Origin of the sequence: Wolbachia endosymbiont (group A) of Sicus ferrugineus (assembly GCF_947251515.1) — a bacterium.
Lineage (GTDB): Bacteria > Pseudomonadota > Alphaproteobacteria > Rickettsiales > Anaplasmataceae > Wolbachia.
On the sequence record NZ_OX366370.1, the window covers coordinates 922,743 to 980,413 of the forward strand.

The 57,671-nt window shown below is 34.9% G+C and carries 52 protein-coding genes, 2 tRNA genes and 5 pseudogenes (2 of these 59 cut by a window edge); 26 read left to right on the forward strand and 33 right to left on the reverse strand.

Annotated features, from left to right (window positions below):
* From putA to uvrC, 11 genes are all read left to right on the forward strand, one after another.
* Positions 1 to 846: the 3' portion of a bifunctional proline dehydrogenase/L-glutamate gamma-semialdehyde dehydrogenase PutA gene (putA, locus tag OPR24_RS04655; RefSeq protein ID WP_265032852.1), read on the forward strand. It extends 2,295 nt beyond the left edge of the window; the window shows 846 of its 3,141 coding nt (coding positions 2,296–3,141); its start codon lies off the left edge, out of view; the stop codon is at positions 844 to 846.
* A gap of 188 nt (positions 847 to 1,034) precedes the next feature.
* The gene (locus OPR24_RS04660; protein ID WP_265032854.1) at positions 1,035 to 1,685 is read left to right on the forward strand and encodes a protocatechuate 3,4-dioxygenase; all 651 of its coding nucleotides are present in this window, start codon (positions 1,035 to 1,037) and stop codon (positions 1,683 to 1,685) included.
* 97 nt (positions 1,686 to 1,782) lie between these two features.
* Entirely contained in the window at positions 1,783 to 3,285 is a 1,503-nt protein-coding gene (locus tag OPR24_RS04665; protein WP_265032856.1) for a leucyl aminopeptidase, read from the forward strand.
* A 245-nt stretch (positions 3,286 to 3,530) separates the two neighbouring features.
* On the forward strand, positions 3,531 to 3,743 hold the full coding sequence (locus tag OPR24_RS04670; protein ID WP_006279675.1) for a hypothetical protein: 213 nt from the start codon (positions 3,531 to 3,533) through the stop codon (positions 3,741 to 3,743).
* 5 nt (positions 3,744 to 3,748) lie between these two features.
* Positions 3,749 to 5,797, forward strand: coding sequence for an NADH-quinone oxidoreductase subunit NuoG (gene nuoG, locus OPR24_RS04675; protein ID WP_458694319.1), 2,049 nt, complete (start codon positions 3,749 to 3,751; stop codon positions 5,795 to 5,797).
* Positions 5,781 to 6,806, forward strand: coding sequence for an NADH-quinone oxidoreductase subunit NuoH (nuoH, locus tag OPR24_RS04680; RefSeq protein ID WP_265032861.1), 1,026 nt, complete (start codon positions 5,781 to 5,783; stop codon positions 6,804 to 6,806). The genes nuoG and nuoH overlap by 17 nt, the downstream gene beginning before the upstream one ends.
* Positions 6,799 to 7,803 carry a porphobilinogen synthase gene (hemB, locus tag OPR24_RS04685; RefSeq protein WP_265032864.1) on the forward strand — a complete coding sequence of 335 codons (1,005 nt, stop codon included), beginning with the start codon at positions 6,799 to 6,801 and terminating at the stop codon, positions 7,801 to 7,803. The genes nuoH and hemB overlap by 8 nt, the downstream gene beginning before the upstream one ends.
* Positions 7,804 to 7,940: 137 nt before the next feature.
* Positions 7,941 to 8,699 (forward strand): phosphatidylglycerophosphatase, encoded by a 759-nt coding sequence (locus tag OPR24_RS04690; RefSeq protein ID WP_265032866.1) that lies wholly within the window; start codon positions 7,941 to 7,943, stop codon positions 8,697 to 8,699.
* 44 nt (positions 8,700 to 8,743) lie between these two features.
* Positions 8,744 to 9,583: a glycine--tRNA ligase subunit alpha gene (locus tag OPR24_RS04695; protein WP_264329343.1), complete on the forward strand. Its 840-nt coding sequence runs from the start codon at positions 8,744 to 8,746 to the stop codon at positions 9,581 to 9,583.
* 3 nt (positions 9,584 to 9,586) lie between these two features.
* The gene (gene glyS, locus OPR24_RS04700) at positions 9,587 to 11,680 is read left to right on the forward strand and encodes a glycine--tRNA ligase subunit beta (RefSeq protein WP_320157117.1); all 2,094 of its coding nucleotides are present in this window, start codon (positions 9,587 to 9,589) and stop codon (positions 11,678 to 11,680) included.
* 7 nt (positions 11,681 to 11,687) lie between these two features.
* Positions 11,688 to 13,508 (forward strand): excinuclease ABC subunit UvrC, encoded by a 1,821-nt coding sequence (gene uvrC, locus OPR24_RS04705; protein WP_265032868.1) that lies wholly within the window; start codon positions 11,688 to 11,690, stop codon positions 13,506 to 13,508.
* 50 nt (positions 13,509 to 13,558) lie between these two features.
* On the opposite strand, the gene OPR24_RS04710 is transcribed toward uvrC, so the two are convergent.
* The gene (locus OPR24_RS04710; protein ID WP_253307316.1) at positions 13,559 to 14,164 is read right to left on the reverse strand and encodes a CvpA family protein; all 606 of its coding nucleotides are present in this window, start codon (positions 14,162 to 14,164) and stop codon (positions 13,559 to 13,561) included.
* A 57-nt stretch (positions 14,165 to 14,221) separates the two neighbouring features.
* Positions 14,222 to 14,818, reverse strand: a complete 597-nt coding sequence (locus tag OPR24_RS04715; RefSeq protein WP_265032869.1) for a riboflavin synthase — start codon at positions 14,816 to 14,818, stop codon at positions 14,222 to 14,224.
* A 404-nt stretch (positions 14,819 to 15,222) separates the two neighbouring features.
* Here OPR24_RS04715 and OPR24_RS04720 point away from each other — a divergent pair.
* Positions 15,223 to 16,234: pseudogene (locus OPR24_RS04720) on the forward strand (IS630 family transposase).
* On the opposite strand, the gene OPR24_RS04725 reads toward OPR24_RS04720, so the two are convergent.
* On the reverse strand, positions 16,213 to 16,389 hold the full coding sequence (locus OPR24_RS04725; protein ID WP_265032870.1) for a hypothetical protein: 177 nt from the start codon (positions 16,387 to 16,389) through the stop codon (positions 16,213 to 16,215). The pseudogene OPR24_RS04720 and the gene OPR24_RS04725 sit on opposite strands and share 22 nt — an antisense overlap.
* Positions 16,390 to 16,464: 75 nt before the next feature.
* Entirely contained in the window at positions 16,465 to 17,205 is a 741-nt protein-coding gene (locus OPR24_RS04730) for a hypothetical protein (protein WP_265032871.1), read from the reverse strand.
* 145 nt (positions 17,206 to 17,350) lie between these two features.
* On the opposite strand from OPR24_RS04730, the gene pheS reads away from it, so the two are divergent.
* Positions 17,351 to 18,394, forward strand: a complete 1,044-nt coding sequence (gene pheS / locus OPR24_RS04735) for a phenylalanine--tRNA ligase subunit alpha (RefSeq protein ID WP_265032872.1) — start codon at positions 17,351 to 17,353, stop codon at positions 18,392 to 18,394.
* A complete protein-coding gene (glmU, locus tag OPR24_RS04740) occupies positions 18,395 to 19,687 on the forward strand; it encodes a bifunctional UDP-N-acetylglucosamine diphosphorylase/glucosamine-1-phosphate N-acetyltransferase GlmU (RefSeq protein WP_265032873.1) in 1,293 nt (430 codons plus the stop codon). It abuts the gene before it with no gap.
* 131 nt (positions 19,688 to 19,818) lie between these two features.
* Here glmU and OPR24_RS04745 read toward each other — a convergent pair.
* From OPR24_RS04745 to OPR24_RS04760, 4 genes and pseudogenes are all read right to left on the reverse strand, one after another.
* Positions 19,819 to 20,714 (reverse strand): annotated as a pseudogene (locus OPR24_RS04745) (IS630 family transposase).
* Between the two features lie 823 nt (positions 20,715 to 21,537).
* Positions 21,538 to 22,293, reverse strand: coding sequence for a cytochrome c1 (locus OPR24_RS04750; protein ID WP_406833283.1), 756 nt, complete (start codon positions 22,291 to 22,293; stop codon positions 21,538 to 21,540).
* Between the two features lie 5 nt (positions 22,294 to 22,298).
* Entirely contained in the window at positions 22,299 to 23,522 is a 1,224-nt protein-coding gene (locus OPR24_RS04755) for a cytochrome b (protein WP_265032874.1), read from the reverse strand.
* Between the two features lie 88 nt (positions 23,523 to 23,610).
* Complete coding sequence (locus OPR24_RS04760) at positions 23,611 to 23,862, reverse strand: DnaJ domain-containing protein (RefSeq protein WP_264329184.1); 252 nt, start codon at positions 23,860 to 23,862, stop codon at positions 23,611 to 23,613.
* A 169-nt stretch (positions 23,863 to 24,031) separates the two neighbouring features.
* Between OPR24_RS04760 and OPR24_RS04765 the strand changes: the two genes are divergently transcribed.
* Complete coding sequence (locus OPR24_RS04765; protein ID WP_265032875.1) at positions 24,032 to 24,604, forward strand: NifU family protein; 573 nt, start codon at positions 24,032 to 24,034, stop codon at positions 24,602 to 24,604.
* On the forward strand, positions 24,601 to 25,827 hold the full coding sequence (gene hisS, locus OPR24_RS04770) for a histidine--tRNA ligase (protein ID WP_265032876.1): 1,227 nt from the start codon (positions 24,601 to 24,603) through the stop codon (positions 25,825 to 25,827). Before OPR24_RS04765 ends, hisS begins: the two co-directional genes overlap by 4 nt.
* A gap of 20 nt (positions 25,828 to 25,847) precedes the next feature.
* Here the strand turns inward: hisS and surE are convergent, their stop codons facing one another.
* The gene (gene surE, locus OPR24_RS04775; protein ID WP_265032878.1) at positions 25,848 to 26,600 is read right to left on the reverse strand and encodes a 5'/3'-nucleotidase SurE; all 753 of its coding nucleotides are present in this window, start codon (positions 26,598 to 26,600) and stop codon (positions 25,848 to 25,850) included.
* Between the two features lie 323 nt (positions 26,601 to 26,923).
* Between surE and OPR24_RS04780 the strand changes: the two are divergent.
* Positions 26,924 to 27,935 (forward strand): annotated as a pseudogene (locus tag OPR24_RS04780) (IS630 family transposase).
* 311 nt (positions 27,936 to 28,246) lie between these two features.
* Here OPR24_RS04780 and OPR24_RS06540 read toward each other — a convergent pair.
* Complete coding sequence (locus tag OPR24_RS06540; protein ID WP_406833295.1) at positions 28,247 to 28,459, reverse strand: DUF2905 domain-containing protein; 213 nt, start codon at positions 28,457 to 28,459, stop codon at positions 28,247 to 28,249.
* A gap of 121 nt (positions 28,460 to 28,580) precedes the next feature.
* Between OPR24_RS06540 and OPR24_RS04785 the strand changes: the two genes are divergently transcribed.
* Positions 28,581 to 29,018 (forward strand): Hsp20/alpha crystallin family protein, encoded by a 438-nt coding sequence (locus OPR24_RS04785; protein ID WP_265032777.1) that lies wholly within the window; start codon positions 28,581 to 28,583, stop codon positions 29,016 to 29,018.
* 689 nt (positions 29,019 to 29,707) lie between these two features.
* Here OPR24_RS04785 and OPR24_RS04790 read toward each other — a convergent pair.
* The 7 genes and pseudogenes from OPR24_RS04790 to rseP form a co-directional block, all read right to left on the reverse strand.
* Positions 29,708 to 30,664, reverse strand: a complete 957-nt coding sequence (locus tag OPR24_RS04790) for a helix-turn-helix domain-containing protein (RefSeq protein ID WP_265032778.1) — start codon at positions 30,662 to 30,664, stop codon at positions 29,708 to 29,710.
* Positions 30,665 to 30,847: 183 nt separating this feature from the next.
* Positions 30,848 to 31,859: pseudogene (locus OPR24_RS04795) on the reverse strand (IS630 family transposase).
* An 83-nt stretch (positions 31,860 to 31,942) separates the two neighbouring features.
* Complete coding sequence (locus OPR24_RS04800; protein WP_265032880.1) at positions 31,943 to 34,912, reverse strand: WPE palindromic element domain-containing protein; 2,970 nt, start codon at positions 34,910 to 34,912, stop codon at positions 31,943 to 31,945.
* A 29-nt stretch (positions 34,913 to 34,941) separates the two neighbouring features.
* The gene (fabZ, locus tag OPR24_RS04805) at positions 34,942 to 35,382 is read right to left on the reverse strand and encodes a 3-hydroxyacyl-ACP dehydratase FabZ (protein WP_253309601.1); all 441 of its coding nucleotides are present in this window, start codon (positions 35,380 to 35,382) and stop codon (positions 34,942 to 34,944) included.
* A 4-nt stretch (positions 35,383 to 35,386) separates the two neighbouring features.
* Positions 35,387 to 35,938 (reverse strand): OmpH/Skp family outer membrane protein, encoded by a 552-nt coding sequence (locus OPR24_RS04810; protein ID WP_265032882.1) that lies wholly within the window; start codon positions 35,936 to 35,938, stop codon positions 35,387 to 35,389.
* Positions 35,939 to 38,269: an outer membrane protein assembly factor BamA gene (gene bamA / locus OPR24_RS04815; RefSeq protein ID WP_265032884.1), complete on the reverse strand. Its 2,331-nt coding sequence runs from the start codon at positions 38,267 to 38,269 to the stop codon at positions 35,939 to 35,941.
* A 7-nt stretch (positions 38,270 to 38,276) separates the two neighbouring features.
* Positions 38,277 to 39,395 (reverse strand): RIP metalloprotease RseP, encoded by a 1,119-nt coding sequence (gene rseP, locus OPR24_RS04820; RefSeq protein WP_320157118.1) that lies wholly within the window; start codon positions 39,393 to 39,395, stop codon positions 38,277 to 38,279.
* Positions 39,396 to 39,495: 100 nt separating this feature from the next.
* Here rseP and OPR24_RS04825 point away from each other — a divergent pair, with 100 nt between their 5' ends.
* Positions 39,496 to 39,774: an FAD assembly factor SdhE gene (locus tag OPR24_RS04825; protein ID WP_182158663.1), complete on the forward strand. Its 279-nt coding sequence runs from the start codon at positions 39,496 to 39,498 to the stop codon at positions 39,772 to 39,774.
* Here the strand turns inward: OPR24_RS04825 and OPR24_RS04830 are convergent.
* The 3 genes from OPR24_RS04830 to OPR24_RS04840 form a co-directional block, all read right to left on the reverse strand.
* On the reverse strand, positions 39,749 to 40,075 hold the full coding sequence (locus OPR24_RS04830) for a cell division protein ZapA (protein WP_265032887.1): 327 nt from the start codon (positions 40,073 to 40,075) through the stop codon (positions 39,749 to 39,751). The genes OPR24_RS04825 and OPR24_RS04830 overlap by 26 nt on opposite strands.
* A 72-nt stretch (positions 40,076 to 40,147) precedes the next feature.
* Positions 40,148 to 40,426 carry an HU family DNA-binding protein gene (locus OPR24_RS04835; protein ID WP_265032888.1) on the reverse strand — a complete coding sequence of 93 codons (279 nt, stop codon included), beginning with the start codon at positions 40,424 to 40,426 and terminating at the stop codon, positions 40,148 to 40,150.
* 29 nt (positions 40,427 to 40,455) lie between these two features.
* The gene (locus OPR24_RS04840; protein WP_265032890.1) at positions 40,456 to 42,108 is read right to left on the reverse strand and encodes a 30S ribosomal protein S1; all 1,653 of its coding nucleotides are present in this window, start codon (positions 42,106 to 42,108) and stop codon (positions 40,456 to 40,458) included.
* A 147-nt stretch (positions 42,109 to 42,255) separates the two neighbouring features.
* Between OPR24_RS04840 and trmB the strand changes: the two genes are divergently transcribed.
* Positions 42,256 to 42,921, forward strand: a complete 666-nt coding sequence (gene trmB, locus OPR24_RS04845) for a tRNA (guanosine(46)-N7)-methyltransferase TrmB (protein WP_265032892.1) — start codon at positions 42,256 to 42,258, stop codon at positions 42,919 to 42,921.
* Between the two features lie 80 nt (positions 42,922 to 43,001).
* Here trmB and OPR24_RS04850 read toward each other — a convergent pair whose 3' ends face one another.
* From OPR24_RS04850 to OPR24_RS04885, 8 genes are all read right to left on the reverse strand, one after another.
* Entirely contained in the window at positions 43,002 to 43,775 is a 774-nt protein-coding gene (locus OPR24_RS04850; protein ID WP_265032894.1) for a putative folate metabolism gamma-glutamate ligase, read from the reverse strand.
* A gap of 1 nt (position 43,776) precedes the next feature.
* The gene (locus OPR24_RS04855) at positions 43,777 to 44,256 is read right to left on the reverse strand and encodes a dihydrofolate reductase (protein ID WP_265032896.1); all 480 of its coding nucleotides are present in this window, start codon (positions 44,254 to 44,256) and stop codon (positions 43,777 to 43,779) included.
* Positions 44,253 to 45,551, reverse strand: coding sequence for a dihydropteroate synthase (gene folP / locus OPR24_RS04860; RefSeq protein WP_265032898.1), 1,299 nt, complete (start codon positions 45,549 to 45,551; stop codon positions 44,253 to 44,255). Before folP ends, OPR24_RS04855 begins: the two co-directional genes overlap by 4 nt.
* Positions 45,551 to 45,946: a dihydroneopterin aldolase gene (locus tag OPR24_RS04865; protein ID WP_253309583.1), complete on the reverse strand. Its 396-nt coding sequence runs from the start codon at positions 45,944 to 45,946 to the stop codon at positions 45,551 to 45,553. Before OPR24_RS04865 ends, folP begins: the two co-directional genes overlap by 1 nt.
* Positions 45,947 to 45,977: 31 nt before the next feature.
* Positions 45,978 to 46,637 carry a CADD family putative folate metabolism protein gene (locus OPR24_RS04870; RefSeq protein ID WP_253309584.1) on the reverse strand — a complete coding sequence of 220 codons (660 nt, stop codon included), beginning with the start codon at positions 46,635 to 46,637 and terminating at the stop codon, positions 45,978 to 45,980.
* A gap of 78 nt (positions 46,638 to 46,715) precedes the next feature.
* Positions 46,716 to 46,792, reverse strand: a tRNA-Ile gene (locus tag OPR24_RS04875).
* 42 nt (positions 46,793 to 46,834) lie between these two features.
* On the reverse strand, positions 46,835 to 47,158 hold the full coding sequence (gene trxA, locus OPR24_RS04880; RefSeq protein WP_265032900.1) for a thioredoxin: 324 nt from the start codon (positions 47,156 to 47,158) through the stop codon (positions 46,835 to 46,837).
* A gap of 125 nt (positions 47,159 to 47,283) precedes the next feature.
* The gene (locus tag OPR24_RS04885) at positions 47,284 to 47,904 is read right to left on the reverse strand and encodes a ribonuclease D (protein WP_265032901.1); all 621 of its coding nucleotides are present in this window, start codon (positions 47,902 to 47,904) and stop codon (positions 47,284 to 47,286) included.
* A 180-nt stretch (positions 47,905 to 48,084) separates the two neighbouring features.
* Between OPR24_RS04885 and OPR24_RS04890 the strand changes: the two genes are divergently transcribed.
* The 5 genes and pseudogenes from OPR24_RS04890 to OPR24_RS04910 all read left to right on the forward strand — a co-directional run bounded on the left by OPR24_RS04890 (position 48,085) and on the right by OPR24_RS04910 (position 53,336).
* Positions 48,085 to 48,157: transfer RNA gene (locus OPR24_RS04890), tRNA-Gly, on the forward strand.
* 468 nt (positions 48,158 to 48,625) lie between these two features.
* Positions 48,626 to 49,637, forward strand: a pseudogene (locus OPR24_RS04895) (IS630 family transposase).
* 273 nt (positions 49,638 to 49,910) lie between these two features.
* Positions 49,911 to 51,020, forward strand: a complete 1,110-nt coding sequence (locus tag OPR24_RS04900; protein WP_265032903.1) for an outer membrane protein assembly factor BamB family protein — start codon at positions 49,911 to 49,913, stop codon at positions 51,018 to 51,020.
* Entirely contained in the window at positions 51,013 to 52,401 is a 1,389-nt protein-coding gene (lpdA, locus tag OPR24_RS04905; protein WP_265032904.1) for a dihydrolipoyl dehydrogenase, read from the forward strand. Before OPR24_RS04900 ends, lpdA begins: the two co-directional genes overlap by 8 nt.
* A gap of 2 nt (positions 52,402 to 52,403) precedes the next feature.
* Positions 52,404 to 53,336 (forward strand): tyrosine recombinase XerC, encoded by a 933-nt coding sequence (locus OPR24_RS04910; RefSeq protein ID WP_265032906.1) that lies wholly within the window; start codon positions 52,404 to 52,406, stop codon positions 53,334 to 53,336.
* Between the two features lie 50 nt (positions 53,337 to 53,386).
* On the opposite strand, the gene OPR24_RS04915 is transcribed toward OPR24_RS04910, so the two are convergent.
* From OPR24_RS04915 to OPR24_RS04930, 4 genes are all read right to left on the reverse strand, one after another.
* Positions 53,387 to 53,653, reverse strand: coding sequence for a hypothetical protein (locus OPR24_RS04915; protein ID WP_265032908.1), 267 nt, complete (start codon positions 53,651 to 53,653; stop codon positions 53,387 to 53,389).
* Between the two features lie 8 nt (positions 53,654 to 53,661).
* On the reverse strand, positions 53,662 to 54,573 hold the full coding sequence (locus tag OPR24_RS04920; protein ID WP_320157133.1) for an ankyrin repeat domain-containing protein: 912 nt from the start codon (positions 54,571 to 54,573) through the stop codon (positions 53,662 to 53,664).
* A gap of 401 nt (positions 54,574 to 54,974) precedes the next feature.
* Positions 54,975 to 55,913 carry a thioredoxin-disulfide reductase gene (gene trxB / locus OPR24_RS04925; RefSeq protein ID WP_265032910.1) on the reverse strand — a complete coding sequence of 313 codons (939 nt, stop codon included), beginning with the start codon at positions 55,911 to 55,913 and terminating at the stop codon, positions 54,975 to 54,977.
* The gene (locus OPR24_RS04930) at positions 55,900 to 56,499 is read right to left on the reverse strand and encodes a peroxiredoxin (RefSeq protein ID WP_265032911.1); all 600 of its coding nucleotides are present in this window, start codon (positions 56,497 to 56,499) and stop codon (positions 55,900 to 55,902) included. The genes trxB and OPR24_RS04930 overlap by 14 nt, the downstream gene beginning before the upstream one ends.
* 164 nt (positions 56,500 to 56,663) lie before the next feature.
* Here OPR24_RS04930 and OPR24_RS04935 point away from each other — a divergent pair, with 164 nt between their 5' ends.
* The gene (locus OPR24_RS04935) at positions 56,664 to 56,792 is read left to right on the forward strand and encodes a hypothetical protein (RefSeq protein ID WP_265032912.1); all 129 of its coding nucleotides are present in this window, start codon (positions 56,664 to 56,666) and stop codon (positions 56,790 to 56,792) included.
* Between the two features lie 543 nt (positions 56,793 to 57,335).
* Here OPR24_RS04935 and purD read toward each other — a convergent pair.
* A protein-coding gene (purD, locus tag OPR24_RS04940; protein ID WP_265032915.1) for a phosphoribosylamine--glycine ligase crosses the window boundary here: on the reverse strand, positions 57,336 to 57,671 show its 3' portion. 936 nt of this gene lie beyond the right edge of the window; 336 of the gene's 1,272 nt are visible here — the last part of the coding sequence; its start codon lies beyond the right edge, outside the window — the gene reads right to left on this strand; its stop codon occupies positions 57,336 to 57,338.

Consider the following 57,671-nt stretch of genomic DNA (forward strand, 5'->3'; position numbering starts at 1 on the left):
AATAGAATTGCTGGAGTAGCTTTTACTGGCTCAACACAAACTGCTCAAATAATTAATAAAATGCTTGCGGATAGGGATGGTCCTATTGTACCGCTTATTGCTGAAACAGGAGGGCTCAATGCTATGATTGTTGATAGCTCCGCTCTCTTAGAGCAAGTGACTACAGATGTTGTACTTTCTGCGTTTCGCAGTGCCGGCCAACGCTGTTCTGCACTTAGAGTGCTGTTTATTCAAGAGGACATAGCAGAGAAGCAGATAAAAATGATATGTGGTGCAGCGCAAGAACTCAAGATTGGTGACCCAATACAACTTAGTACTGATATTGGTCCAATAATTGACAAAGCATCTATCGATATGCTAACTCAACATACGCAAAAAATGTCAGAGGATGAAGATTCAAATCTGTTATTTAAAGTACCCATGGATACAAATTCTCATAATGGTTATTTCTTTCCTCCATATATTTATGAGATACAAAAAATTTCGCAATTAAAGCAAGAAGTATTTGGTCCTATTTTGCATATCATACGTTTTAACAAGTCACAATTAAATGAAGTTATAAGTGATATAAACAATACAGGATATGGGCTTACATTTTCTTTGCAGAGCCGTATACAAAATCAGATCGATTTAATAAGCAAAAAAATATCAGTTGGAAATGTCTACATCAACCGCAACCAGATAGGTGCAGCAGTTGGTATACAACCATTTGGTGGTAGAGGACTATCTGGCACTGGGCCAAAAGCTGGTGGTCCTCATTATTTACAGCGTTTTTCTACAGAAAAAGTTGTAAGTGTTAACACTACAGCATTCGGTGGTAACACTACACTTATGTGTTTGGATTAATTTGCGGGCCCTAATTTTTCTCCTATCTTATCTTACCCATAAACTAGACGTTCGTGCAGTTATGTACACAGCGCTAAGATCCGAAAAGGACCAGCTCATGCACTGAAATAAAGTGGCTCCAAAGGAAGTCTTATCTTTAAACAAAAGAAAAAAGCTGCTATAACCTGAATAAAAGCATTATAAATGAAATGAATGTGAAAAATATCTTATTAGCGCTTTTAGTACAAACGGTATTCAGTTTGCCGCTATTTGCAGCTGATCCTGTTTTGCTCAACTGCATTGAAACTCCAGAAATATATGACCTTGATGCAAGGCCAAAAAATTTTAGCTCTTCAAACAATTTAAGAAGGAAACCTGGTTCTCCAAATAGTGCAACAGGAGAATTAATACACATAGTGGGTAGAATTACTGATATAAACTGTTTACCAATACAAAATGCTGTAGTTTCTATATGGCACGCGAATTCACGCGGCGTGAACCATTACGATAAGAATATAGAGGATAATCAACTCGATCCGAATTTTGCTGGATCAGGAAGGTTTGTAGTGAATAATCTTGGCTATTATAATTTTATTACGATAGCACCTGGTAAAATTGGTGATAGAGCTCCACATATTAACTTTCTAGTTCAACATCCAGATTTTCCAGAATTCACAACGCAAATGTTTTTTGCTGACCATAATTGCGATAATTGTGCTGATCCTGTTCTTGAAGATTTTGTTAGTAACGGGCTTGCAAGCCTTCTCATAACACCATTTACTTACAGTGATCAGGTCATAAAAACCTATACGTTTAACATTACCTTGGGCGGATATAATAAGTTCTCTAATAAAAGATAAAAAACCCTTGCATGTAAGGGAGTCCATAGTAAACTTGAGTGTTATTGTACTTAGGATGTATATGAAAAATATCTTACTGATGTTTTTGCTATGTTTTATGTACAGTTTACAATTATTTGCAACGGAGATGCCAGCAATGAAAATAACAATTTCTAAAATTTCGCCCGATTTTAAAACAATAGTAATGGGTTTATTTGAGGACAACGAAACCGTAAATGATGGCGGAGTTTTGCAAGGAAAACAGATCATAGATAATATAAAGCAATTTAGCGATTTTAATGGAAGCTTTGGTGAATTTTCTTCTACCATTTTACCAGAAGGAAAAAACGTTGTAGTTGTTGGACTTGGTAAGAAGGATGAATGGAATGAAAATAAAGAATTAAATATTGGTGGTAAAATATATTGTGAGCTAAGCAGATTAAAAATTAAGAAAGCAGCGATTTTAATCGAAGGTAGTGCAGCAAATGTTGCGTATGGTGCGTTTCTGCGTAGTTTTAAGTTTGATAAGTATAAAACTAAAAAGGATGAGAAAATTACAGAGGTAGAGGAAATTACCGTATTAGTAAAAGATGAGCAATTAAGTAATGCTGAAAGATCATTTGAGCACTCAAGGCAAGAAGGTGAGAGTATATTCCTTGCGCGCTCTTTTATAACAGAGCCTCCTAACATTCTATATCCAGAATCCTATGCTGATCATATAAAAAAAGAGCTTACTAAGCTTGGCCTTGAAATCGAAGTGCTTGATAAAAAGCAGATGGAAGAGAAAAAAATGGGAGCCTTGCTTGGAGTCGCACAAGGAAGTAGTAAAGAACCAAAATTAGTAGTGATAAAATGGAATGGGGCTTCTAAAGAACAAAAGCCAATAGCTTTTGTTGGTAAAGGTATAACGTTTGACACTGGTGGAGTATCACTCAAACCTTCACGTGGTATGGAGTCGATGAAATATGACATGGCAGGCTCTGCTGCTGTAGTTGGTGTGATGCATGCTTTAGCAGGACGAAAAGCAAAAGTAAATGCAATCGGCGTGGTTGCACTTGCAGAGAATGCAGTGGATGGTAATGCTCAAAGGCCGAGTGATGTAGTAACTTCAATGTCTAGACAGACGATAGAAGTGTTGAACACCGATGCAGAAGGAAGGCTCATACTTGCAGATGCTTTATGGTATACGCAAGACAGATTCTCACCAAAATTTATGATTGATCTTGCAACTTTAACTGGTGCTATAGTGGTTGCACTTGGAAATAACGAATATGCTGGTCTTTTTTCAAATAATGATGAATTAGCAAACCGTCTGATTGATGCAGGAAATGAAGTAAGTGAGAAGTTATGGCGTTTTCCTATGAATGAAACTTATGACAAAATTATTGATTCACCGATTGCTGATGTTCAAAACATCGCTCCTGCAGGCTCTTGTGGAGATAGCATAATGGCTGCACAGTTTTTACAGCGTTTTGTGAATGAAACTTGCTGGGCACATTTAGATATCGCAGGCACTGCTTGGCACGAAAAAGGTACTGACATTTGTCCAAAAGGAGCAGTAGGTTTTGGTGTAAGGTTACTTAATAAGTTGGTTGAAAAGTACTACGAAGCCAATGATTAAAGGTTTTTATACTGGATTTATGGCTTGACTAACAGCTACATGAACGTTTATTTTCGAGGCGCAGCAAATGAAAGTAGCTGATGCATATTTCTTTTTTTCTGGTCAAGCACTGGAATGATATCAAGGAGTAACTTTTTATTTAAACAATGATTATAATAAGAGATCTATTGAAATTTTAAAGTTATTAAATATTGACGCTATATACTTAAGTGTTAAAATAGAATGAAAAGTTTTTAGGAGTTTATATGGCAGCAGGTGGGAAAGCAAAGACAGCTAGTAAAAATAACCCTACTCAGCGTAAGAAGGCCGAGCAAAAAATGTATAAAGATAAACCGGTAAAACCTGTTAGATATATAGATCGTGACTCGCGCATGAATTATATGTCTGCTCAATATGACAACGGCAATCTGGTTGAAGATGAGGTAAGCGGCAATCCTATAAAGTGGGAAGCTGTATAATAGTTGTGGTTAAAGTTACTATTAATTCTAAGGAATGTGAAGTAGAGCATGGGCTCACTATAATTCAAGCTTGTGAAGTCGTGGGCGTTGAAATTCCACGTTTTTGTTATCATGAGCGTTTAGCAATTGCTGGTAACTGCAGAATGTGTTTGGTTGAAGTTGAGGGTGGGCCTCCAAAACCAGTAGCCTCTTGTGCAATGCCAGTTGCAGAAGGGATGGTTATTCACACTGATACCCCTAAGGTTAAAAAAGCACGTGAAGGTGTGCTTGAGTTTTTGCTAATTAACCACCCGCTTGATTGCCCAATTTGCGATCAAGGTGGTGAATGCGATTTGCAAGATATCACGATGGCTTATGGGAAAGGAACCAGCAGACTTGATGAGCATAAGAGGGCTGTGCCAAAAAAACACTTCGGACCACTGATTGAGACTGCGATGAATCGATGCATTCATTGCACTCGGTGTGTTAGATTTTTGTCTGATGTTGCAGGTACAAATGAACTTGGAGGAATCGGAAGGGGAGAAAATGTAGAGATTAGCACTTACATAAAAAGGCATATTAGTTCTGAATTATCTGGAAATATCATAGATCTCTGCCCGGTAGGGGCTTTAACTTCAAAGCCTTACTCCTTTACAGCGCGTCCATGGGAGCTATCACATTGTGAGACTATAGATGTGCTAGATGCTGTGGGAAGTAGCATTAGAGTTGATTATCGTGGCCTGGAAGTTATGCGAATATTACCAAGACTGAGCGAAGAGGTAAATGAAGAATGGATATCAGATAAAACCCGCTTTGCCTATGATGGACTAAAAGTTCAGCGTCTTGATCAACCTTATGTAAAAAAAGATGGTAAATTAGCCCCAGTTGATTGGAATGAAGCATTAACTATTGCTGCAAAGAAATTAAAGAATACAAAATCAAATAAAATAGCTGCAATTGCAGGTGATTTAGCAGATTGTGAGTCTATGCTTCTACTCAAAGAAGTGATGCAGAAGCTCGGCTCGGGGAATATAGACTGCAGGCAAGATGGTGCAAAGCTTATACCAAGTAATCGCGGATCTTATGTGTTCAATACCACTACCCAGGGTATAGAGAATGCAGATTTGTGTCTGCTTATAAATACAAATCCAAGGATAGAAGCACCGATCATTAATGTAAGATTGAGAAAGAGATATTTACAGGGCAACTTTCCTATTGCAAGTGTTGGTCCTAACATTGAATATTTGTATTATGTTGAGAAATTGGGCGATAATCCTGATGTTTTGAGTAAAATAGCAAATGGAAATCATAAGTTCTGTGAGCTGCTGGTAGCCGCCCAAAACCCTATGCTGATCATTGGTCAAGATGCATTAATAAGAGATGATTCTGAATCAATTCTAATTCTAGCTGGCAAAATTGCAGAAAAATTTAACATGGTCAGAGACGACTGGAATGGCTTTAATATGCTGCATAAAGCTGCAGCAAGAGTTGGCGGTCTGGACGTTGGGTTTGTTCCTGAAAAAGGTGGAAAAGACACTAATCAAATACTGGAGCATACAGAAGGTGGCGAGATAGAAGTCATTTATCTTCTTGGTGCAGATGAAATTGATACATCAAAATTAGAAAATACATTTGTAATTTATCAAGGTCATCACGGTGATAAGGGTGCACATGTGGCAGATGTTATCTTGCCTGGTGCTGCATATACAGAAAAATATGCAACTTATGTAAATACTGAAGGTCGAGTGCAAAGAACAAATTTAGCTGTATTTCCTCCAGGTGAAGCAAAGGAGGATTGGTTAATTATTAAAAATCTTTCACAATATTTAGACCTTTCTTTACCGTATGATAGTTTATTTGATGTGAGAAAAAAATTAGATACTATCGGTCCACAGTTTAGAAATGCCGATCAAGTGGTAAAAAACACATGGGTACCAATTAGCAATGATGGGATAAGCTTAAGTAATACACCTTTCACTTTAAAGGAGTGTAATTTTTATATGACGGATTCAATAAGTCGCGCTTCGAAAATAATGGCAGATTGTACTAAAGCTTTTTATGAACACGCTAGTTAATATTTTATTTATTTTAGTACCGCTACTACTTTCAGTTGCGTACTTGGTATACTTTGAGCGTAAGGTTATTGGTGCAATTCAACTGAGACACGGACCAAGTGTAGTTGGACCTTTTGGGCTATTGCAGCCATTTGCAGATGCTATTAAGCTACTGATTAAAGAGCCGATAATACCATTTAGAGCGAGCACCATACTGTTCATTATGGCTCCAATGCTTACTTTTATCTTGGCATTAATTGCCTGGGCAGTTATACCGTTTGGTGCTGAAGTAATTGTAGAAAATGGCCAGCAAGTAGTGATTCCTAAGGTTATAGCAAATATTAATGTTGGAGTGCTTTATGTGCTAGCTATATCGTCACTGGGAGTATACGGCGTAATTATTGCAGGCTGGTCAAGCAATTCTAATTATGCATTTCTTGGCGCTATACGGTCGGCTGCTCAGATGATTTCATATGAAGTTTCAATAGGCTTAATAGTTGCTACAGTTGTTGTTACAACTGGTACGTTGAACCTTGGAGAGATGGTGGTAGCGAAACACAATATGCCATTTTGGGTTGTTTTGTTACTAATGCCTATAGGAATAATATTTTTTATTTCTTTGCTTGCAGAAACTAATCGTCACCCATTTGATTTACCAGAAGCTGAAGCAGAGCTTGTCTCTGGATATAACGTTGAATATTCATCCATGCCTTTTGCCCTCTTTTTTCTTGGAGAATATGCAAATATGATTCTAGCAAGTGCTATGATGACGATATTCTTTCTAGGAGGATGGTATCCGCCGCTGGAGTTCAGTTTACTTTACAAAATTCCAGGTTTGATTTGGTTCGTTTTGAAGATAGTTATACTTTTGTTCATATTTATTTGGATTAGAGCAACAATACCTCGTTATCGATATGATCAGCTAATGCGCCTTGGTTGGAAAGTGTTTCTGCCAATATCGGTGCTTTGGGTGGTACTCATTTCAGGAGTGTTGCTCTTTACTAGGAATTTACCTGGGTCCAATGTTTAATTTTCCAAATACAAGATTAAGGCGCAGGCGCTCGAGCAAATGGGTTCGCAATTTAACAAGTGAAAATAGTTTATCAGTAAATGATCTGGTTCTTCTTCTGTTTGTTCACGACAGAGAAGAAACAACTGAACCAATTTCTGGCTTACCAGGCGTAAAGTGTTATTCAATAGATGGATTAGTGTCTATAGTTAAGGAAGCTAAAGATTTAGGAATTAATGCTGTTGCAATTTTTCCTGTAGTTGATAGTAAACTAAAATCTGAAAACGCTGAGGTAGCATATAATTCTGACAACTTAATCTGCAAAGCAATCCGTGCTGTAAAATTAAAGGTACCTGAAATTGGTATTATTGCAGACGTTGCACTGGATCCATACACTATTCATGGCCATGACGGGATTTTAAAAGATAATCAGATGGATGTAGAAAACGATGAAACTATATCAGTACTGTGTAAGCAAGCACTTGCTTTAGCGAAGGCAGGATGTGATATAGTTGCTCCTTCTGATATGATGGATGGTAGAATAGGAAGAATCAGAAAATCATTAGATGATAATAACTTTCAAGACGTATTAATATTATCTTATGCGGTGAAATATTGCTCTAGCTTCTATGCTCCATTCAGGCAAGTCGTTGGTTCATGTGGGCTATCACATTCTATAGACAAAAGTGGTTATCAAATGGATTATAAAAATGCACATGAAGCAATGTGCGAAATTGAAATGGATATAAATGAAGGTGCAGATTTTATTATGATTAAACCAGGTATGCCATATTTGGATATTATCAAAACAGCAAGTGATAAGTTTAATTTTCCGATTTTTGCTTACCAAGTAAGCGGTGAGTACGCAATGATAAAAGCTGCTGCAAATAATGGCTGGCTAGATTATGACAAGGTGATTTATGAATCTTTGATTGGTTTCAAACGTGCGGGTGCAAGTGCAATATTCACTTACGCTGCACTTGATATTGCAAAAAATTTAAGTGCACAAGCCCTATAAAATTACTAAATTTTTGGCGCATGTTCTTCTACTGTTGCTGCATATTACCTAAAATTTTCCAATACATGTTTTAAGTTATTGATAAGTCCGTTACAATACAGTATTATAAATAATATAAACCAAGTGTTACTTAGAGCATGGGGATTTTTTTTGAATTTTTGGGAAAGATGCTAGGTAAGGTTTTTCCTGCCAAAACAGTAAGCTCTTTTTTGGGAATAGGATATTTACCAGGTTGGCAGAACTATTGGTCTTCTTTTTTAATATTATTTATTGTCGATGTTATATTGATTTTTACATATGGAGGCGAATATTTACTATATAAAATGCCAAATTCAGGAATAGTTGTAGCTGCTGTTTTTACAAAATCGGCAATAGTTATGTTAGTAATACAATTAATTGGAATATTTATTTTTCATGCTCAGGACCCTTCAGCAAACAGTGGTGAAGACATAGTAATACAAATAGCGTCAGGGCAAGTATTGACTGTAGCACTTTCAATGCCAGCAATAATGTCAATTTATTATACTGTAAGTAAACTCTATGGGAGTATATGTAAGCAGATATTTCAATGCCCATTTTGGTTTAATGATTTTATGCACTTTTTCTTTTTTCTTATGATACCTTACGTATTTTTTAATGTCGTAGAAGTGATAAAACCATGGCCAATAAGTTCAATACAACTCAGCTATAATAATGCAATGTCAATTACATTTGAGGGGATTTTTCACACATTTTATGCGGTGATTTTACTGTATTTAACAGCATTTATATTCTGCGATTTAACTATGCATGATGCAATTGTCCTAAATAAAAGCATAATTCAGTATGTGAGGGAAAGTTCAGCAGTTTTAGGTGATTATTTACATAGTGCTGCAAAAAAAATAAATATTGAATAGTACTTATTTATTTATATATTTAGTATAAAAAGTGTGCAATTTGTGTGAATTTACAAAGTATAATAAAAGAGTTGCAAGATTTTTGGGCTGGTGAAGGGTGCGTTATACTTCACCCATACACATCTGAAGTTGGTGCTGGTACATTACATCCTGCAACAATTATGTCTGCAATTGATACAAAACCGACAAAAATTGCATATCTACAACCAGTAATTAGGCCAGCAGATGGACGCTATAGTGATAATCCTAATCGCTTGTATCAACATCACCAATATCAAGTTATAATAAAGCCATCTGGTAATAATTTACAAAACGTCTATTTAGATAGCTTAAAAGCTCTTGGCATATCTACAGAAAAATATGATATTAAGTTTGTTGAAGATGATTGGGAAAACCCAAGTGTTGGTGCATCAGGACTTGGATGGGAAGTTACATGCAATGGAATGGAAGTAACACAGCTTACTTATATACAGCAAGTTGGAGGGATTGACTGCAAGATGATTCCTGGTGAGGTGGCATATGGGTTGGAACGTTTAGCAATGTGCATACAAGGTGTAGATAATGTTTACGATATAACTTGGAACGATAACGGTGTAACTTACGGAGATATTTTTAAACAAAGAGAATATGAATTTTCTTATCTAGCGTTAGATTATTATGATACTAAAGTGGTACAGCAGCAATTTGAAGATACGGAAAAATTATGTAAGTTCCTTATTGAAAAGGAGCTACCAATGGCAGCTTATGACCAATGTATTAAAACTAGTCACCTACTTAATCTGCTTGATGCAAGAGGTGTGCTTGGTGTCAATGAACGTACAGCGCATATTGGTAGAGTTAGAGAGCTGACAAAAAAATGTTGCGAATTATACATGAGTAAATAGCGTATGTCGTTGCAGTTGTTATTTGAGTGCCTTTCAGAAGAAATACCACCGAGAATGCAGAATGTAGCTGCAACTCAAGTTAAGAGCTGTATTGCCAATGTTTTTAACAAAAATAATGTAAAATTTACATCAATGGAGGTTTTTGTAACGGCACGTCGCATTACCCTATTTGTTGACAACATAAATGCTTTGGAGCTAAAGAATTCCAATAACGAAGTTAAGGGACCAAACATTAACGCACCAAAAAGTGCTATCGAAGGTTTTTTAAGAAAATATCAGAAAAATGAAGAAGGTTTGCTCGTTCGAAAAGTAAATAATGAGGATTTTTACTTCATTAAAAGAGAAAGCTGCTCATTTAACATCAGAGAATTCCTCAAAAATCAACTGGAGGAAATGCTCAAAAACTTTTCTTGGTTGAAGAGTATGAGATGGGGCGAAGGAAAAGAAAGGTGGGTTAGGCCAATTAAAAACATTTTATGCATTTTAAATGACGAAATAATACCTGTGTCTTTTGCAGGGATCACAGCATCTAACACAACATATGGCCATCGATTTCTCTCAAGTGATGCGACGTTAACTATTAAAGCACCTAAAGACTATTTTGAATTGCTAGAAAAAAACAGCGTAATTCTCCAGCTGGACAAAAGAAAGCAATTTATACTAGATCAGATTAATAAATTCACAAAAGAGCAGAATTTACAACTTGAGAAAAATGATTATTTACTAAATGAATTGACAGGGCTTATAGAGTGGCCAATCGTACTGTTTGGTGAAGTGAATCAAGAAAAGTCATTTGGATTACCGAAGGAAGTAATTCTTAGTATAATTAATACGCAGCAAAAATACCTTGCTTTAAGTAATGGAAAGAGAATTTCACACTTTGTCACTGTTGTCAACGTCAACAATGGTGAAGTTGTTAAAGGACACGAAAGAATATTAGAAGCACGTCTTGCTGATGCCCAATTTTTAATATCTCAAGATAAAAAGGAAAATCTAGATTATTATGTCAAAAAATTAGGTTCGATATTATTTCATGCTTTTCTTGGCAGCGTGGGGGAAAAGGTGAAGCGTATTACGTCTCTGTCAAAGTATATAGCTATATTTATTCCACATGCTTCGCTGATAAAAGTTGAACGTGCTGCATATTTGGCAAAAGCTGATTTGGCAACATCGATAGTAAGAGAGTTTCCAGAACTGCAAGGAGCAATGGGTGGATATTACGCTTCTTATTTTCAAGAAGATAGAGAAATAGTGGAAGCTATAACTGAACACTATAAGCCAATCGGGCCAGAGCAGGAGTGTCCTAAATCCCCTTCAGCAATTGCTGTGTCAATTGCAGACAAAGTGGATAGCTTAGTTGGTTTAATTGCAGCAGGTGAGAAAATCTCTGGTTCGTATGATCAGTTTGGTTTGCGGAGAATGACAATTGGTATAATTAGAACAATACTTGAAAATAATTTGCATATTCCAATTAGGCTATTGATAGATAAGTCAGTATCTTTATATTCAAGGCTTCTATTTAATGAAAATACAACGTCAGTTGATAAGCCAAATAGAAAACAAATTTCAGAACTAGTATTTAGATTCTGCTTAGAAAGATTCAAGGTTATTTTAAAAAATAGAGATATAAGGCAAGATGTCGTAGATTCAATACTATATAAAATCGATATTAATGATCTGCTGACAGCAGAAAAGCAAGCTGTTATATTGGATTGTTATCTTAGTACGCCAAAAGGTGAACAGATTCTAAGCACTTACAAAAGAGTCAGCAACATGGTTAACAAAGTAAGGAAAAATGATGACACTGCTTATGGCACATTTTACAATACGTGGCTTCTGATTGAAAAGGAAGAAGTTGCACTATCAAGTTATGCTACATTTTTTTATAAGAGCATTGAACAAGCAATGAAAAGTGGGGATTTAAACGCAGCGCTTGATAAGCTTACTAGCCTTACTCCATTTATCAATAAATTTATGGGTAGTGTAAAGATCAACTGCGATTCTGATAAGCTAAGGAGAAATAGATTGTCTTTGCTTGCAAGTGTTGTTTCCATCTTTCATTTAGTAGCAGATTTTAACCTCATACAAGTCAAGTAATGGATAAATGTTCAAGCAATATAAAGAACAGATAAAATTATCTCCGCAGTCTTGTGGTGTGTATAAGATGATTGGAGATAAGGATAAAGTTTTATACGTTGGTAAAGCAAAAAACTTGAAATCGAGATTATCTGACTACCTTCAATTCGAAAACCTTTCTGAACGAATTAGAGTTATGCTCTCACAGGTTGTTAAGGTTGAAATATTCATCACTGAGAATGAAATCGAAGCACTGCTTCTTGAAGCACAGTTAATAAAATCATTGAAACCACTTTATAATATTGTGCTCAAGGATGGAAAATTTTATCCTTATATAACAATTTCCAAGCACGATTATCCAAGAATAGCAAAATATAGAGGCAAATTTAAGAAGAATGAGTTTCATTATTATGGTCCCTTTACATCTGCCGCTGCTGTTAAGCAAACTATATTGTCATTGCAAAAAGCTTTTCTCCTAAGAGTATGTTCAGATCAATACTTTTCCTCAACAAAAAGACCATGTATTGAATATCAAATTAAGCGCTGCTCAGCACCATGCATAAACAAAACCACAAAAGACGACTACTGCCAATCAGTAAAACAGGCACGAAATACATTGCTTGGAAGAAATAAGGAAGTGAAAGAACAGTTACTTTTCACAATGAGAAAGTGCAGCAGTGAAGAAAACTATGAGCTTGCTGCTATATATAGAGATCGGGTAAAGTTTCTTGAGCAAATTCAAATACAGCACACGGATTTTTCTTTTGAAAAAGATGCAGATTTCTTCAGTATTGTACGTGAAGAGGATCTAGCATGTATTAGTGTGTTATCGTTCAGAAATAAAGACAACTACGGCAGCACTCCTTACTTTGCCGAGAACTGTGGTGATCACTCAAATGATGAAATTTTATCCACCTTTTTGGTCAATTTTTATAATTCAGCTAACATACCTCCAATACAAATTTACGTTCCAGATTCTATTGTGGATAAGGAAATTATAGAACAAGCACTATATAAGGTTGCTCAAAAGCCAGTAAAAGTTCTGCATGCAAAGAATAAAAAAGAGCGTGATTTATTGAAATTTGTTTATGATAACTCTCAGCATAGCTTAGAGCAGAAGCTTATCGATTATAGAAATAACCTAGAAAAGCTTGAGGAGCTTAGCAAAATCTTCTTGTTACCAAACATTCCAAAGCGTATTGAGGTTTATGACAATAGCCATATATTTGGAAATCAACAAATTGGTGTAATGGTTGTTGCAGGGCAGGAGGGTTTTTTAAAAAGTGAGTACAGAAAATTTACTATAAAGGAAAAATTTTCAGGCGATGACTATAAAATGATGAGGGAAGTTCTAACCAGACGTTTCTCCGGCAATATAAAAGGCATAATACCTGATTTTTTACTGATTGATGGTGGACCAGGACATGTTTCCATAGTACAGAATGTACTGGAAGTATTGAATATAAACGTTCCTTTTGCTTGTATGGCAAAAGGTCCTGATCGTAACGCAGGAAATGAAACATTTTATATGCTGGGCAGGGAAGAATTCAGTCTGGCAAATGACAGCAAAGTCATGCTTTACTTACAATTGCTGCGTAATGAAGCCCACCGTTTTGCGATAACTTCACATAGAAAAAAACGCGATAAACAGTTTATAGTTTCACAATTAAGCAAAATACCCGGCATTGGCAACAAAAGGAAAAAGGCGTTGATGTCTTATTTTGGTTCAGTGAAAAATATAAGCAAAGCTTCTCTGGCTGAAATTCAAAACGTACATGGAATTAGTAAAGGTTTAGCAGAAGTCATTCTTAAATACGTGAATTATAAGAGAGGAGTGCTCTTAACCTGACACATATGGCTTTTTGAATACTCCCAATGAACATATTTATAAATAAATATTTACTCTTCTTTTTTATTGTTTTTGGGTTTTTCTTGATCAACCATTTCTCCACCGATCTCTTTTATTTTTAGTATCAACGACTCTGGTACATACATGTCAATTACTTCTTCTGCTGTCACAAATAAAGCCTGATAAGAGTGTGAATTTATTATCCAATTAGGCAATATGTCTTCTGCTTTTATTTCAGAATGTTCCTCTTTTTTGCCATATTCTTTTTTGTCATATACTGTGTAGCAATATAAGTGCACAGCAAAAAATAATACATAAGAGAGCAATATTCCTTTAAGCACTCCGAGAAAGATTCCAGTAACTCTATCGATAAACCCCAACCTTATGGGTGATAATATGTACATTAGCCAGTTGTTTATTATCATGAATATAAGATTAAGTATAATAAATACAGAGATTGTAGAAAGTATGTTTAGTATAACTTTAGAATCAAAATATTTACTATAATTTGGAGTGAAAAAATCATAGTGATTAGCTGTCAGAAAAATTGATAAAAATAGAAACATTAGTGCGCATAGCTCTTTTATAAAACCTCTAGTTACCGAGATTATTACGCATAGAACAACAATGAAGATAATTAGGCTATCGAAAAGCATATTTTATATCTATATGGTTTTCAAGATATAATAGTTGTAAATAACAAGGTTGTAAAATTAATTGTATTTATGCTGCATCAATTGATCTAAATACCTAGCGATAATGTCAATTTCTAAATTCAGATAATCATTTATTTTGTTGTACTGAAAAGTTGTATTTTCCCATGTATAGGGAATTATATTTACTATAAATTCCTGATTAATAACTGAATTCACTGTGAGGGAAACCCCGTCTAGTGTAACAGAGCCTTTTTTTGCAACAAATTTAATTAATTCTTGTGGGCACGATAGTTTGATTTCATGAGAATCTAAATTTCGTTCGATTGTTAAAATTTTTACTATCCCATCAACATGACCCTGAACTAGGTGGCCATCGATCTTATCACTTAATCTCATTGCTTGTTCGAGATTTATTTTTTTGCCTATCTTCCACGTATTTAAGTTAGAAACCTTCATAGTTTCTTGAGACGTTTGGACTGTAAATATATCGCTCATTATATCAACAACAGTTAAACACACACCAGAGCAAGCTATTGAATCTCCTTTGTTTATAGAGGGTAAATTTTGTGTTTTGATATGGAAAATTTGATCAGAGTTGGAGTGAGTGGTAGTATCAGTTATAGTCCCGATATCCGTGATAATTCCTTTAAACATATGGTGAAAATAAATAATTTTACCATGAAAAATTTTTTACAATAACTTATTTCTATTTTGTTATAGCTAAAGTAATTCTGGTTTACCAACGATTTAAAAAACGACAAATTCGTCATTCCGCTGCTTGTTAGTGGGATCTATGTGAGATACCGTGACGGTATGACGTAGGACTGCTGTCATCCCGCTGCTTGTTAGCGGGATCTATCCGCGGCGGTATGACGTAGGAAAACTGAGCCTGCACTAGCTATAGGCGCAAGAAAGGGGATCGTTTTCACTTACTTGCTTAACAGATTCTATAGAATATTCAGAATATATAAAGTAATACCAATTCCCACTATACAAAGAACGGATAGACAATAATAGAAAAAAAGCCATACTAAAGTAAGTGAAGTAGCGAGGTATAAATGGCATTAAGATCAAAATTATTGGATGAAAAAGTAGTAGAATCAGCAAAAGAAATGCTGAAGAAAGTAAGGAACAATGCATATGTTTCAAAAAAACTAAATGCTGTAATTGCAGCAAAAAAGCATAGTATAACGGCTGTAGCAAAAATATATTGCATTTCAAGAAGCGCACTAACTTCGTGGGTAAAACTCTTGAAATTTGGCAGAAAAGAAAAACTGTTTACTCCTCCACAACGGCGTAGAAAAACTAAATTAAATCAGGATCAACTACGGCAAATTGAAGAGTGGATAGAAGAAAATCCTAATATTACCATTAAAGAAATGAGAATAAGAATCCAGGAAAAGTTCGGATTAAATATCAGCAAATCTACAGTACACCGCTATATGCAAAAGATGAAATTCTCATATATTACACCCAGACCAGTTCATAATGGACAAGATAAAAGCAAACAAGAGGAATTCAAAAAAAAATCTCAATGGAGCTATTAGCAAGTATCCAGAAAAAGAGCTATTTTTCTTTGATGAATCAAGGTTTGGCACACATTCAAAGGTTGGACATGGGTGGTTTAAAAAGGGGATTAGAACACAGGTTAAAACAAAATTAGTTAGGCAAAATTTCTATCTCTATAGTGCGGTTAATCCTAGAAATGGAGAGAGTTCTAGCTTATTTGCACCAAATGTCAACACTGATTGCATGAACATATTTCTTGAGCAGATGTCGCAATATCTAGAAACACGAGAGGCTTTTCTCGTTATGGACTGTGCTAGTTGGCATAGGTCAAAAAATTTAAAGGTACCTAAAAATATCGACATTATATACCTACCTACATATTCACCTGAGCTAAATCTTGTTGAGAGGCTTTGGTTATATATAAAACAGAACATTTTGCGCAATAAAATATACGATACAATTGCTCTGCTTTAGGGTGCTTTGTGCAAATTTATTACTTCTCTTGCCAGCTCCACAATTAAACAACTCTGCAATTTCTCCTATTTGACTGACCAACAATGAGAATTGGTATTAGCCTTAAAATACTCTGTGTGCGAAGTAGTTTGACCTACATTCTGTTCTGCTTCTTGAGGTATTGGATTTCCTATACTACTTGTCATCCAAGTAGCTGACACTGGAGTCCATTTTTCTTTTTTTTTTCTGGATTCCAGCGTCAAGCGCTGGAATGACACCAAATGGTATATTGTTGCTCTGTATAGAAGGTTTTGGTGTTCTTAAAAGGGATAACCTTATTACATCATTAAAAAATTGGATAAGGGAAGGAAGATTCTATATTTTGGTATACTAGCTTTTATTGTAGCAGTAACCACTGGAGCTTTACAATTTACTTTGCTTGCTACGTTAAAGTCAAACGAGCCTGTAAATGGTACAATTTGTCTATTTTGTGCGTTTTTTTGCTTAGTTTCACTCTGTTCTTGTCTGTCTTTATTTTCTGCTTCTTTTACTTGTAGTGTAACTTGACTCTGTTCCTCATTTTCAGTTTTTTCTGCATGTTTTAGCTTTTCATTTAAAAATGACCCTATTTGGTGCAAATTATCTAAGTTAATGTCTTTAACATTTGTTTGTAGTATGATTGTTATTCCTTGCAGAAGGATTTGAGGCGGAGCATTATTTACGAATTCTTCTACAGTTTTATCACTATTAGTTTTACAGTAGTTATTATATAATTCACTGCTTTCTTTTGATACTTTTATGTTGACTGTAAAATTTTTTTCCCGAGAAAGGCAGATTTTAAAAAAATCAATTAAAGATTTTATTTGAAATGGTCTTGTATTAAAGGTGTCTTTACCTGTTGCTGTTAGCTCAAATGAAAATTCTTGTATATTACTTTCAATACTTCTCGAGCGAATGGTACTGATCTTAATTATTTTGCTAGAAAATGCTTTACTTATGTTTTTGGATCTTTCCTTAAAGAACTTAGGTAAATCCTCTATTTTGTACTTATTATCAGTTTCAGTGTCACTGTTGTGCATGGTTGATACAGCAAATTCATCAACGCAAAGGTAGATAAAAAAAACTAATTGGTCAATAAATTAATAATTAAAATGGGACAGTTTTTAGATTGTTGATGCTATTCAAGATTTTACTATAATTAAAGTTTAAGCCAGCGTTTCTAAGATGAATAAAGAGCTACTGAATGAAATACCTTTACTTGAAGATGAAGCGGTCTCTGAAATTGAGAATGCTTCTTCTTTACAAGATTTAGAAAAAGTCAGGCTATCATATTTGGGAAAAAAGGGTGTAATTAAAGCTTATTTTGACAACTTAAAAGAGATAGAAGACGCAGGAAAAAAGCGCAATTTAGGCGAGGTTATCAACGTTTTACGTAATAAGCTAGATCAGCTTATAATGAATAAGGAAAATATACTAAAAGCCGAAGAAGTTAACTTTAAATTGCAGAACGAGGCGGTTGATATCACGTTGCCCGTTAGACCAGAAAAAATGGGCAAGGTCCATCCACTCAGTAAGGTTCTAAATGAAGTAAAGCTTATTTTTGCACATATGGGTTTTAAAGCAGTTGATGGCCCTGACATTGAAGATGAATTTCATGTATTTGATGCACTGAATACTCCAAGTCACCACCCTGCGCGGGAGGAGCAAGATACCTTCTACTTAAAGAATAAAATAAACGACAAAAGAATGGTGCTGCGCACTCATACCTCATCTGTGGAGATCAGAACTATGGAAAAAGCGAAAACTTTTCCGATTAAAATCGTATCTCCTGGTAGAGTATACAGAAACGACTTTGATGCAACTCACACCCCTATGTTCCATCAAATAGAGGGGTTATATGTCAATGAGAATGTCAATATGGGCCAGTTAAAATTTACTATTCATCACTTCCTTAATAAGTTTTTTGGAGATAAAGGGCTGAAGATACGTTTTCGTAATAGTTTTTTCCCTTTTACCGAGCCTTCTGCAGAAGTGGACATAAGTTATAAAGGTAGTAAATGGATAGAAGTACTGGGATGCGGTATGACGCATCCAAATGTATTTCAAAATGTTGGAATAGATCACACTAAATACAGCGGTTTTGCGTTTGGCATTGGTATAGAAAGGCTTGCAATGCTAAAATATCAAATTAGCGACTTAAGGAGCTTTTATGACAACAAAATCAGCTGGCTTGATCATTACGGTTTTCATTTTTCATCTTTAAGATAAGTGATAAGTAAAACTCATACGTTCGTTATACTTGCTGCAGGGCATGGCAGGCGGATGAATTCAGATTTGCCTAAGGTCCTACACAAAATAGGCAGTTTTTCCATGCTCCAGCATGTCATTTACAATGCAAAACAGTTAAATCCTGAAAATATTGCTGTTGTAGTTGATCTGCCTTTAATTGAAAGACTAAAGTGCTTTAAGGATATACAGTTAATTACACAAGAATTAACACTTGGCACGGGAGATGCAGTCAAAACTGCGATGAGAAACCTGAAAGAATTGCCAGATTCGAGCATAATTATTGTGCAGTATGGAGATACCCCATTCATAAAAAGCAGCACAATAACTAAAATGGTTAGTTGCTTAGAAGGCAAGGCTCTAGTTTGCCTAGGTTTTAGGACAAGCAATAAAGAATACGGTAGGTTAATTATTGAGAATGGTTCCTTAAGAGAAATCGTAGAAGCAAAGAGTGATAAAAATAATCATGAAGAGTTTCTTGCAAATGCTGGAATAATGGTTGCATGTGCAAAGAATTTACGTGAATTGGTGGAGAAAATAGAGTGCAATAGCTCAACTCATGAATATTATTTGACCGATATAGTTTCCATTGCAGTGAAGAGTAATTTAAATGTTGGTTACGTTATTACCGGTGGAGAAGAGGCAACGGGAATAAATAACAGAAATGACCTTATAAAAGCTGAATTTTACTTTCAAGAAAACAAAAGAAAATTTTTTACCAACTCTGGAGTAACGCTTGTTGCTCCAGAGACTGTTTTCTTTTCTCTTGATACGCAAATTGCCAGAGATTCAGTTATTTACCCATATGTTTTTTTCGGTACTGGAGTGAAAATAGAGTCTGGTGCGAAAATACTGCCATTTTCGCATTTAAAAAACTGCTTAATTAAAAGTAATGCTGAGGTCGGTCCATTTACCAGAATACGCGGAAACACAACAATTGGTAATAAGGCAAAAATAGGAAATTTTGTGGAAGTGAAAACAAGTGAAGTTGGTCAAAACACTAGAATAAAACACTTAAGTTATATAGGAAATGCTAAAGTAGGGCAGAGGAGTAATATAGGAGCAGGTACTATTGTTTGTAATTATGATGGGAAAAAGAAACATAAAACGAACATAGGAAGCAATTGCTTTATTGGTGCCAATAGCTCACTCATTGCACCGCTTAATGTTCATGATGACTCTGTAATTGCGGCAGGTAGTGTTATAGTGGAAGATGTACCAGAAAAAAGCCTTGCAATAGCAAGAGAAAAGCAGGTGATTAAGAGAATAAAGTAATTCGCTGTAATTATATTATTTTTAATGCTTATATTTGTATACATGCATATATCAATATTTGGAGGGTAAAAATGAAAAAATTACTTACCTTAGTAGCTATATTGCCTGCTGTTTCTTTGTCATACCAATTCTCATTGTTGGTCAGTCAAATAGGAGAAATTGCAGAGTTGTTTAATTGTGGAGCTGGCAAGAGAAGTAATAAATTTGCACAAAGCACCCTAAAGCAGAGCAATTGTATCGTATATTTTATTGCACAAAATGTTCTGTTTTATATATAACCAAAGCCTCTCGTGTTTCTAGATATTGCGACATCTGCTCAAGAAATATGTTCATGCAATCAGTGTTGACATTTGGTGCAAATAAGCTAGAACTCTCTCCATTTCTAGGATTAACCGCACTATAGAGATAGAAATTTTGCCTAACTAATTTTGTTTTAACCTGTGTTCTAATCCCCTTTTTAAACCACCCATGTCCAACCTTTGAATGTGTGCCAAACCTTGATTCATCAAAGAAAAATAGCTCTTTTTCTGGATACTTGCTAATAGCTCCATTGAGATTTTTTTTTGAATTCCTCTTGTTTGCTTTTATCTTGTCCATTATGAACTGGTCTGGGTGTAATATATGAGAATTTCATCTTTTGCATATAGCGGTGTACTGTAGATTTGCTGATATTTAATCCGAACTTTTCCTGGATTCTTATTCTCATTTCTTTAATGGTAATATTAGGATTTTCTTCTATACATGCTTCAATTTGCTGTAGTTGAGCCTGATTTAATTTAGTTTTTCTACGGCGTGATGGAGGAGCAAACAGTTTTTCTTCTCTGCCAAATTTCAAGAGTTTTATCCACGAAGTTAGTGCGCTTCTTGAAATTCAATATATTTTTGCTACAGCCGTTATACTATGCTTTTTTGCCGCAATTACAGCATTTAGTTTTTTTGAAACATATACATTGTTCCTTACTTTCTTCAGCATTTCTTTTGCTGATTCTACTACTTTTTCATCCAATAATTTTGATCTTAATGCCATTTATACCTCGCTACTTCACTTACTTTAGTATGGCTTTTTTCCCATTATTGTCTATCCGTTCTTTGTATAGTGGGAATTGGTATAAGCCTAGCGTTGGGTGGTTCATATGAGGTAAAAATGAAAAACATTATCATCGCAGGCTCTGGTCCTGTTGGTTCATTCATGGCAGTGCTCTGTGCACTGGGATGACATTCTCCTAGTAGAGATCGCTTTTGTAATTGCAACATTCGTGCAATCTTTAGCTATAAATATTTAAGAAATTTACCAAATGAAAAAAAAAGGCAAAAGAAGCCCCGTGGTTGGCTAGTTACTTACATTATACTTTCAAGTATGGCGTTTTTTTATTCCAAACGTCTAATAACCGCGACTCAGCTGCTTTTAAATGCAACTAACCTAAATTATAAACGTTAAGAAATTTACTAAGTGAAAAAAAAGGTAAAGAAACCCCAGGGTAGCTAGTATTTAAATTCTCCCTTGTCTATTTGACGTCTTTTACTGTCTTAAACGCTTTATAAGCGCGTTTCAGCTTGTATAGGTAGAAACCTAAAAGTTTTATAAAGACATGAGGTGCACATAGTGCAAAAAATTAAGCATGATTTACGCCAAATACATTAAGTTTTTTTGTCATTAATCCACTGCAGAGATTGCGAAGATAAATAAATAGCTTCAGTGTTATGATAAGGGGGCTGGTGGAGTTTGTCAAGTAAGTTTTTCGTTTCTATGTTGTCAGCTACTTGCACGACACCTCTGGGCACTGCCGTCATAAAGGAACCAGTGTTAGCTACTTGGATGACAACCATTGTATTTGAGGCAAAATTGACTATCACTTCTTTTTATAGAGCTTGCTCCAAATTCTATTGTTAGTTAATACAAAAAACACTGTTAAAATTATAAAATACGCCACTACTTTTAATCCAAGTTTATGCCGGCGCTCTAATTCTGGCTCTGCTGCCCATTGTAAAAAATTTATCACATCATACGCCATATTTTCAACTGTGGCTTGTCTTGCACCATCATATTCCACCATTCCTTCAGAAAGTGGTGGCGCCATAGCTAACCTGCCTGTTAAAAAGTAAGGGTTGAAGTATAAATCATTTTCATCGTGCTCGCCGTTTTGATAGCCTGTTAACAGTGAATAGACATAATTTGCACCATCATGCCTTGCTTTAATAATTAACGATAAGTCTGGTGGAACTGCACCATTATTGCTTGCTGCAGCTGCTTCTTTTGTATCAAAAGGTGCAATAAAATAATCCGAAGGTACTCCAGGTCTATCGAACATTTCACCCAAATCATTCGGACCATCTTTAACTTGATAAGAAGCTGCAATCTGTTTTATATCTTCTTCAGAAAAACCAACATCTTGCAAATTACGAAATGCTATCCTATTCATTGAATGACAAGCAGCACAGACTTCTTTATACACTTTATAGCCTCGTTGAATTGACTCTCTATCGAAAGATCCGGTAATTCCATCAAATTTCCAGTCCATTTTTTTATTTGGTGATGGTTTGAATTCTTCTGCATACACAAAATTAGCAAAAAACAATATGCAAAGTATAGCTAACATACTTCTCATCAGCATTACTTCATCTCCGGCACAGAATCACTTAAGATTTTTGGTGGTTCTTTTGGCTTTTCATACTTACTAAGAAGCGGTAAAATTATTACAAAATATGCAAAATAATAAAGAGTGGATAGCCTACTCATAGTGATGTAAGGCTCTTTCACCTCTTGTCCTCCAAGCCAGGCAAGAAGTGCAAAATTTATTGCGAAAACCCAAAAAAATTTTTTGAACACTGGGCGATAAGCACCACTTTTAACTTTTGATTTATCAAGCCAAGGTAACAAAAACCAAACTAAAATAGACGCAAACATGGTAAGCACACCAGTAAGTTTATCTGGAATTGAACGTAGCATTGCATAAAAAGGTAAAAAGTACCACTCTGGCACTATATGTACCGGAGTGACCATAGAATCAGCTTCTATATAATTGTCTGGATGCCCAAGATAATTAGGAGCATAGAAAACAAATGCAAACAAAACTACAAAAAACAGACCAAAAGTTATGCAATCCTTGACTATATAATAAGGATAGAGAGGAATGGTATCCTTATCTGATTTTACCTCCACTCCACTTGGGTTACCAGAGCCAAACCTATGCAGAGCTATCACATGAAGCATAGCTAAAGCAATAATAACAAAAGGCAGAAGATAATGCAGAGCGAAAAAACGGTTAAGTGTTGGGTTATCCACTGAAAAACCACCCCATAACCATATAACTATTTTATTGCCAACTAAAGGTATAGCAGAAAATAAATTGGTTATAACTGTTGCACCCCAGAAACTCATTTGTCCCCAAGGCAATACATATCCCATAAAGGCAGTTGCCATCATTGCAAAAAATATAAATATACCAACAAACCACACCATCTCTCGTGGCCTCTTGTAAGATCCGTAATATAACCCACGCATTATATGAACATAGACTACCATAAAGAAGAGCGATGCTCCAACAGCGTGAGTGTAGCGTATTAACCACCCGTAATTCACATCTCGCATTATGCGCTCTACACTATTAAACGCATAATCAACATGCGGAGTGTAGTGCATAGCAAGAAATATACCTGTTATTATTTGTAAAATTAGCGCTATACCAGCCAAAGAGCCAAAGTTCCAAGCATAATTTAAGTTTTTTGGTACTTGGTAAGAAGCAGTGTGTTTCAAAAAAGAAAATATAGGCAATCTATATTCTATCCACCCTAATATGCCTTTTTCCTCTTCTATCGTTGTTTTTTTTTTCTGCATAACTTAAAGCTTTCTCTACCTTTAACTCGTTTTATTGTAGCAACTTATCCTTTACACACAAATAAAAAGTTTAAAGCGATATTAATTACTACCTCTTCAGCAACCTATCACGTGCCGCATTTAATTTCTGTGCAAAATACTCTGAGCCTCCCTTATCTGGGTGAACTAATTTCATTAAATTTTGATATGCTTTATTAATTTCATTTTGACTTGCCTCAGGATTCAGCCCCAGTATCTTTAATGCTTCATCTTTGGACATGTTATCACCAGTGTAATTTTCAGTATAACTTCTACTGCTATTAAATTCGTTCAAAAACTTACTCAATATAGAGTTCATCATGAAACTTATGTTATTTTTTTTTGTCAGGAAAAGAAAAAATACAACAACGCTAGGCAAGACAAATGTAATTACTATGAATATTAAAAAAAGAAAAAAGATGAATGACATGTATATTTTTTTATCATTTTATGATTAAATAGTAACAATTATAATTGTCATGGTAAATAACATGTTCATCCAGATTGAAGAAACACCAAATCCAAACACACTGAAATTTCTCCCTGGATTTGCAATTCTAAACGAAGGAAAAACGGCTGATTTTTCAAATGCAGATGAAATAAAAAACTCCAAGTTAGCAGCAAATCTTTTTCAAATAGAACATGTGGTAAGAGTGTTTTTTGGTCATGATTTTATTTCAGTAACAAAATTGGGTGGAATTAATTGGGATACATTAAAAGTAGAAATGTTAACTACAATCATGGATCACTTTACTTCAGGTGGAAAAGCACTAGATAAAGAAGGAGTAAATGATAATAATATACCGGATGAAGAATTTTTTGATAAAAATGATATAGAAATTGTAAATAGAATAAAAGAATTGATGGAAAGTTATATCAAACCTGCAGTTGCTCAAGATGGTGGCGATATCAAATTTCGTGGCTATAAAGACGGGATAGTTTATGTTGAGTTACAAGGAGCTTGCTCTGGATGCCCAAGTGCTGCAATTACTTTAAAGCAAGGAGTGCAGAATATGCTGAGCTACCACATACCAGAGGTTGCAGGTATAGAGACCACACTATGACTAATCAAACGGTTAGAGGAACAAAAGATCTCTTGTTTGATGAATGGTACAAGTTTAAACACATAGAGCAAACAACAAGCAGAATCTCAAGCCTATATGGCTTTTTACCTGCTCAAACTCCGATATTTGAATATACGGAAGTTTTCACAAAGACTTTAGGTGATAGCTCAGACATCATCACTAAAGAGATGTACACCTTTAATGATAAAGGGGGAAAGAGCATAACTTTACGTCCTGAGTTCACTGCAGCGGTTGTTAGGCTATTAATTGAAAAAAAACTGCAAACGCCGATAAAATTATTTTCAACAGGGCCTGCATTTCGTTACGAAAGACCGCAAAAGGGAAGACAGAGGCAATTTCATCAGATAAATTTTGAGGTTTTTGGTGTAGAAGATTCAAAAGCCGATGTTGAATTGATATCACTCGCTCAGCACTTACTAACTGAATTTAGCATCAATAAAAATGTAAAGCTGGAAATCAACTCTTTAGGTGATAGTGAAACAATAACTAAGTATAGAGAAGCTTTGACCTTATACTTTACAAAGTATCAAAACGATCTATCAGAAGATAGCAAAAATAGGTTGATCAAAAATCCACTCAGAATACTGGATTCTAAGGATGAGAAAGATAGATTAATAATTTCTGATGCGCCTAAAATCAGTGATCACTATACAAAAGAATCTTCATATTTCTTTGACCAGGTGTTAAATGGACTGCAAGCTCTTGGCATACCTTACACTGTAAATAGCAAATTAGTTCGAGGTCTAGACTATTATTGTCACACAGTATTTGAATTTGTCACAGAAGATTTAGGTGCACAAGGGGCAGTTTTTGCCGGTGGAAGATACGATAATCTAGTATCTTCAGTAGGTGGAAAACACACTCCAGCGATAGGATTTGCAGGAGGTATTGAACGCATAATGGAGTTAATCAATTATTCTCCGAAAGAAGAGCGACCTATTTACCTAATTCCAATCGGCAGAGAGGCTGATGAACATGCTCTAACACTTGCGAATGAATTGCGCAGAAATGGTTTATATGTAGTCTACGAATATAGCGGAGCACTTAAAAACCGAATGAAAAAAGCAAATCAAGCAAATGCTAAAGCTGCTTTAATCTTTGGCAATGAAGAATTGAGTAGTAAAACTTTAAAGATTAAAAACATGGATACAGGTGAAGAAAAAATAATTGCTCGCGATAACACAATAGAAAACATCAATTAGGAGCAATGCAAATGTTTTTTTTAGTCAGCTATAGAAGAAAATTCGTCTGCACAAGAATTTTTCATAGCATTCAATGTATCATAATCTGTAAAATCTAATTTTACTGGTGTGATAGTAATAAATCCTTCTTTTATTTTATTTACACTACCACTGCCTGAGTGCTCTCGAGACCAATTTAAGCTAAAAAAGCCATTCGAATTTTCAGTAAAAGTTAAATCCCCATCAATGTTATATTCACCTTGTTCAGCAAATTCTACTCCTTTTACTTTTTCCGTAGCAGGAAAATTTACACTCATCACTATGTTTTTAGGCCAACTAACCTTAACTAGCTTGGCAATAACCTTTGGTGCAAAAACCTTTGTATTGTGCCAGTCTATTTTATCATGATAAACTTGGCTCAGCGCAATAGAAGGTATAGACCTTGCAGCACCTTCCATTACAGCACCAATTGTTCCTGAATAACAAATATCGTCCCCGACATTTGATCCAATATTTACTCCGGACAATATTAAGTCTGGTTTTTTATTCATAACTTTATTTAGCGCAATAATGACACAATCTGCAGGAGTACCAGACACACTAAATTCCCTTTCACTATGTTGGTTTATTCCAATAGATTGTTTCACTGGATAATCAAGAGATCTTGCAGCCCCGCTTCTATCAGTATCTGGTGCCACTATCCATATTTCTGACGCAAAATTCCGTGCAATCTCTTTGAGTAATTTTATTCCTTCACTTCCAAAGCCATCATCGTTTGTTATCAATATTATCATATACAATACTCAGCTATACAGTTCCAAATTATGTAAACCACTGACTGTAAATAAACTCATAAGGCTTTAGGTTTCTTTGCATAACTACGAACTGTAACAAAGAACCTGCTGTAAATCAATAAGAAAAGATTAGGAGTGAAAACAGGTTGGAAAGTATATAGCTAAAGTGGCTTAGGTTTACCTACAATTTGAAAAACAACAAATTCGTTATTCCGCTACTCGTTAGCGGAATCTATGCTGATACCAATTCCCACTATACAAAGAACGGATAAACAATAATGGGAAAAAAGCCATACTAAAGTAAGTGAAGTAGCGAGGTATAAATGGCATTAAGATCAAAATTATTGGATGAAAAAGTAGTAGAATCAGCAAAAGAAATGCTGAAGAAAGTAAGGAACAATGCATATGTTTCAAAAAAACTAAATGCTGTAATTGCGGCAAAAAAGCATAGTATAACGGCTGTAGCAAAAATATATTGAATTTCAAGAAGCGCACTAACTTCGTGGATAAAACTCTTGAAATTTGGCAGAGAAGAAAAACTGTTTGCTCCTCCATCACGCCGTAGAAAAACTAAATTAAATCAGGCTCAACTACAGCAAATTGAAGCATGTATAGAAGAAAATCCTAATATTACCATTAAAGAAATGAGAATAAGAATCCAGGAAAAGTTCGGATTAAATATCAGCAAATCTACAGTACACCGCCATATGCAAAAGATGAAATTTTCATATATTACACCAAGACCAGTACACAACGTACAAGATAAAAGTAAACAAGAGGAATTCAAAAAAAAATCTCAATGAAGTTATTGGCAAGTATCCAGAAAAAGAGCTATTTTTCTTTGATGAATCAAGGTTTGGCACACATTCGAAAGTTGGGCATGGATGGTTTAAAAAAGGCACTAGGACTCGGGTTAAAATAAAATTAGGTAGGCATAATTTTTATCTCTACAGTGCAGTTAATCCTAAAAATGGAGAGAGTTTTAGCTTATTTGCACTAAATGTTAACACTGATTGCATGAATGTATTTCTTGAGCAAATGTCGCAATATCTAGGGACAAGAGAAGCTGTTCTTGTTATGGACTGTGCTAGTTGGCATAAGTCAAAAAATTTAAAGGTAGCTAAAAATATTGAGATTATATACCTACCTCCATATTCACCTGAACTCAATCCTGTTGAGAGGCTTTGGTTATACATAAAACAGAACATTTTGCGCAATAAAATATACGATACAATTGCTCTGCTTTAGGGTGCTTTGTGCAAATTTATTACTTCTCTTGCCAGCTCCACAATTAAACAACTCTGCAATTTCTCCTATTTGACTGACCAACAATGAGAATTGGTATTAGATGAGGTACCGCCAATATCACTCAGTCAGTCAATGAACTCTTTACATTCTAGCGATAGTGATGTTGAAATAATCAGCAGATCACAATGTCGTTAATCTGACAGGAGTAGCAAGTTAAGCGGAAATGGCACAAGTGTGAAAGGAGGTAATGTTAGGTTAATGGTTTAAGAGATTTTCTAAAGAAATTATCTTGACGTTTATGTTTTTTCAAGCATGCCACTAGCTTTAAGGTTTTGTAGGCCAGTTGTTTGGTTAATAGAAACACTGCTTCAATTTAGTTAAAGTTCCTTGTATGCTCTCTAACGAAACCTATTAATTAGTAACATGATTAGACTTACTATACAACTTATCAAAAGTGAGGTAGTGATCGAAAAATAAAGTTTAAAATTACCTTTTTCAATATAGATATCGCCTGCTATACCAAGTTTTTGTATTAGAGAACAAAGAAGTCCTATTCCTGTAATGAGTAAACCAATTATACTAAAAAGCGTAGTATTAATTCTGTATTCAATTGTCGATTATCTAGAAAACCTTATCGATAACATACATGTATTTTAACTATAGTACAAAGTATTGAAATTAGTAAGTGAAATGACTATATAGGAAAGCATAAGAGTAATAAGGAGGTGTAACATGAGTAATCTAGTTCATTCAAATAAAAACGATAGTCTCAGCCTGAGAGGGCTGCAAAAAGCTGTTGATGACATGTTCAATAGCTTCTTTACGGGGTTTGGTCCGGAACTTAACAGAAAGGGTGTACCAGCTTGCGACTTTTATGAAACAAAAGAAAGCTATTGCCTGTCGTTAGATTTACCAGGTATCTCCAAAGAAAATATAGATATTAGCATATCTGGTGATAACTTAATAGTGAAGGGTGAAAAAACGTGTGATAATGAGTTGAAAGATAAGCAGTTTTACCATCGAGAAAGGTACTACGGCTCTTTCTATAGATCTATTCCGCTTCCAGTAAATGTAGAGCAAGATAAGGTATCTGCTAATTTTTCAGACGGAGTATTACATTTAACTATACCTAAGTCGGAAAAACATATTAAGAAAATTGATATAAAGTAACTGATAGAAAATAGCAGGTCTCTGGCTCGGGCTTGCTATTTTATCAAGGTGATCTTAAGGATGATATTATTAAGGTTAAAATATTTTTGTTGAGCAGTAATGCAGGTAAAAGATTGTAGAATATGATCTCAAAATTCTACTTTACGCCTTATAAATTGTTCCAGTTGTACGGAAATGGGGCTTTGCTTTGGAATGCTATAAAAGGTTTTGACGAAATGTCTACTAAAGAATTATGGTCCGTTTAAGTTGCTAATCTACAACAGGAATCACATGCTTTAGAAAAATTGTGCTTGCAATAGCTTTTATTCTTGCTATTTATCATACATAATATCTTTACAGGCTGGATGTTAATTGAAGATATTTTTAAGCCTGGGCAAGTTTTTAATAAGGCAGAAGTAAACGAAACAATCAAAAAAGCCAGAGAAGGGCAATGGTTTTAATGTGGTTAGCTAAGGGGCTTTTATTATGGCATCCGTTTATATAATGTTAGGCGTGCTCTTTATTGTTATTCTCGATAGTTCATTAAACTCTTAATAAACAGGGTGAAAAGCTCCGTAAGCTCAAGTTAAGGAGAAATGGCGGAAGTGTGGAGAAAGGTAATCTTTAATTAATGATTTAAGATCTCTTCTAAATAAGTTATCTTATTTTACTCTCTTGATGCTTATGCTCTTTCAAGCATACCACTAGCTTTAAGATCCTGTAGCCTGATGTACTACATTGATAGGAACACCTACCTCAAGTAGATTCTTTGCCACTTCTATTTCCCCTATTTTTTTACCCTTTTCTTTATCAATCTGTATTCTTTTAGATACTGACATAATTAATGAATAAAATTTATCACGTATTTCTTGATCATCAATTTTTTCATACTCTCTCACTAAATCTAGTACCCCATTTTCTCCCTCTCTATCCTCATTACTTCTTTCAATTTCAACATTGCCTTTTTCTATTAGTTCACTAATTTTCGGCAGTAGAGTTTGAGCGTGCGTTGATAATTCGTCTGCTATGTTACGTAGTTTTCCTATTGTCATGATATGGGTTCCTTGCTCATAGCGTCGTATTTGACCACCTGTTAAACCGACTTCATTTCCTAAATCCTCCTGAGAACGTCCTCTTGCTAGCCTCCAGTCTTTCATATTTTCCCCTGTTTTATAGGCTATAAAATTAACTATCTCTGTTTTATCATGTTTCTTAAGTTCATCTTTAGACAAGCCTGTTGTTTGGAGGATGACATCAACAGAAATACCCGCTTTAAGTAGATTCTTTGCTACTTTAATCTTTCCTGCTTCTCTACCCTCTTCTTCTCCCATCTGGATAGATTTATTTAATGCAGAGGCTATCTTACATAATTCCTGGTTCCTAAATTTTTTACATTCTCTAACTAGATTTAATGTTTTTTCTACCTCACCTTTCTCTGATGCCATCGATTCAGGCAGTAGTTTTGCCATATCAATCATTAGTTCCACTACTATCATACAGAATATAATGATTGAAATCGGATTTTCCCCTCGCTCATATCTGGACATTTGCTTCTCTAATACTCCGACTTTACTTCCTAGACCTGCCTGAGTATATCTTTTCTTTTCCCTCTCATGTTTTAATTTTTTCCCTACTTCGTAGTCTGTTAACTTTGTGTCAGTAGTCATGTCTCTTTAATATACCTTGAGACACATATATACTCTTTAATCTAAGATTCTATTAACTCTCCTACCTTACACTAGAAATAGGAGAAAAGAGGTTTCTGCTTTCTCTAAATATGTGCACCACGACTGATAAGGTACTCCTTCACGTCCTCTTTAATATCTTTATCTTGATATTCATACCAATTCTCATTGTTGGTCAGTCAAATAGGAGAAATTGCAGAGTTGTTTAATTGTGAAGCTGGCAAGAGAAGTAATAAATTTGCACAAAGCACCCTAAAGCAGAGCAATTGTATCGTATATTTTATTGCGCAAAATGTTCTGTTTTATATATAACCAAAGCCTCTCAACAAGATTTAGCTCAGGTGAATATGTAGGTAGGTATATAATGTCGATATTTTTAGGTACCTTTAAATTTTTTGACCTATGCCAACTAGCACAGTCCATAACGAGAAAAGCCTCTCGTGTTTCTAGATATTGCGACATCTGCTCAAGAAATATGTTCATGCAATCAGTGTTGACATTTGGTGCAAATAAGCTAGAACTCTCTCCATTTCTAGGATTAACCGCACTATAGAGATAGAAATTTTGCCTAACTAATTTTGTTTTAACCTGTGTTCTAATCCCCTTTTTAAACCACCCATGTCCAACCTTTGAATGTGTGCCAAACCTTGATTCATCAAAGAAAAATAGCTCTTTTTCTGGATACTTGCTAATAGCTCCATTGAGATTTTTTTTTGAATTCCTCTTGTTTGCTTTTATCTTGTCCATTATGAACTGGTCTGGGTGTAATATATGAGAATTTCATCTTTTGCATATAGCGGTGTACTGTAGATTTGCTGATATTTAATCCGAACTTTTCCTGGATTCTTATTCTCATTTCTTTAATGGTAATATTAGGATTTTCTTCTATCCACTCTTCAATTTGCCGTAGTTGATCCTGATTTAATTTAGTTTTTCTACGCCGTTGTGGAGGAGTAAACAGTTTTTCTTTTCTGCCAAATTTCAAGAGTTTTACCCACGAAGTTAGTGCGCTTCTTGAAATGCAATATATTTTTGCTACAGCCGCTATACTGTGCTTTTTTGCTGCAATTACAGCATTTAGTTTTTTTGAAACATATGCATTGTTCCTTACTTTCTTCAGCATTTCTTTTGCTGATTCTACTACTTTTTCATCCAATAATTTTAATCTTAATGCCATTTATACCTCAACTATTTTACTTGCTTCATTATGGCTTTTCTTCCATCATTGTCCATCTGGTTGCCTTGTAATGGGAATTGGTATTAGCAAACCTCAGTAGGGCTGCCAGTTGGACCCATAAGAATTACTTGTTCACCTTCTTTAAAACATTTACATAAATTAGTGGAACCGCCAGTTTCAAGCACAATAGTGGAAATAATTCCTTTTTTTTTGTCTACTTCAGTGCCGGTTACGGCTATACCTTCCATAGCAAGGTTTGTATTATTGGCTTTTCTGCTATTGGTTTCAAAATTTTGCAACCTAAAGAATTGTCCAGGTTTAAAATTCTTTGCCGCAAGTGGTGCTTTGATCACTATTTCCACAACTTTGTCTGTTAAATATTGAACTTTTATAACCTTTGCAGTGAATTGCTCTTTGATTTTATTGAAAAATTCTTTGTTAACCAGGTGTTCTGATATTATTCCAGCGCGTGACGCTTTAGTGTACAAATGCTGCAATTTGTAGGTAATTCGCATAGCAGGTGGTGTCATGCAAGTAGCTGACACTGGAATCCAGTTCTGACTATACAACCATCTGGTGTACTCATTCAAAATTAAGTTTTCTGGATCCCAGTGTCTGGGCACTGGAATGACATCTTTTTTGGTGAAAGTTACTCTTATATTACAACATTCATACAATTGTGCATATGACTCTGAGATTCTAGCTGGAGTGGCAGAAATGAAGCTATTAACTCTATTCAAAAGCTGAGAAACGATAGGGTAACCATTCTTAGCGCTTGCCATAGCTTTCACGACGCTGCCGCTATACGAAGGATGAAGATCACCAAAAAAGCTAATTGTTTTATTGCCTTGCTTATATACTAATATTCTGTCTTTATTCTGCATCTTAGGAGAAAATATTGGATCTATTTCTTTTCCTGATGAATTCAAATGAGTAAAATACCCATTGCTTAATTTAAAATGCTTTTTATCTTCTGTTGCAATAACTGTATTTGGCTCAGTACCTGCTGCTATAAAAATAGAACGTGCTTTCATGCATTTGATTTTGCCGGATTTTGTGTCTATTAGTTTTATTGATTCAGCATGATTATATTTATCCGTCACAACTTCAACTGGCTCTAAGTTTTCAATAAAGTAAATCCCTTCTAAAAGTGCATTTTGCACCTCTTCGCTATTTAATCGATAACTTGGCGAATCTTTTAGCTCTTTTCTATATACAACTTTCACTCCCCCCAAACTCTGCATTAACTCTAATATTTTTATTTCTCTACTCTCTTTTTTTGCTAACTTTTGCTTTTCTCGGATCAATTGTGCGTGCGATATAAACTCATTCGCAATTTCGCGCTCTTCCTCTGTCCAATCCTTTTCAACACAGTCCTTTCCATACTTATCAACTAATATCTCATAACGAAGAAGAAATTTTTCTGCTTGAATTGGATAATACGCTAAAGCTTCAGTGGCAGTGTCAATCGCAGTAAGCCCCGCACCTATGACAACTATCGGCATACGAACTTGCAGATTTGCTATAGAATCAAATTTAAGAGCGCCAGTCAGTTGTAACGACATAAGAAAGTCAGATGCCATACGCACTCCACGAGCTAGTATATTCTTTATTTTGATCATTCGTTGCTTGCCAGAGCCAAGTGCTAGTGCGATGTGATCAAAACCCAAGTTGAAAGCATCATCAACATTAATCGTGCCACCAAAACGAATGCCCCCATAAAGTGCAAAATTCTCTCGTCTTTCCAGCAGTAATCTAATAATCTTTAAGTAATTTTTATCCCACCTAGAAGTAATGCCATATTCTGCCACTCCACCAAACCCACCTGCCGTGCGTTCACTCAATTTTTCGTGTTCAAAATCTTTAATTAGCTGGAAATTATCGATTAAAGGTTCAATCTTTAGTCCATCAATGGCGATAACGTTATGCCCATCATTCAACAAATGATAAGCTAAATTAAAACCAGCAGGACCAAGGCCTACAACTAGAACGTTTTTTCCGGTGTTTTCTCTTGGCAATGAACGCTGAAAATTTAAAGGATTCCAACGGCTGAGCAGAGAATATATTTCAAATCCGTACGGTAAACTAAGCACATCATCCAAAATCCTTGTTTCAATCATTGGCACATTCACAGGTTCTTGTTTCTGATATATGCATGAGTTCATGCAGTCATTGCATATTCTGTGCCCAGTAGCCGCACATAATGGGTTATCTATCATCACAATTGCAAGGCTTGCTATGCTGTAACCTTCGCTTTTCACCAGATTCATTTCTGATATTTTCTGTTCTAGTGGACAGCCATGCAGCTCAACTTTTAGTGGGGACTGTTTAAAAGTATTGTCGTTATTAATTAGCCCCTTTGAGCAGCTGTCCTTATTTTGCTTATGACAGAATATGCAGTAGTGAGCGTTATCTAATGCTTTGTTCAAACTCACCTTTTTGCTTGTTAGATCAAAACCATATCGTCTTTTTACTTCATTTGAATACAGCACTTCAACTTTGTCCACTTCTTTTTTAGAAAATGGCATGAGGTTTTCGTGGTTGATTTTTTTATGAATACTGAATAATATACTCTGTTTATTTTTTACTCTCCACACTGCATATTGTGCCGCAAGTTCTATTTCTTCTTTGTGATTTTCTTTATCTTCAAACCAATGCATCACCTGCTCGGCAAAATTTTTTTCTGTTGTTGGCAAAGTGAGAAAATGACTTAGTTTGTTAGTAATATCTATATTCGCCACATTAATGTATTTCTTCAATGCGTAGCGTTGGACAAATAACCTTTTGCATTTATATATCACAGCAAAGTCATTGTGTTTTTTCTTTAGCTCTTCTATTTCTTTTTCAATGTTGAAAAGTTTTGCAATGAACTCGTCAAATAAATATGAGAGGTCTATTATTAACTGGCTATCACCAATCTGATTTTCCCTTGCTTCAATTAATGAACAAAACAAGCTTTCATCACATGATTTAATATAATTCAAAAATGTCTCATCCAATTTTATTAATCCACTGCGAGTATATAAATTTGAAAATGAGGTATTAAGCTGCATTATAGAGTATGCACACCGTCTTTTGTATATTACGTATTTTGTAGCATAGCTAAAATCGTTGCTTCTGCAACCTTTTCTTCACCAACACAAGCAATACACTCAAATTTACATGCACTTAAACGTGCGTTTTTAACATTAGCTTGCAGAATCAGTGTGTCCCCTGGAGTGACTGGCTTTCTGAATTTTGCATTTTCAATAGACATAAAGTAAATAGCTTTGTTTTCTATTGTACCTTGACTTTCTTTACCAAGAACACATATAGCAGATGCTTGAGCTAGAGATTCAATTATCAAGACTCCTGGCATTATTGGATGACCAGGGAAATGACCAATAAAAAATGGCTCATTGAAAGTCACATTTTTGATTGCTTTTATACTTTTACCAGGATCACACTCTATAACCCTATCTACTAAGAGAAACGGATAAGAATGTGGTAGTATTTTTATAATATCACTGATATTAAATTGCATAAGCCTACTCAATGCCTTTTAAAGCAAATTCAGGTATTTCCTTGTTTATATTGTTTAATACCATATCCGATAAATCAACTTCATCCATAGAGTATAAAACTTGGTTCTTTTTTGAAATAAATAGTACCAAATCTATGTTGTCTTTTTCTGCCGTTTTTTTAGCAACTTCTTTTATCTTGTTAAAAACACTCTCTACTGCATCTCTATAACTTTCTTCTAAATACAACATTTTTTTAGCGTAAGCATCTCTAGCATTTACAGTATGCTTATTAAACTGTTCTGTCTTTTCCTTTTTTGCTTCTTCTGACAAAAGTTCAAATTCTTCTTTTGATGGCTTAAGTTTTTCTAACTCACTTTCAAATTCTTGTTGTAATCTAGAATTCTGCTCCTTTATTTGTTGTTGTATGTTTTGCAGAGCAAGAGATTCATTGATAACTTTATCACTATCAATAATGGCAGCCTTTGTGTTCTGAGGTTGATATCCTGCAAACTTATACCCCACAAATAAGGAAATAATTAAGGCAATAACTGATATAAATAACTGTATATATTTCATTCAAATCCCCGCTTCAATAGAAAATTTAACATTTGGTGATGGTATTATATCATAAGATTCCTTTACTAAAGGAAACCCAAAATCTAATCTAAGTCTACCAAAAGGAGAAGGCATTGAAAAGCCAAAACCTGGTGACACTCTTATAAGCTTACTATCATTATATGGATCTTTATATTTCTCATTTTTATCATCTAAGCCAAAAAGTGTTGCATAGTCAACAAATAATGAGCCTTTGATACCAGCATAGTCATATAGTTTTGGTAGTGGGAAATCTACTTGCTGTGTTAAATTGAAATAAGTTTTGCCTCCTAACGAGCTTTTATTGTTGTCTATTGCTCTTGGTCCGATACCAGAAAGATCAAACCCTCTAATCTCATTACCCCCTTTAAAAAAGTGCTGGCCAATGTTTAAATCTTCATCGGTATAAGAAAAAATATGACCTGCCGCCATCTTAAAGCGCAGTATTATGCTATCGTCAATTTCACTTAATATAGGATGTGTGTAAAAAGACAAGAACTCAGATTTTAGGAAGTTTACATTCCCTCCCAATCCTGAAATATCCTGACTTATACGCAATAAATATCCTTCTTTTGGAGCATAAAGATTATCCAGTTTATTATATGCCAATGTGTATCCTACTGATGAAATCTGATGTTCACCTCCTTGCCCCTTTATTATATCAGAGATGTCATTGTCTTTTCCACCCTTATTATCCATGTGTATACGGTTATACTTGTAAGAGTAGCGAATGGAATTAGTTAAGTTTTCTATAACTTTGTATGATAATTTTGTTGAAAATCCCATGTCACAACTGTCGAAGCTAGTGTGTGGTTTATCTTGTTCTTCATAAAATACGCCCACACCTAGTGATGTATCAGAATCGTTAAAATTATTTTCAACAACCTCTACATTAGTAGAAAGTGAATATTTACTTTTTTCAAGAGCAAAAGAGAGCTCTTTACCACTACCAAATAAATTACGATCTGTGAAATCAGTTTTTACAAATGCTCCGCCAGGAAAGGACATACCTCCTGCTAAAGATAATGAGGCAGTTCTTTTTTCTTTAACATTTAAGTCAAGATTTACTGCATTGTCATTAACTGCATAACTATTTACTTTCACTGTTTCAAAAAAATCACTACTCATTAGTTTTTTACGTGATTTTTGAATCTCAGATATATTGTACGCATCACCTTCTGCTATACTTAGCTTACTTCTGATCACCTTATCTAAAGTGCGATCGTTACCATCAATTGTAATTTGATTTATATAAATCTTTTTACCCGGAAGCACTCTGTAGGTCACATCTACAACATTGTCACGTTGTGCATACTCTGGATTAACTTTTGCAAATATATATCCTTTCTCATTTAAATACTTGTTTATTTTTTCTACTGTATTATTAATTTTAACTCTATTAAATATCTTATCGTTTTCCTCTGTTATAAAGTCCAATATTTCTTCTTTTAGGCTTAAATCCTGAATTTCAGTTTCAATATTAACCTCATTATTTCCAAACAAATATTGCTGTCCTTCGTCAATCAAAAAAGTCAATTCTATCTGATTGTTATTATCAACCTCAACAATCGGTTGAATATTATTTTGAATATATCCCTTAGACGAATAAAAACGATCGAGCAATTCTGTGTTAATCAATAAATATTGTGGTGAATAACGAGTTCCGCCCTTAAACATGGCTCTAAATAACTTACTAAATATGTCATTACTATGCACTTTAATAGCTTGCTCTAGCTCGTTTTCAGAAAAGTTTTTGTTACCTATAAATCTTATATCCTTAATTTTAGAGGTTTTACCTTCTTTTATTTTAAAAATTAGATCGACCCTATTACTATCAAGCTTATTCAGCTCATATGCAACGTTAACACCAACCTTACCGTTATTTCTATAAGTAGTGATTAAATTCATTAAATCGTTTTGCAATTTTGTTTCAGTGAAAATAGTTAGCGATTTTGATTGAATTACATTATTTAGCAGCTCTTTGCTGTTAAATAATTTATTACCCTTTAATATTATCTTGTCAATTAGTGGATTTTCTTGAATTTTTACTACTAAATTTTTTTTATCATCGATATAAGCGTTAACACTAGCAAACAACTTTGTTTTATATAAACCTTTTATAATCGAATCTATATCATCGTCGTCTACATAGCTACCAGGTTCTAACTTTATATAAAACCCTATTGTTTGATTGCTTACCCGCTCATTGCCAATGCATTTGATATCCTTTATCTGCACTTTTTCCTTATTTTCTAAAGCAACAAGTAAAGCAGGAAAAATTACTATCAATAATATGCAAAGTAGCTTTTTCATGTTTATTTTAAAAAAGACTCCTAATATCATTTGACATTCCAGTTGCCATAAGCAAAAACAATACTAAAGCACCAAAAATAGCTGCATATTTTTGACATTTCAAACTTAAATCTCGACGTATAACTGCTTCTATAATATAGTGAAATAAATGCCCCCCATCCAGTAGCGGAATTGGCAGTAAATTAATCGCAGCTAAGTTAGCTGAAATAATTGCCATGAGATACACAACCATAATAAATCCTTTTTTGGCTGATTGCCCTGAATATTTTGCAATTTTTATTGGTCCACCTATTTCACTTGCACTTCTCTTACCAACGATAATTTGAAAGATAGCTTTGATCGTTAAGCACATAGTGTGGTAAGTTTCACTTACTGATAAGCTCACAGCCCCAAGAAAAGATGACTGCTTTAATGTATTGACTGAAATAATCCCTATAGTTTCTCTTTCTATTATGTTGCCAAAAACATCTCTACTCTCAATTGTCAATGGAGTCAGGCTAGTTCTACGCTCCTCATTATTTCTGCTATATTTAATTTCCATTCTCGTCTTGGGGTTCGACATTATCACACGTGAAATATCTTCAAAGTATTTTATTTTATGTTCATTGATTTGTGTAATAGTGTCACCTGGTAATAGGCCAGCTTGTTTGGCTGCACTTCCTTCAATTACATCCCTAATCACCGGTGGAGTGCGGTAATAACCTGCCGTGCTAAAAAATATTGTAAAAGCTATAATAGCAAGTATCATATTTGCAAAAGGTCCTGCAAAAACCACTGCTGCTTTTTTATACCGCGGTTTTGTATGAAATGAATACAACTTTTCTTCTTCAGTTAATTCTTTTTGATCAGCTGGGACACTCGCTGCATTAGTATCCCCTAACATTTTAACATAACCACCCAATGGAACAGCGCTTAGTTTCCATCTAGTTCCAGACTTATCGTTAAAACCAAAAATTTCAGGACCAAAACCTATAGAAAAAGATTCAACTTTAACTTTGCATGCTTTGGCAACAACATAATGCCCATATTCATGCACAAACACTATAACAGAAATGATTAAGGCAAATGACAAAAAACAATATATTCCATTGCCAAACTGATGAATGAAATTCGAAATTAACTCCACCTGTGTATTTAGATCTTAAACAAACGTTAAGTATATTAAAACGCGCCTCGCTTGACAAGTATTTAGTTTAACTTTTAAATTAAAAAAAAGTTTAATTGTAATGACAGATACCTCACTACTCAGAAGAAAATTGATGTATAGAAGCTGGCATAGGGGTTGCAAAGAAACCGATATACTTTTAGGGCATTTCGCATTGAAATATCTTGATAAATTTTCCTTGAGCGAACTAATCGAATACGAAAAAATAGTTGATCTTGATGATTACGAATTATATTGTTACATAACTCGTAAGACAAACCTCCCTCCTGGCTTAAATAGTCAGATAGTCAATTTAATTGCTTGCTTTATTGAAGCTAATCCTTTATGCACTCAAGATTAGTGATAATCTTATTTACCTTATCTAGTACCTCAATATATTCTATTCTTTTCTCGTTTCTATACTTTTCGCGCTCTTGATTTGCTTCATCCAACCGCTTTGTTAATTCTAAAATTTTATCCTCAAGAATTAGCGCTGCAAGTAAGAAATTTAATGAATCCGAACCCTTACCTCCAGTTTTTTGAGATACAGAACCAACTAGCTTGTCAAAACTATTAGCAAGACGTAATAAATGGCTCTTCTTCCCACTTTCGCAAGATATTTTGTATGTGTTATTACGTATAACTATTTCTACTACTTGCATATGGTGCTAAAAATTTCTATCGTATAGTATAAACTCAAACCTCTACTTTCATCTTATTTATGGTATAAATTTTTATTCATTTATCAAATCAGATAATTTTTTACTGCTACGAAAATATGTTTTAAAGTATTGATTCTTTGTAAACTTCTGTAACATTAAATGACTTGTTTCTTTCAAGTTATAACTTCTAACTGAAAAAGAACCAAACCCCCTAATTTCAACTCTATTATGATGCTTCAATGTGCTTGAAAGTATCCCAAAAAATCTATCAACTATAGCTGCTATAATAATCTTATCTAAAAAAGGATGTCTTTTTGCTACCCTCGCTATTATATCAGACTTTGTTGCCATTTATATGAAGCCAAAATAAGTAAACCTTATCACTTAGCAGATAATACTATGTTATATTCTTCAACACCCAATACTTCAACTTCTATTTTTTCTGATATAGAGAACTTTTTATTTTCCGGTAAATGCTCTTGATCTATTAGAAGGGTTACATCGTTCTCAACTTCAACGACTAGTCCATTATCTTCTCTCTTACCTACAATAACCTGTATTTTATCGCCTACCTTAACTTTCTTTATCAGTTCTTCAAGAGGATCATACTCTATTTGTTTTATTCCAAGATAAATTCTTGCCCGATTCACGTTAGCCCTTATTACTTTTGCTTCTATTTTATCACCTACATTATACTTCTTTATCTCATCTGAGCTATTTTTAGACCAACTTAAATCTTTCACATATATTGTCCCTTCTACGTTCTCATCTATTTCAGAATCATTGAAAGCAACAGATACATATGAGCCGGTATTATTCTTCACTTCACCAGAAACAATAGAACCAGGAGGATATTTATTGATAAATACTTGCCAAGGGTTGTCTACACACCTTTTCATGCTTAAACTCATCCTACTCTTAGCAATGTCAATACTGAGAATTTTTACATATACTTCTTGTCCCCTTGTTACGAGACTACTAACTGGTAAATTACTCTTAACCCAAGTTATTTCTGACGAGTGCACTAAACCTTCAATTCCAGGTCTAAGCTCAACAAACAATCCATAATCTTCTATGCTTGTTACATAACCCTTATGCACACTATCAACTGGATATTTTGACTCTGCATCTTGCCAAGGGCTATCTTCTAGCTGCTTCACACCCAAGGAAATTTTAGCATTTTCCTTATCTATTTTTATAATTTTAACTTTTATAGTCTGGCCACAAGCAAAAACTGCAGATGGATGACTCACTCTACTCCAAGAGATATCTGTAATATGTAGCAATCCATCTATAACTCCCACTACATCTGATTCATGAATACCGACAAATACACCGTAATGAGTGATGCTTTTTATTTTTCCTTCTATTATATCGCCTTCATTTAAAGATTCTAAAAATTTAATTTTTTCACCAGCGTGCAATTTTTCTAACACCAGCTTTCTTGATACTACAATATTACCTTGCTTCTTATCCATTTTAAGCACGATGAACTTTTGTTCAGTTTCAATAAGGTGCTTCGCGTCTTTTACTTGCTTCAAATCCACATGACTCAGCGGTAAAAAAGCGCTTATTCTGTCACCAAGATCAACAATAAAACCACATTTAATTGAGCGTTTAATAACTCCGCTTACTTCAGCTCTTGTAACTGTATCTTCTTCCAACTTATTCCATTTCTCGTCTCTAATTGCTTTTTCACGGCTAAGAACAACATTACCATAATAATCTTCAATTCTTTCCACATAAACTCTAATTTTCGAGCCAATAATGATCTCATCATTACAACCGAGTTCCTTGATCAGAATTCTCCCGTCAGACTTTAAACCAATATCAACCACAACGTCGTTAGGGTTTATTCTTGTAATTACACCTTCTACCACATCTCCTTCTTTAATTTTGTTAACAAAAGAATCTTCAAACAAGGCATTATCTTGATCCTCAAATTGGCCTTGACATATCTCTTCTATAAACTTGTTTGATGATAGCTTTCTGATAGTAACCGGTAGATTTACAACTGGATCATTATTATTCATGTAATGTGACCTTTAATTTAAACTTTATTAGAACTTATATATTATATAATATTAATAATTATTGACAAGTAATTTTTCGTTAATTCATTTCGAGAATTGTTTAAGCTATATAAAATATAGTGAGAAAATTATATATGTATCAAGAATATGCTATTTAAGAATAGCAAGTGGATTAGATCGTTCTCCAGAAGGTCCAGGTTAAAACCGGATATTGATGAAATATTGGAAAAATATTCTATTCAAAACAGCAAGGAATCTATAGAGAAGATTGTAAATTCACGAAAAAAAATATGGGTAGAAATAGGCTTTGGCAACGGTGAAAATATGCTTTACCAGGTGCTCAATGAACCTGATCTATTATTTATAGGATGTGAGCCCTACTTAAAGGGGGTTTCCCGCTTGCTAACAAACATAGAAATACAAAACATAAAAAACATTTTAATATGGACAGAAGATGCAAGAGAATTGATTGCAAATTTTCCTGACAACAGTGTTGAAAGATTCTTTATCCTCTTTCCAGATCCATGGCCAAAAAGAAGTCACAATAAAAGACGATTAATTAATACGGAATTTTTAAATTTATTAGCAAAAAAAATACTTATAACAGGGGAAATATTCATTGCAACCGATCATCAGGACTATGCAGAGTGGATAGCATCACATATAAAGCAGTGTAACTCTTTAATCTATAGTGAAGACGATTTCACAAGTTATACTCTTACAAAATACCACAAAAGAGCGCTCAAAGATCAGCGTAAAGTAAGGTTCTTTAAAGTAAGTGTTATTAATAATTTGCAGACTATGGATCAATAGAGTTTTTGCATATCTCTTTTACGTTAACTATAGATTAAAAATAATAAAAAAAGAGGGAGAAATAGAGTAAATTCCTTTAACTACTTCTCCTTATGAAGAAATAGCAAATTTTTTAAGTTTCTCTTTAACCAACGGGCTCCCATGAGGAGAGGAGAGTAAAGATCTTTTTTCATAGATATCTTAACACTTTTTTCTTCTTTTGTAGTTGGCGGACGAGTAAGAAAGTGAACCTTTGGTGCACCACTAATTATTGCCATTGGTGTTTGCTCTGCCCCTTCTCCCATAACTAAAACAGCAGATGTTGCCAGTGCATCAAGAAGATTGACTTGTGTTACTTGCAGTGATTGATTATAAAGATCTGGCTTGCCTATATAGGAATAAAGTGGTTCAAATCCACACCAACCAAGAGCAACGCCAGTAACCCCACGACGCATAGGTGTTACATTACTATCTGTAATCAAAATACCAAGATGTTTTATGCAGTGTTTTGTCTTGAGATAGTTCCATATTGATAGAGCTGTTTTCTGAACATCCTTTGGGTATAAAATATACATTTCATTACCATTTGATTCATCAATGCCAGCAGATGGAATTAAGATATTATCTTTAATCGTTAAACAGATACTATGAGGATTGTGGTCCACATCAACAATTGCATCAGCTTCTCTTTTGATTAGCTCTTCTTTAGAACAAGCAGTTTTGCAAACCACTTGTTTTTGACAAATAGAAATGATTTTTGATGTGATAGCAAGAACAACTTCCTCTCTTAGCAACTCTGAAACATAGCAATCAAGAACTTGCTCTAATACTTCTCCACATTCAATGCGGTGGGTATAAATTGCTTCAATATGCATATTAACGTGTTAGCTTGCATATAGTATAGTCTTTTGTTTTGGTAAGAATAGTTTTATTCCATCTATCAAGAAGTGTTAAGTTGAAATATACATCACCTTCATAAGGTCTGTGAATTTCTGTTATGATAAACTCTGAAATTAGATCATACTCCAAAAAAAGGTGCGCTATTTGTGCTCCACCAATCATGAAGATTTGAGGGTAACTCCAATTACCTTGGATTGACAAGAACTCTTGCATAGAAGAAACAATAGTGCATTCTATGCCTTTATTAAAACAAGGACTTAATTTGTTACGAGAAAAAACAATAGGCTTTAATATGTTTTGTGGTATTGTTTCAAATGTTTTTCTTCCCATCACAATAACTTGTTTGTCAGTCACTTGACGAAAATGATCTAACTCACTTGGATAATGCCAGGGCAATCCATTATTTATTCCAATCACCCCCTTGGGATCAACAGCCATAATTCCGATAATCTTCATTCCTGTAAAGCAGCTTGAGCTACAAAAAATCGCATGTGATCACGCACATTATGCACTCGAAGGAAATCAACCTTGTTGTGCAATGCAGATGATAAAGCAATTGTTTCTAAACCTCGGTTAAAGACAGGTTCTGTAGAAAAAGAAGAAATAAATGACTTTCTAGAATGACCAACCAGAACTTTGCAGCCAAAACTTCGCAATGCTTCTATATTGCGTAAAAGCCAGATATTCTGATATAGAGATTTTCCAAAACCAATACCAGGATCAATAATTACCGAGCTTTGATCAAAACCTAGGGTAAGTAACCTGCTAATGCTCTTCTCTGCCCAATTATTTATGATATCAATTGGGTCAGTGTCGTCTGGAATAATGTTGTCTCTATGTGGTGGTATTGAAAGTGAATGCATAATAACGATGCTGCAACCATTACTAGCAATTGCTTTTAAGGTATTATTATCTAGAGCTTCCTTCTGATCGTTTACCCAGGTAATTTTGTAGTGTTTTAAAACATTCAAAATAACATCTGGCCAGAAACTATCAATGCTAACTTTAATATCGCCAGCTTTCATATAATCGCTAAGATTATCAAGTACTGGCTTTAGACGTGCATACTCTTCCTCTGGGATCTGCATTAAAGATCCAGGTCTTGTTGATTGAGCACCAAGTTCAACTATGCTTGCACCATCTGATAACAGCCGCAGTGCCTGCTTGGTTGCTTGATCTGAATCATAATAAAGACCACCATCTGAAAATGAATCAGGAGTAATATTGACAATACCTACAAGCTCTGGTGAAAGCGTAAAACTCTTTAAAAAACAATCTTGAATGTTAGGGATATCATAAGCAACAGTACCGAACGTCTTGTTGATTATTGGAGTATTATTCATAGGGTTCAGCATTGCCATCAAGTGAAGCAAAAATGGTCTGTTTATCAATTCTGGGTGAGGAATTCTAAGGTAGGGTGTATCGAGCGTTAGATCATCCCATAACAAAATATCCAAATCAATAACGCGAGGTGCCCACTTTTCATAGAACTGCGGACGGCCAATATCACACTCAATTTGTTTTAGACCTTTTAATAGCTCTTCGGGAGAAGAAGAACAACTTCCATAGACAATCATGTTAAGAAATGGCTTATCCCACTCAGGTGGAGCACCGTTTGGTAAAATGGCCTTAGTTTCTAGAATGATCGAAGACTTTAAATCTTTAAAATAGCGTTCCTTTAGTAACTGAGCAGCCCTTTGTAAATGGGAAAAGCGATTTCCTATATTTGAGCCAATAGAAATATAGATCATTAGTTATCTTCCTGTTCTTGTAATGTATTACAATAAGTAAAGAGAACACCTCCATGCACACCGGGAACGGGTGGTGCAACTTTGTGAGTAGTCACTCTTATGGAAGAAATAATATGTTTTTTTTGCACCAAAAGATTATTAATGGCTCTGTATATATCATGGGTTAAGTGCTCGATTAAATTGAATTGCTTGCTTTGAACGAGAGATTGAATACTCTGAACTACCTCCAAGTAGCATATAGTATCCTCAAGCCGGTCAGTTGTAAGTCCTAAAGGGGGGGATTTAAAGGTAAAATCAATATTAACACTAACTAATTGAGAATGAAACTTCTCTTCTGCACTACATCCTAAATGAACCCAAAGCCGCAGGTCAGATATAAGAAGATTACATTGCATTTTAATATCACTGAGTTTAATCTACTTACAATTAATGACACACACTAGCGTTCATCATCCCGTCAAGAAAACCCCACAAGAGTTTTGCTCCTTTTTTAGCGCCTTGCATGGCTTTCTCTTGCTCTTCTTCGCTTAAGTCTGCAATAAGATTTGCACATTCCTCAGAATGCCATTCATCAGCATGCATATGAACCGTAAAAAATTGAAGAGAACGCTCATCACTTATTGAATAGTGTTTTTTTAAACCTTCAATTTTAGACTTAGAAACCTCTGGAGTTTGACGTTCATAAGCATAAAGTGCACCCAAACCGGAAGCAAAGTCTGATCGTACAATATCAAAGTAACCATCAACTAACTCCTGTGTCTCTTTAATCTGTGCATCCTTATGGAGATCAGACCGTGTTACACCAAGCCCTTCAGCAAAACGTTTCCATAACTCTGGGTGATTTTCATCACCTTGTTCTTCTTCTATCAAATTACCAAGCAAAACCTGTCGCATTTTTAGATCTGGGCACAAAAAATGTATACCACTGATATAACGAGGAAACGCAGCAACGTGGTGATAATATTCTTTAGCATAGGTTTGTAAAGCTTGCAAGCTTAAGCTTCCTGTATTCCATGATTGGTAGAATGGATGATTTAGTAAGTGCAACTCATCTAACTTATTATTCAAAGATTTAGTAAATTCCATTATTTCCTCTATTATATCAACATATAATTCATATACTATAGTTTTCTCATTGTTACGATCATGCTAAGATCAACACAATGGTGGGATTGGTAGGACTTGAACCTACGACCAATTCGTTATGAGCGAACTGCTCTAACCGACTGAGCTACAATCCCTTTTATCAATATTTATAATACACACAAAAGCAAATTTGTCTATTAGCTTATTTCACTATCAACCCAACTTAGCAAATCATTTGTTGCACCAATTTTGCGTGCAATTTCCTTACCATCTTGAAATATGATTAAAGTGGGTATAGATTGCACTCCATACTTACTTGGCACTTCAGTTCCTTCATCTATGTCGAACTTGCAGATCTTAATCTTGCCTTTTCTGTCTTTAGCCAACTGTTCAATACGCGGCATTAGACTTTTACATGGCCCACACCATTCTGCCCAAAAGTCTATCAGAACAAACCCTTTATAGTCAGTGACTTCAGATTTGAAATTTTGATCATTTACTGATATAATGTCATCATTCATAAAATACCTAAACTTAGAACGATTGCTTGTAAAATATAGCGCATCAATCAACAGTTAATCAACTAAATTCTTCTGAAAAATTGCCCTAAAGTGTCTTGCACAAACAAAAAACTTCTCACAAATGGTTATATCTGATGATTAAAGATATCCACGTTTTCCCAACCCATTAAGTCTAACTCAATGCGAGTAGGAAGAAATTCAAAGCACTTTTGGGCCAATTCTTTTCTATTTTCACGTTCCAACATTAAATCTAGCTTTTCCTTTATCTTATGGAGATACAAAACATCAGATGCAGCATAACTTTTTTGTTTGTCTGTCAAATTTTCATTTCCCCAATCAGAAGATTGCTGTTGCTTATTTAATTTGGTATCAAGTAGTTCTAAGCACAGTTCTTTTAAGCTATGATTATCTGTGTAAGTGCGAACTAACCGTGAAGCTATTTTTGTGCAATAGCACGGAAGTGCCCAAGTTTTCAAGTAATAATGTATTATGCTCAGATCAAATCGCGCGAAGTGAAATATTTTAGTTATATTTTTATCCTCTAATATTTTTCTCAAATTTGGCGCTGTGTAATCGTTCTTGAGTTGAACTAAGTGAACGTTGCCATCATTAAAAGAGAGCTGCACAAGGCATAATCTATCTCTGCTATGAAGTAGCCCCATTGCCTCGGTATCAACAGCTATAGAACTTATATCATCTGGTATTGAACTAGCTGGCAAGTCGTCTTTATATAAAAATATTCCCATAAAATTAATACATTTTTTGGCACAATTGAAAACCTATGATAATCAAAAATGAGCCTTAAGTATACGAAAAGATCATAGAAGGAACCACGCAAATTTATGGGCTCTCACATTTTTCGTGTACACGGGGTTTACAAATCGCTGTATATGCCTATAATTAAGTAAATTTAGGTTAATTTAATTGCGGGAGTAGCTCAGTTGGTAGAGCGCAACCTTGCCAAGGTTGAGGTCGAGGGTTCGAACCCCTTCTCCCGCTCTTTACTTTCAAAATCATTTCGTCAAAAATCCCTTGACACATTTCGCCAGCCCCCTTATTGTAGTACTAAGGGTATTTATGACTCATTGTTTTTGACCTGCAGGCTCAATGACAAAATTCAGGGTATTTATTGGCGGATTACATAAAATTATAGCGGCTGCATGTCTTTTTTATTTTTTCTACATTCAGCCAAATCGCGCTTATTTTAAGCGTTAGCACATTATTACAGCGCCAGTTTAAATTATTATAGGGTCAAAACTCGCACCACGGGGCTTCTTTTGCCTTTTTTTTATTTGGTAAATTTCTTAAATATTTATAACTAAACGACAACCGTCATCCCTGTAAAGGTCAAGTATCCCGCTACGTGTTAGCGGGATCTATGCTAATACCAATTCCCACTATACAAAGAACGGATAGACAATAATGGGAAAAAAGCCATACTAAAGTAAGTGAAGTAGCGAGGTATAAATGGCATTAAGATCAAAATTATTGGATGAAAAAGTAGTAGAATCAGCAAAAGAAATGCTGAAGAAAGTAAGGAACAATGTATATGTTTCAAAAAAACTAAATGCTGTAATTGCGGCAAAAAAGCATAGTATAACGGCTGTAGCAAAAATATATTGAATTTCAAGAAGCGCACTAACTTCGTGGATAAAACTCTTGAAATTTGGCAGAGAAGAAAAACTGTTTGCTCCTCCATCACGCCGTAGAAAAACTAAATTAAATCAGGCTCAACTACAGCAAATTGAAGCATGTATAGAAGAAAATCCTAATATTACCATTAAAGAAATGAGAATAAGAATCCAGGAAAAGTTCGGATTAAATATCAGCAAATCTACAGTACACCGCCATATGCAAAAGATGAAATTTTCATATATTACACCAAGACCAGTACACAACGTACAAGATAAAAGTAAACAAGAGGAATTCAAAAAAAAATCTCAATGAAGTTATTGGCAAGTATCCAGAAAAAGAGCTATTTTTCTTTGATGAATCAAGGTTTGGCACACATTCGAAAGTTGGGCATGGATGGTTTAAAAAAGGCACTAGGACTCGGGTTAAAATAAAATTAGGTAGGCATAATTTTTATCTCTACAGTGCAGTTAATCCTAAAAATGGAGAGAGTTTTAGCTTATTTGCACTAAATGTTAACACTGATTGCATGAATGTATTTCTTGAGCAAATGTCGCAATATCTAGGGACAAGAGAAGCTGTTCTTGTTATGGACTGTGCTAGTTGGCATAAGTCAAAAAATTTAAAGGTAGCTAAAAATATTGAGATTATATACCTACCTCCATATTCACCTGAACTCAATCCTGTTGAGAGGCTTTGGTTATACATAAAACAGAACATTTTGCGCAATAAAATATACGATACAATTGCTCTGCTTTAGGGTGCTTTGTGCAAATTTATTACTTCTCTTGCCAGCTCCACAATTAAACAACTCTGCAATTTCTCCTATTTGACTGACCAACAATGAGAATTGGTATCAGTATCCAATCTGGATCCAAGTAGTCAAGCTACTTGGATGATATCTTTCTTCTTGGTATAAATTACTTTTATATCTCAATGTTCATACAGCTATGCACGTTGCCGCATAGTGGATGAGGTGTATTACCTCTAAGAGTATGGTTTTTACATAATAATATAATATTCTGTTCATAAATCAATGTTTCAACGTACAACAAGAACATTTTCATTGTGATTAAGATTTCTAGTATGTATATTAATAAATCTTGTTCTCAACTAAGTAATGAAAGTAATAATTGTTATAATAATGTTATTGTGTAGCAGTTACACAATGGCAAGCGAGCGAATAAGTCTAGTGGATAAAAAACTATCTCAAGGATATGTAGCTCCAGTGCTTACAGAAGATAGCGTTATTTTATCAGACAAGCACGGCGCTTTATATTCCTTTGATATTGATAACTCAAAGGCTATGAATTGGAAATTACACCTCTCACATAGGAAAAAAATTGGTAACATGAGCCTATCGCATTATGAAAAAAATGTTTTCTTTATAGTGGATAACACTTTACACGCAATAGATGCAAAAACTGGCAAGATTGAGTGGGAAAAAGAATTGAGAGCTCCAGTAAGAGGGAAAGCAGCAGTAATAAATAATAAATTGGTAGTATTGACTATTGATAATTATCTGTACGTGTTTGATATAAAAGATGGCAGCTCCGTTTGGGCTTATCAAAACGGTATCAATGAGGTTCGAGGTTTGTATTCCATATCGCCAACAATTTCTAACGATAAAATAATAGCACCATTTTCAAATGGTGAGTTAATAGCTTTTAATGAAGACGGTAAAAAATTGTGGAGCCAAAAATTGGCTACAAACCTTTTGGATACACAGCTCACAGATGTAACTACTACACCGAGAGTGCTTGGCGATACTTTAATAGCTACAAACAATTCTTATATTTATGGTATTGACGTGAAATCAGGAAATATTTTGTGGTCAAAGTCACTGCAAGTAAAAAGTGTATCAGACATTGAGTCATATTATAGTCCTCTTATTCCTGCAGAGAAACAAAAAGAAGGCGGAAGAATTTTTATAGTAACTGAAGATAATAAAATAATCGGCCTGGATATAAAAAATGGAGAAACAGTCTGGGCATCTGATTTAATAGAAAATACGCAATTGTTTGCTCCAATTGTGCATGCCCATACACTGTGGGTGACAAGCAATAAAGGTTCAATGCTTGCTTTTCCTGGATCTGAAAGTGCAGGAAAGGTAGTCAAAGTACCTGGTAATATGTTTCACACTCCAGTGTTTACTCACGATAAAATATATGTAACAACTGAGGGAAATGGTGTTTATTCTTTAGAAAATAGGTTTGTTCTTTATGATTGATTATGACCTGATTGTTATAGGTGGTGGTCCAGGCGGTTATAAGTGTGCTATCGCTGCTGCAAAACTTGGATTGAAAGTTGCCTGCATAGATAAAAATAGCATTTTTGGTGGTACATGCTTGCGAGTTGGGTGCATACCTTCCAAAGCACTACTTCATTCTTCCTATCAGTATGCTCACACGAAAAATGATCTGTCGAAGCTTGGCATAAAAATTAAGGATGCAAGTTTCGATTTAAAAGAAATGCTAGGCTATAAGGACGCCAGAGTTCAGGAACTTGGAAAAGGTATAGAATATCTGTTTAACCTTCACAAAATCACTAAAATCAATGGACTTGGGAAAATTACTTCTTTTGACCAAGGTAATCTTGAAGTTTCAGTTGAAGATAAGGTGCTGAAGACAAAAAATATAGTAATTGCAACCGGTTCTGACGTTATTTCTTTGCCAGGAATTAATATCGATGAGAAAAGTATTATTTCATCAACTGGTGCATTGTCTTTAACTGAAGTACCAAAAAAACTTGTCGTAATCGGAGCCGGGGCAATAGGCCTTGAAATGTCTTCTGTATGGAGGAGGCTAGGGTCTGAAGTCACTGTAGTAGAATTTTTTGACAGAATCGCTGCAGCAATGGATGGAGAATTAAGTAAGTCTCTACTTTCTAGTCTACAAAAACAAGGAATAAAATTTTTACTTAGCACTAAAGTTGAGGTAATAAAACAAAGTAGTAACTCTTTGAGTGTGAAAGTTTGCTCTGTAAAAGATAATCAAACAAACACTATAGAGGCGGATAAGGTATTGGTGGCAGCAGGACGCAAACCATGTACTGATGGTCTTGGTATTGATGAAAAAATAGAAAAAGATAATCGCGGTTTCGTTCAAGTTAACAACAGATATGAAACTAATGTGAAAGGAATATTTGCTATTGGTGATGTGATTGGTGGAGCAATGCTTGCTCATAAAGCAGAGGAAGAAGGAGTGGCAGTTGCAGAGATAATAGCAGGACAGTCACCTCACGTTGATTATGAAATTATACCATCTGTCATTTACACTCACCCTGCGGTTTCTTCGATCGGTAAAGCCGAAGAGGAGCTCAAAAATGCTGGCTATAAGTACAAAGTTGGTAAATGTCAATTTGCTGCAAACGGCAGAGCAAAAATCACTGATGATGCTGAAGGATTCGTGAAAGTGCTGACTTGTAGCAGAGCAGATACAATACTAGGTGTGCATATCATAGGAGCATACGCTGATACACTAATCAACGAAGCAGCGGTTGCAATGGCATATGGCGCAGCAGCAGAGGATATATACAGAATTTGTCACTCTCATCCTGATATAAATGAAGCCTTTCGAGATGCGTGCATCGATGCTTTCTTTAAAAAATAATTATGGACCTCGGTTCAATCATTGAAAAATGGTATGAGTGGCTGAGGTGCAACAGATCTTATTCACCAAACACTTTAGAGTCATACATGAGGGACTTGAAGGATCTTATAAGTTTCCTAAATACTCACATTGGTGGAGAAGTAAATGTCGGCACTTTGGAAAAATTGAGCGTACCTGAGTTAAGAAGTTGGCTTACCTCTCGTTACGCAAGAGGTGTGAATGCAAGATCTAACGCTCGTGCATTGTCAGTAATCAGAAATTTCTTCAAGTACATAAAAAACCACTACAATATAGACAATGAAGCTGTATTTTCCTTATCAAGGCCAATTCAGAGAAGAACTCTGCCTAAAGCACTTTCAATATCTAATATAAAAACTTTGGTGAAAGAAATGAAATTATCTGACTTGAGCGAACCTTGGGTGGTAAAAAGAGAAATTGCAATTATCGTCCTGCTATATGGTACAGGCTTAAGAATCAGTGAAGCGTTGAATCTTAGGGTTAGTGATATTAACAATGAAAGTTTAATAGTAACAGGTAAGGGAGATAAACAAAGGCAGGTATTCATTCTTCCGGTAGTAAAAAAATGTATACAGGAATATGTAAAAGCCTGTCCTTATCTTGGCATTAATAATGAAACACAATATCTTTTTTTGGGAGTAAGAGGAAAAAAATTGGGAAGAACTTATGTGGCTAATCGTTTGCAGAAAATAAGGAGAATATTAAATCTGCCAGAAATCTTATCTCCACATGCATTTCGTCATAGTTTTGCTACTCATTTGCTTCAGGAAGATATTGACATAAGATCAATACAACAACTGCTTGGCCACTCAAGCCTGGAAACCACCCAGGTCTACACTCACCTCAATTATCAAGATGTTTTTAACATGTACAAAAATTTTCAGCTGGGCCTGGAGAAGAAATCAAAACCCTTGTAACTTGAGGATTGTCGGTGGTACCACCAGGTCCTATATCTCGTTCATCCGCTTTACATAAATAATATCCTACTAAAAAAAAGAACCAGTGCAACTGCTGTAAGACAAGCACCTATTACTAGATAATCGTATAAAATTGCTAAACCTACACAACCAGTCAATGCTCCAGATAATATAAAAAATGCATAAGCATAGTTGCTTTGTTTTTTACCAGGAGAAATTGCTTGTGAGGATTTTTCGTTTTTATTACTCAGACTTTTAGTACGGAGCAGTCTATTTTCTGATGAAAGCCTATCTCTTTCTTCCCTTACTTGTTTCAAATCTCTCTCTAATTGTGAAATTTCGACAGTGTCGTTTGCTCTTTCACTAACAATTCTTTTACATCCTCTAGATCTTTTCTATTAATAGCATCAGCTAATCGCTCTGTAATAGCTTGTTTAATCATTTGCTTCACCCATCGATTTTGCTCTATAGCTTGTATTGGCTTTATTTGACTAAAATCTAGGTCTTTATGTTTTAAAAGTTTAATCAATACTTCTTCGTTATCTTGTGTTATTCCTTGTAAACATGATTTGATAATTAAGCTAAGTGGTGTTTCTATTTCTTCACTTTGGATATTAGGGTTAAGCATTTGTTCAACAAACTCTTGTTTCTCAAACATTTGTTTAACAAACTCTCGTGAAATACCCATGTGAATGAGGTCTTGCCTAGTAAACTTTTTCTCAAGCAGCGCCTTCGCCTGGTTAATATTTCCATCGGAAAGAGCGTTTAATAATTGTTCTCCTCTTTGGGCTTTTTGTATTTCTACCGTAAGGTGCGAAAAGTCTTTATCCTGTGCTTCTCCAATTTTTCTAATATATTCTTCAGGAGTATGAAAAAAACGCTCTTTATGAGAATCATGAAGATGTTCTTCAGGGAGTTGTTGGTATTCAGGTTTAATAACTAAATAACTATTTTTAACATCTATATCTAATTTAGGATGTCTAAGTAACATCTGTACAAAATTCCTATTTCCCATACGAAAAGCTAGATGTAGAGCTGTATTGCGTTCTTTAGTTTCTTGAGCATTAATATTTAAATTTTGATGTTGTAAAAGCAACATCATCATTTTCAAACATATAGGGCTATCATCACCATTCATGATAATAGTCATTAGTGGTGTATATCCCGCATCAAACGCATTAACATTCGCACCCTCTGCCAGAGCTTGTTTAAAATCTTCTAGGTTTTCATCATCAATAGCCTTAAATAACTTTTGTGTTGGTTTATCGAGCCATACGCGTCAAGTTAAGGCCCAATATAGCACTATTTAAAGTGGGTATCTTGTTTGTTACATTTATTTTTTGGGAAATTTTGATCTAAAATAAGATAATTATTTTAGAAGAGTCTATAAATTACTAGCTTTATTACTTAATATCTAAAATAATTTTTACCACTTTTCTTTTTCCTTATGCTACTTTCCCTTAACTTGACGCGTATGGTTTATCGAGCTGTCTTGAAGTTGTCTGATTATATCTATAACCATTAGTATTTATCCCATCCCCTTCATAAAGCACATTAAACCTACCTAATAATTTACTAATATAATTATGAAAAAGAAAAGGAAAATTGCAAGCGATTTATTCAAAATCCTAGAATTAACTACGACTCTAAAAACTTCTCTGCATCAAGTGCAGCCATGCACCCTGTTCCTGCTGCAACTACTGCCTGGCGATATACCTTATCTTGAACATCACCTGCAGCAAATACTCCTGCTTTACTAGTTAAAGTTGTTCCAGGTTTTGTAATTATGTAACCCTGTTCATCCATTTCAACAAAGCCTTTAAAAATACCTGTATTTGGTGCATGCCCAATTGCAATGAACACTCCATCCACTTCTAACTCTTGAGCTTCCGTTGATTTAACTATAATACCAGTAACTTTCTTCGGATTTTCTTCTCCAAGAATCTGCTCTACAGTATGGTTCCACATTATTTTTATCCTATCATTTTTAAAGAGTCTATCTTGCATTACTTTTTCCGCTCTCAATTTATCACGCCTGTGTATTAGTATAACTTCTTTAGCAAATCGAGTTAAAAATATCGCCTCTTCAACAGCAGTGTTTCCACCACCGACCACAGCTACAACTTTATTCCTAAAAAATGCACCATCACAAGTTGCACAAGCTGAAACTCCGTAACCTTGAAATTCCTTTTCACTCTCCAAACCAAGCCACTTCGCTTGCGCACCAGATGCAATTATAATTGCATCTGAATAGTAGTCATTAGTATTACCAGAAGATCTAAACCTATACTCATTAGAACCCTCAAGTTGTTCAACGCTTTTTATCTCATCATCTATTATTTTTGCTCCAACCTGTTCTGCATGCAACCTCATTTGCTCCATTAGTTCTGGACCCTGTATTGAAACAAAACCAGGATAGTTTTCAACATCTGTAGTAATTGTAAGCTGACCACCAGGCTGCATTCCCGTTACTACAATTGGCTCTAAGTTTGCACGTGCTGCATATATAGCAGCAGCATAACCCGCTGCTCCAGATCCAATAATAAGAACTTTTGTACTAAATCTATAATTCTTCACTGTATGAGTTTAGATAATCAGCTACTCCTTCATCGCTTGCCTGCATTGCTGGCTTACCTTTTTTCCACCCTGCTGGACATACTTCACCATGCTCTTCATTATGTTTAATTGCATCAACGATTCTAATGAATTCATCGATATTACGTCCTAAAGGCAAATCATTTATCGATTGATGACGTACAATAAATTTATCATCAATAACGAAAGTTGCTCTCAGCGCAATTGAGTCATCATATAAGACCCCATAGTCTCTTGATATAAACTTTTTGATATCAGACACTAAAGTGTAGCTAACCTCTCCAATACCACCATCATTAACTGGAGTGTTTCGCCATTTATAATGTGAAAATTTTGAATCTACACTTATTCCTATCACTTCAATACCACGCTTTGCAAACTCATTTATTCTATTATTGAGCGATATCAATTCAGTTGGGCAAACAAAAGTAAAATCAAGTGGATAGAAAAAAAGGACAGCATACTTATTTTTTATGTGCTTACTCAGACAGAAATCATCAACAATTTCTCCGTCAGAGAGAACAGCTGAAGCAGTAAAATCGATAGCAGATTTTGTTACAAGATTCATAATTGACCTATTCTTTTAAAACAACTCTAATTTTACACTTGATGAACTTATATGCAAGTTTTCTTTAGTTTTAGCCCTATAAAAACTTCCTAAAATAGCTCTTCTTTTTTACCGATAAGATACAATCTAGTTTCACTTTATGACGGTGTCATCCCAGCGCCCCTATGATGTCATTCCAGTGCCCAGACACTGGGATCCAGGAAAGTTTGCTTGCTCACAAGCAAACTAGCATAGAAAGTGGTTACAACATTTCCGATGGATTATATGGAAAACTGGATTCCAGACTGGAATGACACCCTACTTAACCGTCATACCGCGATTCATTCGCGGGATCTCTTAGCATAGATCCCGCTAACACGTAGCGGGATGACGGTAGCTATAAATATTAAGCAAATGAAAAAAAAGGCAAAAGAAGCCCTAGTCATTGTCTATTTTCAGTATTGGCGTTTTTTTAAATCTTAAACACTGCAATTTAGCTGCTTTTAAATGCAACTCACCTTAGTTTAAATGTTTAAGAAATTTACTAAGCAGAAAAAAAGGCAAAAGAAATCCCGTGTAGATAGTTGTTCACTCTCTAATCCTGAAAATTGGCGTACTATACTGTCTTAAACGCTTTATAAGCGCGTTTCAGCTTATATAGCTAGAAATGTTGTGAAGACATAAGGTACACATAGTGCAAAAATTAAAAATAAGACGCCAACCACGTTATTTTTTTACTGTTTGATCTGCACAGATGAAGATAACTGAATACCTTCAGTTTCATGATAAGGGAGCTGGCGGAGTTTGTCAAGTAAGTTTTGCATTTCTGTGAGCTACCTGCTAACCGACAGCTAACATTAACTACCAATATCGTATCTGAAGAAGCCCCCTGGCCATTCTAAAAAATTTAATGCTGAGTACACCTTACTTTTGGCTTCCTCTATAGTGCTCCCTTCTGCTACTATATTTAGCACTCTTCCGCCATCTGAAACCCAATTACCACTCTCATCTAATTTAGTACCAGCGTGAAATACCAATATACCAGGAATGCTTTCAATTTTATCTAATCCCTTAATTACTTCTCCCTTTTGATAATCACCCGGATAGCCTTTACTTGCAACAACTACACAAACTGTAGATTTGTTGTTAAGTTCTACCATTTTGACATTTAACTTTCCTTCTGCAACTGACAA

Bases quoted from the DNA above. Each gene is read 5' to 3' on its own strand.
- hisS (WP_265032876.1), top strand. From the start codon at position 24,601: ATGACTAATCAAACGGTTAGAGGAACAAAAGATCTCTTGTTTGATGAA.
- OPR24_RS04785 (WP_265032777.1), top strand. From the start codon at position 28,581: ATGAGTAATCTAGTTCATTCAAATAAAAACGATAGTCTCAGCCTGAGA.
- OPR24_RS04810 (WP_265032882.1), bottom strand. From the start codon at position 35,938: ATGAAATATATACAGTTATTTATATCAGTTATTGCCTTAATTATTTCC.
- surE (WP_265032878.1), bottom strand. From the start codon at position 26,600: ATGATAATATTGATAACAAACGATGATGGCTTTGGAAGTGAAGGAATA.
- OPR24_RS04660 (WP_265032854.1), top strand. From the start codon at position 1,035: ATGAATGTGAAAAATATCTTATTAGCGCTTTTAGTACAAACGGTATTC.
- OPR24_RS04800 (WP_265032880.1), bottom strand. From the start codon at position 34,912: ATGCAGCTTAATACCTCATTTTCAAATTTATATACTCGCAGTGGATTA.
- OPR24_RS04910 (WP_265032906.1), top strand. From the start codon at position 52,404: ATGGACCTCGGTTCAATCATTGAAAAATGGTATGAGTGGCTGAGGTGC.
- fabZ (WP_253309601.1), bottom strand. From the start codon at position 35,382: ATGCAATTTAATATCAGTGATATTATAAAAATACTACCACATTCTTAT.
- OPR24_RS04830 (WP_265032887.1), bottom strand. From the start codon at position 40,075: ATGCAAGTAGTAGAAATAGTTATACGTAATAACACATACAAAATATCT.
- OPR24_RS04715 (WP_265032869.1), bottom strand. From the start codon at position 14,818: ATGTTTAAAGGAATTATCACGGATATCGGGACTATAACTGATACTACC.
- OPR24_RS04885 (WP_265032901.1), bottom strand. From the start codon at position 47,904: ATGGGAATATTTTTATATAAAGACGACTTGCCAGCTAGTTCAATACCA.
- OPR24_RS04930 (WP_265032911.1), bottom strand. From the start codon at position 56,499: ATGAATCTTGTAACAAAATCTGCTATCGATTTTACTGCTTCAGCTGTT.
- OPR24_RS04670 (WP_006279675.1), top strand. From the start codon at position 3,531: ATGGCAGCAGGTGGGAAAGCAAAGACAGCTAGTAAAAATAACCCTACT.
- OPR24_RS04730 (WP_265032871.1), bottom strand. From the start codon at position 17,205: ATGCACAACAGTGACACTGAAACTGATAATAAGTACAAAATAGAGGAT.
- bamA (WP_265032884.1), bottom strand. From the start codon at position 38,269: ATGAAAAAGCTACTTTGCATATTATTGATAGTAATTTTTCCTGCTTTA.
- OPR24_RS04865 (WP_253309583.1), bottom strand. From the start codon at position 45,946: ATGCAATGTAATCTTCTTATATCTGACCTGCGGCTTTGGGTTCATTTA.
- OPR24_RS04870 (WP_253309584.1), bottom strand. From the start codon at position 46,637: ATGGAATTTACTAAATCTTTGAATAATAAGTTAGATGAGTTGCACTTA.
- OPR24_RS04855 (WP_265032896.1), bottom strand. From the start codon at position 44,256: ATGAAGATTATCGGAATTATGGCTGTTGATCCCAAGGGGGTGATTGGA.
- pheS (WP_265032872.1), top strand. From the start codon at position 17,351: ATGAATAAAGAGCTACTGAATGAAATACCTTTACTTGAAGATGAAGCG.
- OPR24_RS04765 (WP_265032875.1), top strand. From the start codon at position 24,032: ATGTTCATCCAGATTGAAGAAACACCAAATCCAAACACACTGAAATTT.
- OPR24_RS04850 (WP_265032894.1), bottom strand. From the start codon at position 43,775: ATGCATATTGAAGCAATTTATACCCACCGCATTGAATGTGGAGAAGTA.
- uvrC (WP_265032868.1), top strand. From the start codon at position 11,688: ATGTTCAAGCAATATAAAGAACAGATAAAATTATCTCCGCAGTCTTGT.
- trxA (WP_265032900.1), bottom strand. From the start codon at position 47,158: ATGAATGATGACATTATATCAGTAAATGATCAAAATTTCAAATCTGAA.
- lpdA (WP_265032904.1), top strand. From the start codon at position 51,013: ATGATTGATTATGACCTGATTGTTATAGGTGGTGGTCCAGGCGGTTAT.
- OPR24_RS04825 (WP_182158663.1), top strand. From the start codon at position 39,496: ATGACAGATACCTCACTACTCAGAAGAAAATTGATGTATAGAAGCTGG.
- folP (WP_265032898.1), bottom strand. From the start codon at position 45,551: ATGATCTATATTTCTATTGGCTCAAATATAGGAAATCGCTTTTCCCAT.
- OPR24_RS04790 (WP_265032778.1), bottom strand. From the start codon at position 30,664: ATGACTACTGACACAAAGTTAACAGACTACGAAGTAGGGAAAAAATTA.
- trmB (WP_265032892.1), top strand. From the start codon at position 42,256: ATGCTATTTAAGAATAGCAAGTGGATTAGATCGTTCTCCAGAAGGTCC.
- nuoH (WP_265032861.1), top strand. From the start codon at position 5,781: ATGAACACGCTAGTTAATATTTTATTTATTTTAGTACCGCTACTACTT.
- OPR24_RS04755 (WP_265032874.1), bottom strand. From the start codon at position 23,522: ATGCAGAAAAAAAAAACAACGATAGAAGAGGAAAAAGGCATATTAGGG.
- OPR24_RS04710 (WP_253307316.1), bottom strand. From the start codon at position 14,164: ATGCTTTTCGATAGCCTAATTATCTTCATTGTTGTTCTATGCGTAATA.
- OPR24_RS04760 (WP_264329184.1), bottom strand. From the start codon at position 23,862: ATGATGAACTCTATATTGAGTAAGTTTTTGAACGAATTTAATAGCAGT.
- OPR24_RS04665 (WP_265032856.1), top strand. From the start codon at position 1,783: ATGTACAGTTTACAATTATTTGCAACGGAGATGCCAGCAATGAAAATA.
- OPR24_RS04900 (WP_265032903.1), top strand. From the start codon at position 49,911: ATGAAAGTAATAATTGTTATAATAATGTTATTGTGTAGCAGTTACACA.
- hemB (WP_265032864.1), top strand. From the start codon at position 6,799: ATGTTTAATTTTCCAAATACAAGATTAAGGCGCAGGCGCTCGAGCAAA.
- glyS (WP_320157117.1), top strand. From the start codon at position 9,587: ATGTCGTTGCAGTTGTTATTTGAGTGCCTTTCAGAAGAAATACCACCG.
- OPR24_RS04835 (WP_265032888.1), bottom strand. From the start codon at position 40,426: ATGGCAACAAAGTCTGATATAATAGCGAGGGTAGCAAAAAGACATCCT.
- OPR24_RS04840 (WP_265032890.1), bottom strand. From the start codon at position 42,108: ATGAATAATAATGATCCAGTTGTAAATCTACCGGTTACTATCAGAAAG.
- OPR24_RS04690 (WP_265032866.1), top strand. From the start codon at position 7,941: ATGGGGATTTTTTTTGAATTTTTGGGAAAGATGCTAGGTAAGGTTTTT.
- OPR24_RS04750 (WP_406833283.1), bottom strand. From the start codon at position 22,293: ATGAGAAGTATGTTAGCTATACTTTGCATATTGTTTTTTGCTAATTTT.
- OPR24_RS04935 (WP_265032912.1), top strand. From the start codon at position 56,664: ATGATGTCATTCCAGTGCCCAGACACTGGGATCCAGGAAAGTTTGCTT.